The organism is Streptomyces sp. NPDC057616 (assembly GCF_042800575.1).
Taxonomy (GTDB): Bacteria; Actinomycetota; Actinomycetes; order Streptomycetales; family Streptomycetaceae; genus Streptomyces.
Genome location: NZ_JBHVGU010000032.1, coordinates 55,285 through 112,955, shown reverse-complemented (window position 1 = coordinate 112,955; position 57,671 = coordinate 55,285). Strand labels below are relative to the sequence as shown.

Annotated in this window: 52 protein-coding genes and 1 tRNA gene (2 of these 53 only partly in view); 43 read left to right on the top strand and 10 right to left on the bottom strand. The window is 67.9% G+C overall.

The features are described from left to right. Positions 1-285, bottom strand: the start of a protein-coding gene (gene ligD / locus ACFU97_RS33440) for a non-homologous end-joining DNA ligase (protein ID WP_384264202.1). Its footprint begins 597 nt before the window's first position; the window shows 285 of its 882 coding nt (coding positions 1-285); the start codon lies at positions 283-285; its stop codon lies beyond the left edge, outside the window. A 52-nt stretch (positions 286-337) separates the two neighbouring features. On the opposite strand from ligD, the gene ACFU97_RS33435 reads away from it, so the two are divergent. Continuing rightward, the gene (locus ACFU97_RS33435) at positions 338-1,315 is read left to right on the top strand and encodes a Ku protein (RefSeq protein ID WP_384264201.1); all 978 of its coding nucleotides are present in this window, start codon (positions 338-340) and stop codon (positions 1,313-1,315) included. A 73-nt stretch (positions 1,316-1,388) separates the two neighbouring features. Here the strand turns inward: ACFU97_RS33435 and meaB are convergent, their stop codons facing one another. The 5 genes from meaB to ACFU97_RS33410 all read right to left on the bottom strand — a co-directional run bounded on the left by meaB (position 1,389) and on the right by ACFU97_RS33410 (position 10,390). Further along, positions 1,389-2,387: a methylmalonyl Co-A mutase-associated GTPase MeaB gene (meaB, locus tag ACFU97_RS33430; protein ID WP_384264199.1), complete on the bottom strand. Its 999-nt coding sequence runs from the start codon at positions 2,385-2,387 to the stop codon at positions 1,389-1,391. Beyond that, positions 2,384-4,570, bottom strand: a complete 2,187-nt coding sequence (scpA, locus tag ACFU97_RS33425; protein WP_384264198.1) for a methylmalonyl-CoA mutase — start codon at positions 4,568-4,570, stop codon at positions 2,384-2,386. The genes meaB and scpA overlap by 4 nt, the downstream gene beginning before the upstream one ends. Beyond that, positions 4,570-6,372 carry a methylmalonyl-CoA mutase family protein gene (locus ACFU97_RS33420; RefSeq protein ID WP_384264197.1) on the bottom strand — a complete coding sequence of 601 codons (1,803 nt, stop codon included), beginning with the start codon at positions 6,370-6,372 and terminating at the stop codon, positions 4,570-4,572. Before ACFU97_RS33420 ends, scpA begins: the two co-directional genes overlap by 1 nt. A 226-nt stretch (positions 6,373-6,598) precedes the next feature. Beyond that, positions 6,599-9,568, bottom strand: coding sequence for an FG-GAP-like repeat-containing protein (locus ACFU97_RS33415; protein ID WP_384264196.1), 2,970 nt, complete (start codon positions 9,566-9,568; stop codon positions 6,599-6,601). A 438-nt stretch (positions 9,569-10,006) separates the two neighbouring features. Next, positions 10,007-10,390: a hypothetical protein gene (locus ACFU97_RS33410; protein ID WP_384264194.1), complete on the bottom strand. Its 384-nt coding sequence runs from the start codon at positions 10,388-10,390 to the stop codon at positions 10,007-10,009. 370 nt (positions 10,391-10,760) lie between these two features. On the opposite strand from ACFU97_RS33410, the gene ACFU97_RS33405 reads away from it, so the two are divergent. After that, positions 10,761-11,258 (top strand): DUF3761 domain-containing protein, encoded by a 498-nt coding sequence (locus ACFU97_RS33405; protein ID WP_384264192.1) that lies wholly within the window; start codon positions 10,761-10,763, stop codon positions 11,256-11,258. 544 nt (positions 11,259-11,802) lie between these two features. Then, positions 11,803-12,729, top strand: a complete 927-nt coding sequence (locus ACFU97_RS33400; protein WP_384264190.1) for a phosphotransferase family protein — start codon at positions 11,803-11,805, stop codon at positions 12,727-12,729. Between the two features lie 9 nt (positions 12,730-12,738). Here the strand turns inward: ACFU97_RS33400 and ACFU97_RS33395 are convergent, their stop codons facing one another. Then, positions 12,739-14,046, bottom strand: a complete 1,308-nt coding sequence (locus ACFU97_RS33395; protein ID WP_384264213.1) for a hypothetical protein — start codon at positions 14,044-14,046, stop codon at positions 12,739-12,741. 345 nt (positions 14,047-14,391) lie between these two features. Here ACFU97_RS33395 and ACFU97_RS33390 point away from each other — a divergent pair, with 345 nt between their 5' ends. The 5 genes from ACFU97_RS33390 to ACFU97_RS33370 all read left to right on the top strand — a co-directional run bounded on the left by ACFU97_RS33390 (position 14,392) and on the right by ACFU97_RS33370 (position 18,079). Continuing rightward, positions 14,392-14,952 carry a bifunctional DNA primase/polymerase gene (locus tag ACFU97_RS33390; RefSeq protein WP_384264188.1) on the top strand — a complete coding sequence of 187 codons (561 nt, stop codon included), beginning with the start codon at positions 14,392-14,394 and terminating at the stop codon, positions 14,950-14,952. Next, positions 14,942-15,262, top strand: a complete 321-nt coding sequence (locus tag ACFU97_RS33385; protein WP_384264186.1) for a hypothetical protein — start codon at positions 14,942-14,944, stop codon at positions 15,260-15,262. Before ACFU97_RS33390 ends, ACFU97_RS33385 begins: the two co-directional genes overlap by 11 nt. Before the next feature lie 4 nt (positions 15,263-15,266). Next, on the top strand, positions 15,267-15,587 hold the full coding sequence (locus ACFU97_RS33380; protein ID WP_384264185.1) for a hypothetical protein: 321 nt from the start codon (positions 15,267-15,269) through the stop codon (positions 15,585-15,587). 578 nt (positions 15,588-16,165) lie between these two features. After that, positions 16,166-17,128, top strand: a complete 963-nt coding sequence (locus ACFU97_RS33375) for a hypothetical protein (RefSeq protein WP_384264184.1) — start codon at positions 16,166-16,168, stop codon at positions 17,126-17,128. Positions 17,129-17,218: 90 nt separating this feature from the next. Further along, a complete protein-coding gene (locus ACFU97_RS33370) occupies positions 17,219-18,079 on the top strand; it encodes a hypothetical protein (protein ID WP_384264182.1) in 861 nt (286 codons plus the stop codon). 224 nt (positions 18,080-18,303) lie between these two features. On the opposite strand, the gene ACFU97_RS33365 is transcribed toward ACFU97_RS33370, so the two are convergent. Next, positions 18,304-19,161 (bottom strand): hypothetical protein, encoded by an 858-nt coding sequence (locus ACFU97_RS33365; protein ID WP_384264181.1) that lies wholly within the window; start codon positions 19,159-19,161, stop codon positions 18,304-18,306. 480 nt (positions 19,162-19,641) lie between these two features. On the opposite strand from ACFU97_RS33365, the gene ACFU97_RS33360 reads away from it, so the two are divergent. Continuing rightward, on the top strand, positions 19,642-20,055 hold the full coding sequence (locus ACFU97_RS33360) for a hypothetical protein (protein ID WP_384264180.1): 414 nt from the start codon (positions 19,642-19,644) through the stop codon (positions 20,053-20,055). Positions 20,056-20,091: 36 nt separating this feature from the next. After that, entirely contained in the window at positions 20,092-22,476 is a 2,385-nt protein-coding gene (gene fxsT, locus ACFU97_RS33355; RefSeq protein WP_384264178.1) for an FxSxx-COOH system tetratricopeptide repeat protein, read from the top strand. 221 nt (positions 22,477-22,697) lie between these two features. Here fxsT and ACFU97_RS33350 read toward each other — a convergent pair whose 3' ends face one another. Next, complete coding sequence (locus ACFU97_RS33350) at positions 22,698-23,438, bottom strand: GntR family transcriptional regulator (RefSeq protein WP_384264177.1); 741 nt, start codon at positions 23,436-23,438, stop codon at positions 22,698-22,700. A gap of 202 nt (positions 23,439-23,640) precedes the next feature. Between ACFU97_RS33350 and ACFU97_RS33345 the strand changes: the two genes are divergently transcribed. The 9 genes from ACFU97_RS33345 (at position 23,641) to ACFU97_RS33305 (ending at position 30,430) form a co-directional block, all read left to right on the top strand. Beyond that, positions 23,641-23,988, top strand: a complete 348-nt coding sequence (locus ACFU97_RS33345; RefSeq protein ID WP_384264175.1) for a hypothetical protein — start codon at positions 23,641-23,643, stop codon at positions 23,986-23,988. Further along, positions 23,988-25,310, top strand: coding sequence for an FtsK/SpoIIIE domain-containing protein (locus ACFU97_RS33340; protein ID WP_384264174.1), 1,323 nt, complete (start codon positions 23,988-23,990; stop codon positions 25,308-25,310). Before ACFU97_RS33345 ends, ACFU97_RS33340 begins: the two co-directional genes overlap by 1 nt. Positions 25,311-25,322: 12 nt before the next feature. Beyond that, complete coding sequence (locus ACFU97_RS33335; protein ID WP_384264173.1) at positions 25,323-25,517, top strand: hypothetical protein; 195 nt, start codon at positions 25,323-25,325, stop codon at positions 25,515-25,517. Positions 25,518-25,549: 32 nt separating this feature from the next. Next, positions 25,550-25,840, top strand: coding sequence for a hypothetical protein (locus tag ACFU97_RS33330; RefSeq protein ID WP_384264172.1), 291 nt, complete (start codon positions 25,550-25,552; stop codon positions 25,838-25,840). Positions 25,841-25,944: 104 nt separating this feature from the next. Further along, the gene (locus ACFU97_RS33325; protein WP_384264170.1) at positions 25,945-26,205 is read left to right on the top strand and encodes a hypothetical protein; all 261 of its coding nucleotides are present in this window, start codon (positions 25,945-25,947) and stop codon (positions 26,203-26,205) included. Then, a complete protein-coding gene (locus tag ACFU97_RS33320; protein ID WP_384264169.1) occupies positions 26,202-27,575 on the top strand; it encodes a replication initiator in 1,374 nt (457 codons plus the stop codon). The genes ACFU97_RS33325 and ACFU97_RS33320 overlap by 4 nt, the downstream gene beginning before the upstream one ends. Continuing rightward, the gene (locus ACFU97_RS33315) at positions 27,565-27,777 is read left to right on the top strand and encodes a helix-turn-helix domain-containing protein (RefSeq protein WP_355718431.1); all 213 of its coding nucleotides are present in this window, start codon (positions 27,565-27,567) and stop codon (positions 27,775-27,777) included. The genes ACFU97_RS33320 and ACFU97_RS33315 overlap by 11 nt, the downstream gene beginning before the upstream one ends. Beyond that, complete coding sequence (locus ACFU97_RS33310) at positions 27,774-29,162, top strand: tyrosine-type recombinase/integrase (protein ID WP_384264167.1); 1,389 nt, start codon at positions 27,774-27,776, stop codon at positions 29,160-29,162. The genes ACFU97_RS33315 and ACFU97_RS33310 overlap by 4 nt, the downstream gene beginning before the upstream one ends. 290 nt (positions 29,163-29,452) lie before the next feature. Further along, positions 29,453-30,430, top strand: coding sequence for a hypothetical protein (locus ACFU97_RS33305; protein ID WP_384264166.1), 978 nt, complete (start codon positions 29,453-29,455; stop codon positions 30,428-30,430). 270 nt (positions 30,431-30,700) lie between these two features. Here ACFU97_RS33305 and ACFU97_RS33300 read toward each other — a convergent pair. Then, positions 30,701-30,772, bottom strand: a tRNA-Arg gene (locus ACFU97_RS33300). 425 nt (positions 30,773-31,197) lie between these two features. Here ACFU97_RS33300 and ACFU97_RS33295 point away from each other — a divergent pair. From ACFU97_RS33295 to atpD, 24 genes are all read left to right on the top strand, one after another. Further along, positions 31,198-31,695 carry a response regulator gene (locus ACFU97_RS33295; protein ID WP_384264164.1) on the top strand — a complete coding sequence of 166 codons (498 nt, stop codon included), beginning with the start codon at positions 31,198-31,200 and terminating at the stop codon, positions 31,693-31,695. 415 nt (positions 31,696-32,110) lie between these two features. Further along, positions 32,111-33,133, top strand: coding sequence for an ArgS-related anticodon-binding protein NrtL (nrtL, locus tag ACFU97_RS33290; protein ID WP_384264163.1), 1,023 nt, complete (start codon positions 32,111-32,113; stop codon positions 33,131-33,133). A gap of 64 nt (positions 33,134-33,197) precedes the next feature. After that, on the top strand, positions 33,198-34,589 hold the full coding sequence (lysA, locus tag ACFU97_RS33285) for a diaminopimelate decarboxylase (protein ID WP_384264162.1): 1,392 nt from the start codon (positions 33,198-33,200) through the stop codon (positions 34,587-34,589). A 170-nt stretch (positions 34,590-34,759) separates the two neighbouring features. Continuing rightward, positions 34,760-36,058, top strand: a complete 1,299-nt coding sequence (locus tag ACFU97_RS33280; protein WP_384264212.1) for a homoserine dehydrogenase — start codon at positions 34,760-34,762, stop codon at positions 36,056-36,058. Positions 36,059-36,064: 6 nt separating this feature from the next. Beyond that, positions 36,065-37,123 (top strand): threonine synthase, encoded by a 1,059-nt coding sequence (gene thrC / locus ACFU97_RS33275; protein WP_384264161.1) that lies wholly within the window; start codon positions 36,065-36,067, stop codon positions 37,121-37,123. A gap of 248 nt (positions 37,124-37,371) precedes the next feature. Further along, the gene (thrB, locus tag ACFU97_RS33270) at positions 37,372-38,289 is read left to right on the top strand and encodes a homoserine kinase (protein ID WP_384264160.1); all 918 of its coding nucleotides are present in this window, start codon (positions 37,372-37,374) and stop codon (positions 38,287-38,289) included. 414 nt (positions 38,290-38,703) lie between these two features. Next, positions 38,704-40,725 carry a transcription termination factor Rho gene (gene rho, locus ACFU97_RS33265; protein ID WP_384264158.1) on the top strand — a complete coding sequence of 674 codons (2,022 nt, stop codon included), beginning with the start codon at positions 38,704-38,706 and terminating at the stop codon, positions 40,723-40,725. A gap of 161 nt (positions 40,726-40,886) precedes the next feature. After that, a complete protein-coding gene (locus ACFU97_RS33260) occupies positions 40,887-42,740 on the top strand; it encodes a trypsin-like serine protease (RefSeq protein ID WP_384264157.1) in 1,854 nt (617 codons plus the stop codon). A 203-nt stretch (positions 42,741-42,943) separates the two neighbouring features. Next, positions 42,944-44,083, top strand: a complete 1,140-nt coding sequence (locus ACFU97_RS33255; protein ID WP_384264156.1) for an LCP family protein — start codon at positions 42,944-42,946, stop codon at positions 44,081-44,083. Positions 44,084-44,221: 138 nt separating this feature from the next. Beyond that, entirely contained in the window at positions 44,222-44,446 is a 225-nt protein-coding gene (gene rpmE / locus ACFU97_RS33250; RefSeq protein ID WP_031485840.1) for a 50S ribosomal protein L31, read from the top strand. Positions 44,447-44,550: 104 nt separating this feature from the next. Next, positions 44,551-45,627, top strand: a complete 1,077-nt coding sequence (gene prfA / locus ACFU97_RS33245; RefSeq protein WP_384264154.1) for a peptide chain release factor 1 — start codon at positions 44,551-44,553, stop codon at positions 45,625-45,627. Positions 45,628-45,666: 39 nt separating this feature from the next. Beyond that, entirely contained in the window at positions 45,667-46,512 is an 846-nt protein-coding gene (prmC, locus tag ACFU97_RS33240) for a peptide chain release factor N(5)-glutamine methyltransferase (protein ID WP_384264153.1), read from the top strand. Positions 46,513-46,564: 52 nt separating this feature from the next. After that, a complete protein-coding gene (locus ACFU97_RS33235; protein ID WP_384264151.1) occupies positions 46,565-47,212 on the top strand; it encodes an L-threonylcarbamoyladenylate synthase in 648 nt (215 codons plus the stop codon). After that, entirely contained in the window at positions 47,209-47,889 is a 681-nt protein-coding gene (locus tag ACFU97_RS33230) for a protein-tyrosine-phosphatase (protein WP_384264150.1), read from the top strand. Before ACFU97_RS33235 ends, ACFU97_RS33230 begins: the two co-directional genes overlap by 4 nt. A gap of 68 nt (positions 47,890-47,957) precedes the next feature. Continuing rightward, positions 47,958-49,199 carry a serine hydroxymethyltransferase gene (gene glyA, locus ACFU97_RS33225; RefSeq protein WP_384264149.1) on the top strand — a complete coding sequence of 414 codons (1,242 nt, stop codon included), beginning with the start codon at positions 47,958-47,960 and terminating at the stop codon, positions 49,197-49,199. Positions 49,200-49,349: 150 nt separating this feature from the next. Then, entirely contained in the window at positions 49,350-50,663 is a 1,314-nt protein-coding gene (locus ACFU97_RS33220) for an MraY family glycosyltransferase (protein WP_384264147.1), read from the top strand. Positions 50,664-50,994: 331 nt separating this feature from the next. Then, positions 50,995-51,447, top strand: a complete 453-nt coding sequence (locus ACFU97_RS33215; protein ID WP_384264146.1) for a hypothetical protein — start codon at positions 50,995-50,997, stop codon at positions 51,445-51,447. A 294-nt stretch (positions 51,448-51,741) separates the two neighbouring features. Beyond that, positions 51,742-52,548, top strand: a complete 807-nt coding sequence (atpB, locus tag ACFU97_RS33210; protein WP_384264145.1) for a F0F1 ATP synthase subunit A — start codon at positions 51,742-51,744, stop codon at positions 52,546-52,548. Positions 52,549-52,634: 86 nt separating this feature from the next. Then, the gene (gene atpE, locus ACFU97_RS33205; RefSeq protein WP_232652291.1) at positions 52,635-52,880 is read left to right on the top strand and encodes an ATP synthase F0 subunit C; all 246 of its coding nucleotides are present in this window, start codon (positions 52,635-52,637) and stop codon (positions 52,878-52,880) included. A gap of 37 nt (positions 52,881-52,917) precedes the next feature. Then, entirely contained in the window at positions 52,918-53,463 is a 546-nt protein-coding gene (locus tag ACFU97_RS33200) for a F0F1 ATP synthase subunit B (RefSeq protein ID WP_384264143.1), read from the top strand. Beyond that, on the top strand, positions 53,460-54,275 hold the full coding sequence (locus ACFU97_RS33195) for a F0F1 ATP synthase subunit delta (RefSeq protein ID WP_384264142.1): 816 nt from the start codon (positions 53,460-53,462) through the stop codon (positions 54,273-54,275). The genes ACFU97_RS33200 and ACFU97_RS33195 overlap by 4 nt, the downstream gene beginning before the upstream one ends. A gap of 149 nt (positions 54,276-54,424) precedes the next feature. Beyond that, positions 54,425-56,017, top strand: a complete 1,593-nt coding sequence (gene atpA / locus ACFU97_RS33190) for a F0F1 ATP synthase subunit alpha (protein WP_384264140.1) — start codon at positions 54,425-54,427, stop codon at positions 56,015-56,017. A 21-nt stretch (positions 56,018-56,038) separates the two neighbouring features. Then, entirely contained in the window at positions 56,039-56,980 is a 942-nt protein-coding gene (locus ACFU97_RS33185) for a F0F1 ATP synthase subunit gamma (RefSeq protein ID WP_384264139.1), read from the top strand. Beyond that, positions 56,980-57,671 carry the 5' end (the start) of a F0F1 ATP synthase subunit beta gene (gene atpD / locus ACFU97_RS33180; RefSeq protein WP_384264137.1) on the top strand. It continues 745 nt past the right edge of the window, so the window shows 692 of its 1,437 coding nt (coding positions 1-692); the start codon lies at positions 56,980-56,982; its stop codon lies beyond the right edge, outside the window. Before ACFU97_RS33185 ends, atpD begins: the two co-directional genes overlap by 1 nt.

The following is a 57,671-nucleotide window of genomic DNA, read 5'->3' as shown; positions in this document are numbered from 1 at the left end:
GAGCACCATCCGCGCCGGCCCCTCCGAACGCGGCACCTCGGCGGTGGTGACCCAGTCGGGCGTACCCGGCGGAACGTTCTTGGTGAAGAAGACCTGGCCGTCCGGCCCGTCGGGGTACCGCAGGAACGAAACCGGCCGATCCCGCAGGTGCGGCAGGAGGACCTCGGCGGTGGTGGCGTAGTAGTGCAGCAGCTCACCCTTGGTGAATCCGGTGGCGGGATACAGCACCTTCTCCAGGTTGCTGAGCGCGAGGCGCCTCCCCTCCACCTCCGTGATCGGCGTCATACGATGAGAATCTCACGCAAATCGCCAAGGATGGTGTAAACCGACCGAAAGGGTGCTGCACGTGCGATCCATATGGAACGGCGCCATCTCGTTCGGCCTGGTCAGCATCCCGATCAAGCTCGTGAACGCCACCGAGAACCACTCCATCTCCTTCCGCCAGATCCATGTGGAGGACGGCGGCCGCATCCGCTACCGCAAGTTCTGCGAGCTGGAGGAGAAGGAGGTGAGCGGGGCGGAGATCGGCAAGGGGTACGAGGACGCGGACGGCACGATCATCCCGATCACGGACGAGGACCTGTCCCATCTGCCGCTGCCCACCGCCCGGACGATCGAGATCGTGGCCTTCGTGCCGGCGGACCGCATCGACCCGCTCCAGATGGACGCGGCGTACTACCTCGCGGCGGGGGGCGCGCCTGCGGCCAAGCCGTACATCCTGCTGCGGGAGGCGCTCAAGCGCAGCAACAAGGTGGCCATCGCGAAGTTCGCCCTGCGGGGCAAGGAGCGCCTGGGCATGCTGCGCGTGGTCGGCGACGCCATCGCCATGCACGGCCTGCTGTGGCCGGACGAGGTACGCACCCCCGAGGGCGTCGCCCCCGAGACGGACGTCGGCGTCAACGACAAGGAACTCGACCTCGCGGACGCCCTGATGGACACCCTGGGCGAGATCGACCTCGAGGAACTCCACGACGAGTACCGCGAGGCCCTGGAGGAGGTCGTGGCGGCGAAGGCCGCCGGCGAGGCGCCGCCGGAGTCGCCCGAACCGGCCAAGGGCGGCAAGGTCCTCGACCTCATGGCGGCGCTGGAGAACAGCGTCAAGGCGGCGAAGGAGTCCCGCGGCGAATCCGCCGCGAAGGAGGCCGAGGTCAGACGCCTCCCACAGAAGACGGCGAAGAAGTCGGCGGCGAAGAAGACCGCGGCGAAGAAGACGACGGCGAAGTCCGCCCGGACCACGAAGAAGACGGCCGCGAAGAAAACGACGGCGAAGAAGACGACGGCCAAGAAATCAACATCACGCAAGCGCTCGGCCTGACAACCGAGTTCACGTGCGTCGGCGGCGGACGAGCAGCCGGAGCCACCTTTCCGGCGGTCCGGCAGCGCCGCCCTCAGGTTGTTCCCCCGCCCCCCTCATCCCCCCGAAACGCCCCCAGAATCCTCTCCGCCGCCAGCGTCGCCGTCAGTTCGCCGTTTCTGACCTGGTGTTCGAGGGTCGGGGTCAGGGCGCGTACGGAGGGGGCGTTGTGGAGGCGCTCGAGGAGTTCGTCGTGGACCATGGTCCAGGTCCAGTCGACCTGCTGGTCGCGGCGCTTGGCGGTGAGGCGGCCCGTGGTGTCGAGGAGGGTGCGGTGCTGCTCGACGCGGTCCCAGACGGTGTCGAGGCCGGTCGACTCGCGCGCGCTGCAGTGCAGGACCGGTGGAGTCCACGCCGCGTCCTTGCCGTGCATCAGCCGCAGCGCGCCCGCCAACTCCCGCGCGGCGGCCCGGGCATCGCGCTCGTGCGGTCCGTCCGCCTTGTTCACGGCGATCACGTCGGCCAGTTCCAGGACACCCTTCTTGATGCCCTGCAACTGATCACCCGTGCGCGCCAGCGTCAACAGCAGGAAGGTGTCGACCATGTTGGCGACCGCGGTCTCCGACTGCCCGACACCGACCGTCTCCACCAGGACCACGTCGTAGCCGGCCGCCTCCATCACGACGATCGACTCGCGCGTCGCCTTGGCCACCCCGCCGAGCGTCCCGGCGGTGGGGGAGGGGCGGATGAAGGCCGCGGGGTCCACGGCCAGGCGTTCCATCCTCGTCTTGTCGCCGAGGATGGAGCCGCCGGTGCGGGTGGAGGACGGGTCCACGGCCAGGACCGCGACCCGGTGCCCGAGCCCCGTCAGCATCGTGCCGAACGCGTCGATGAAGGTCGACTTCCCGACCCCCGGCACCCCGCTGACACCGATCCGCCGCGCCTTCCCGCTGTACGGCAGCAGCTCGGTCAGCAACTGCTGCGCCAGCGCCCGGTGTTGGGGCCGGGTGGACTCGACGAGCGTGATGGCGCGCGCGACGATCGCCCGCTTCCCGTCGAGCACACCCTTCACATACGCGTCGAGTTCGATCACAGCTCGTGCCCGAGTCCGTCCGCCAGCCGCCGTACGAGATCGTGGGCCGCGTCCGGGATCACCGTCCCGGGCGGGAAGACGGCCGCCGCGCCCATCTCCAGCAGCGTGGGCACGTCCTGCGGTGGGATCACCCCGCCCACCACGATCATGATGTCCTCGCGCCCCTCCTCGGCGAGTGCGTCGCGCAGCGCCGGCACCAGCGTGAGATGCCCGGCGGCCAGCGACGACACCCCGACGATGTGCACGTCCGCCTCGACGGCCTGCCGCGCCACCTCACCGGGCGTCTGGAACAGCGGGCCGACGTCCACGTCGAAGCCGAGGTCGGCGAAGGCGGTGGCGATCACCTTCTGGCCGCGGTCGTGGCCGTCCTGGCCCATCTTGGCGACCAGGATGCGCGGACGGCGCCCCTCGGCCTCCTCGAAGGCGGAGACCAGGGCTCGGGTACGGTCCACGGACGGCGACTCCCCGGCTTCGTTGCGGTACACGCCCGTGATGGTACGGATCTGGCTCGCATGCCGGCCGTACACCTTCTCGAGCGCGTCCGAGATCTCCCCGACGGTGGCCTTGGCGCGGGCGGCGTTCACCGCCAGCTCCAGCAGGTTGCCCTGGCCGTCGGCGGCCCGCGTCAGCGCGTCCAGCGCGTCCCGGCACGCCGTCTCGTCCCGCTCCGCCCGCAGCCGCCGCAGCTTCTCGATCTGCTGCGCCCGTACGGAGGAGTTGTCGACCTTGAGCACCTCGATCTGCTCGTCGCTGTCGACGCGATACTTGTTGACGCCGATGACCGGCTGCCGCCCGGAGTCGATCCGCGCCTGGGTGCGGGCCGCGGCCTCCTCGATGCGCAGCTTGGGGATGCCGGCGTCGATCGCCTTGGCCATGCCGCCCGCCTGCTCGACCTCCTGGATGTGCTGCCAGGCCTTGCGCGCGAGGTCGTACGTCAGCTTCTCCACGTAGGCGCTGCCGCCCCACGGGTCGATGACCCGCGTCGTGCCCGACTCCTGCTGGATCAGCAGCTGCGTGTTGCGCGCGATCCGGGCGGAGAAGTCGGTGGGCAGCGCGAGCGCCTCGTCGAGGGCGTTGGTGTGCAGCGACTGCGTGTGGCCCTGGGTGGCCGCCATCGCCTCGACACACGTCCGCGTGACGTTGTTGAACACGTCCTGCGCGGTCAGCGACCAGCCCGAGGTCTGCGAATGGGTGCGCAGCGAAAGGGACTTGGTGTTCTTCGGGTCGAACTGCTTCACCAGCTTCGCCCACAGCAGCCGCGCCGCCCGCAGCTTGGCGACCTCCATGAAGAAGTTCATGCCGATCGCCCAGAAGAACGACAGCCGCGGCGCGAACGCGTCCACGTCCAGGCCGGCTTCACGGCCCGCGCGGATGTACTCCACCCCGTCCGCGAGCGTGTACGCCAGCTCCAGGTCGGCCGTCGCACCGGCCTCCTGGATGTGATATCCGGAGATGGAGATGGAGTTGTAGCGCGGCATCCGCTGCGAGGTGAAGGCGAAGATGTCGGAGATGATCCGCATCGACGGCTTCGGCGGGTAGATGTAGGTGTTGCGGACCATGAACTCCTTGAGGATGTCGTTCTGGATGGTCCCGGCCAGCTTCTCGGGCGGTACGCCCTGTTCCTCGGCTGCCACGATGTAGAGCGCGAGCACCGGCAGCACGGCGCCGTTCATCGTCATCGACACGGTCATCCGGTCCAGCGGGATGCCGTCGAAGAGCTGGCGCATGTCGTAGATCGAGTCGATGGCGACGCCCGCCATGCCGACGTCGCCCGTCACCCGCGGGTGGTCGCTGTCGTAACCCCGGTGCGTGGGCAGGTCGAAGGCGACCGACAGACCCTTCTGACCGGCCGCCAGATTGCGCCGGTAGAAGGCGTTGGACTCCTCGGCCGTCGAGAAGCCCGCGTACTGCCGGATGGTCCACGGCTGGTTGACGTACATCGTCGGGTACGGCCCGCGCAGATACGGCGCCATGCCCGGGTACGTGCCGAGGAAGTCCAGGCCCTCCAGGTCACGCCCGGTGTACAGCGGCTTGACCGCGATGCCCTCGGGCGTCTCCCACAGCGGCTCCTCGCCGCCCGTGGCCTGCTTGACGGCCGCGTGCCACTCGTCCACGCCGCCGCCGGCGGCAGCCGGGGTCCCCAGCTCGATCCCGGAGAAGTCGGGGATGGAAGGGACGGACATCAGGACACTCCCATGCGGTCGAGGGCGGCGGACAGCACGGCGACGGCGTCGCAGCCCGCGAAGACGTAACTGTCGACATCGGCGTACGCCCCGGGCCGGCCCGCGAGGAACACGTGCCCGGCGCCCGCCGACCGGAACCCGGCGGCCACGGCCGCGGCCTGCTCCTCGTACAGCGCGTCGCTGGAGCACAGGCAGACCTCGGTGGCGCCGCTCTCCTCGAACGTGCCCTCCGCCACGGCCTCGATGCCGCCGGCCTGGAAGAGGTTCGAGGCGAAGGTGAGGCGCGCGGTGTGCGCGGCGGCCGGGCCGAGCGCCGCCAGGAAGATCCGCGGCCGGGACCCGGTGGCGGCGAGATGGGCGTCGGACCGGGCGCGCAGCGCCTCGTACGCCTCGTCGCGGCGCACCCGCGGAAGACCGCCCGACCGCGGTTCGGGAGCGGGCTCCCGTACGACGGCCTGCTCGGCGAGGAACGGGAACTCGCTGACTCCGGTGACCGGTTCGCGCCGCTTGGCGAGCTTGCCGGTACGGGCCTGCCAGGTCTCGGCCAGGTCCCGCTCGATCTGCCCGGAACGCAACGCGGCGGCCTGGCCGCCCGCCTGCTCGATCCGCTGGAAGAACTCCCAGCCGGCGTGGGCGAGTTCGTCCGTCAGCCGCTCCACGTACCAGGAGCCGCCCGCCGGGTCGATCACCCGGGCCAGGTGCGACTCCTCGATGAGGATCGTCGACGTGTTGCGGGCGATGCGCCGCGCGAACGCGTCGGGCAGCCCCAGCGCGTCGTCGAAGGGCAGCACGGTCACCGCGTCGGCGCCGCCGACGCCGGCGGCCAGCGTGGCGATCGTCGTCCGCAGCATGTTCACCCAGGGGTCGCGGCGGGTCATCATCACCGGCGAGGTGACGGCGTGCTGCACCTGCGCACTCGGCGCCCCGCACACCTCGGTCACCCGCGCCCACAGCCGGCGCGCGGCGCGCAGCTTGGCGATGGTCAGGAACTGGTCCGCGGTGGCGGCGTAGCGGAACTCCAGCTGGGCGGCGGCCTGTTCGGCGCTCAGCCCGGCCGCGGTCAGCTCACGCAGACAGGCGACGGCGGTCGCCAGTGAGCAGCCGAGCTCCTGCGCGGCGGAGCCGCCGGCCTCGTGGTAGGGCAGCGCGTCCACGGTCAGGGCGCGGAGCCCCGGGTGCCGCTCGGAGCAGAGCCGCGCGAGCGGGACGACGTCGGCGAACGCGTAGCCCTTCCCGGTGCGGGCCTCGTGGCCGAGCGGATCGGCACCGAGGGTGCCGCGCACGGCGTCCGCGGGGACACCGCGCTCCTCGTAGATCCGCAGCAACTCCAGTGCGGCGGAAGGGGTTTCACTCCCCGCGTCGAGAGCGACCGGGGCGAGATCGAGATAGACGCCGTCGAGGACCCGCCCGAGCTCCGACACCGGGATGCCGCCCTCGCCGAGGACCAGCCAGAGCGAGGTGACCCCGTTCTCCAGGTCCGCGAGCACGAGACCGTCGGAGGCCGTCGTGTGCCGCTGCCGCAGGTCCCAGCCACCGGCGGTGCCGCCCTCGGGGCGACCGCCGCGCACGTACGGGGCGAACCCGGGCAGACCGGCATCGGGCGCGGCGTCGCGCGCGGTGTAGAGGGGACGGGTACGCAACCCGTCCTCCAGGGCAGTGGACAGAGCATCTTCCGCGGCCGTACCCGAGACGTCCTTGCCCGACTTGCGCAGCACACCCGCCACCAGGTGCTGCCACTGCTCGTGGGTTGCGTCAGGGAACTCGGCGGCCAGCGAGAGCCCGTCGTCAGGCAGGACCGTCATGCTCGGATGCTAGGCCAGAGCGCTAAAGGAGCAGCAGAGGGAAGGGCTGTGACCTTGTTCTCCTGCGGGTTGTGACCTGGGTCTCCGGGGCCTTCGAGGCAGGTGGCGGGGGCCGGCCCGGCGGGGTGGCGGCCGCCGGGCCGGAGGCCGTGACGGTCGCCTGGCCCGGAGCCGTGGCGGCCGCCGGAGGCCCGGGCCTGAGGCGGCCGTCCGTTGCGGGACCGGCTCAGAACAGGCCCTTGTACCCCTGCCAGCCGGTGGCGATCTTCGTACGGCTGCCGAAGGAGCCCTTGCCGTTGCCTGCGTTGCGCCAGAGCGTGCCGGAGGTGTCGCGGGAGACCAGGTCGGCCCGGCCGTCGCCGGTGATGTCGCCCACCCCCACGATCACGTTGTACGACGCGCCCCAGTCGGCGAACACCTTGACCCGGGCCCGGAACGTGCCGCTCCCGGTGCCGTCGTAGCGCCACAGCTCGTTCGACCTGTCCTGCGCCAGCAGGTCGCCGTGACCGTCGCCGTTGAGGTCGCCCGCCCCCACGACCTTCTTGTACGTCCACTTGGAGGCGATCTTCACCCTGGTGGCGAGCTTGCCCGTGCTGGTCGCCTTGTAGAGGTAGACGTCACCGGTCGAGGACTGACGGGCGACCAGGTCGGCCCGGCCGTCACCGCTGACGTCGCCGGGCGAGGTCAGCACGTCGTACTGGTTCCAGCCCGTGCCCAGCGAGGTGTACGCCGTGGACGGCGTCACCGCCGCCGTGCACGCGGGCCGGTACGCGCGCAGCGCACCGCTGGTGAACCGCACGAGCACGTCGTTGCACCGGTCGCCGCTCAGGTCGCCGAACGGCACCGCCTTCACCGTCGTCGGCCACCCGGAGCCGGTTCGCTTCCCGGTGAACGTGCCCTGCCCCGTCCCGTACTGGTACGTCAGCCCGCCCGAGCCGTTGAGCGTCAGCAGCTCGCCGAAGCCGTCCGAGCCGACGAAGTCGCGCGGGGCCGCAGCGGCTCCGGTGACCTTCACCGAGCCCGTCCGCGCCAGCGCCGCGCCCTCACCGTCCGCCGGCGTGACGGTCAGCTTCCAGGTGTAGGCGCCGTTGGGCACCAGCCGGCCGGAGTCGTCCTTGCCGTTCCAGGCCGGGCTCACCACCCCGCGGGCCAGGCCGCCGTAGAGCGTGCGCACGGTCGTACCGGCCCTGTTCGCGAGCACGAGCTTCCAGGAGGCGGCGGGCTTGTTCAGCCACCACTTCGGGCTCCACGGCGCGGCGCCGCCCTTGACGTCGGCCGAGGCGGCGACGGTGGCGTCACGCTGGGCGAGCGCGGAGACGGGGACACCGCTGGAGGTCAGCCGGATGCTGTTGTCGGAGCGGAGCTGGGCGATCACGCCGGTGTACGGGTCGACGTCCCAGGCGTTCCCCTCGAACGCCCCGGCGGTGTGCGCCACGGGCGTCCCGCCGCGCACGTCGATCACCTTCAGCTGCCCGGCCTCCGACGTCGCGACGAAGCCGTCGCCGAGCCGCGCCTGATTCCAGTCGGAGCCCGATACGAGCGTCAGGTTCCGACCGGTGGCGGTGTCGTAGACGCCCAGGCCCTCCGAGCCCATCACGCAGTTCCACAGCAGCCAACGGCCCACCGCCTGGAAGTCGTTGAGCAGGCAGCCACGCCCGAACCACACCGGCTCGCCCTCCCGCCCGGTCGGCAGGTCGACGGGGACCACGGTGTCGTTGCCGGACATCACCCACAGGGTGGTGCCCCAGATCGCCCGCACGGACGCGGTCGTCGTGTAGACCGTGAGCCCGGTGTCGAGGTCGACGACCCGCGTCTCCGCCTTGCCGGCACTGTCGTACGGCCGGGTCAGGGCGGCGAAGCGGCCGCCCGCGGCGGACGCCGTCTGGTAGGTGCGGGAGCTGTCGATCCGGGTGCCGGGCAGCGACCGGTCGGCGGCGAGGAGCTGTGGCTGCTGGCCGGCGCTCGTGCCGTAGCCGGAGACGACCGTCCGCCCGTCACCGGTGTCGAGGAACCGCGGGCGGCCCTCCGGGTAGTTCTCCATCGGGACCCGACCGCGGGTGGTGCGGGCCCCCGCCGTGGGCGAGTCGGCAACGCCGATCTCCCGCGTGTGGAGATACGACCAGTCACCCACGGGGTCCTGCTCGACGGTGGTCAACCGGCCCTGTCGGAGCGTCAGTTGGGAGACAGTGTGGGTGGTGCGCGTGGGGTACGCGTCGGCGATCCGCCGCACGGTCACCCCGCCGTCCTCCTTGGCCTCGACGAGCGAGACGCCCCAGTGCTCGGTGTCGGCGCCGCCCGGCACCAGGAGCCCGCCGTCCGGGGTCGGCATGGCCCGCACCGACGTCCGGGCCATCAGCGTCCGCGGCGCGGAGCCGTCGAGCGGGACCGCCTCCACCCGCGAGACCGCGCGGGCGACCTCGCGGCTGCCGAGGGAGGAGTCGTAGCGGGCCACGATCACGGTGTCACCGACCATGCCCATCACCTGCTGGATGTCGCCGACCGGCACGGTGCGCACGGGGGCGTCCGGGTGCTGCCGGGAGGCGACGTGCAGGACACCGTCGTAGCACCACACCAGGTGGGTGGCGCTGAGCGCGATCATGTCGTACCACGGCAGCGTGCCGTACGGCAGAGCGGTGAAGTGCGCCTGAGCGGTGTCGAGCCACCCGGTCACCTCGTCGTCGCCCTTGCGGTACTGCACCACCTGCCCGTCCGCGTCGCCGAGCCCGGCGGGGGCCTCCAGGTAGACACCGGAGGGAACACCGTCCACCGTGCGGTCGGAGACGGAGCCGTCGTCCCGCACCTCCAGCACGTGCCACACGCCGTCGCCCGGGGGGCCCGTCATCGTGACGACCCTCGACCCGAGGGTGCTGAAGTACAGCTGCCCGTCGGGAAGTTCAAGATGACGCACCTGACCGGACGTCATGTCCCGCAGCGTCACGGTCCTGCCGGAGCTGTCGTACTGGGCGACGACATCCGAGCCCGCACCGGAACTCGTGACCGCGTACGCGCCCGATCCCGCCGCGTCGACGACGGTGTCGACACCGTCGTACGTCGTCCACAGCTGCCCCCGTCCCTCCTCGTAGCGGAGGAACCCCGAGGGCCCCGCACTCAGCAGCGTCGTCCGAGGAACCATGGCGGTGGTGGCCGGCACGACCACCTCACCGGCGACGGTCTCCCCTTGCGCACTCCCGACCATCAGCGAACCGAGACCGAGCGCGCACGTGAGGGAAACGGCGGCAACACCTCGAACGAGCACACGTCTGCCCATACAGAACCTCTCCAGGACGGTAGTAGAGCCCTGGAGACCGACGCACACGCGCACACCACAGAGCCGCGGGTCCACGAACCCACGACACGTCTGACGTGCGGATACCCCCCCGGGCAAGTGGGCGGAGCATAGCATTTTACTTGCGCATGACCTATGGGGTCGGGAGGGCGGGAGTCGGGGGAGCGGAAGGGCGGGAACGGGAGCCGGAAGGGCGGGAGTCGGGGAGCGGGAGCCGGAAGGGCGGGAGTCGGGGAGCGGGAGCCGGAAGGGCGGGAGTCGGGGAGCGGAGATCCAGGGAGGCGACGACAGCGGCTGGTGACCGCGTACGTGGGGCACCGCCGGGCGGCACCACCTGGGACCCGCCCGCTACACGGTCCTTGAACGCGCCTTACGTGCCTGCCAGAAGTCCAGGTAGGACAGGGCGATGACCAGCAGAGGGATGATGACCCACAGCAGCGCGACGCGCAGCCGGCCGTCTGTCAGCGTGGCGACGAGGACCACGGCGAGGCCACTGCCGACGAAGCCGAAGAACTGACGGTAGGAGCGAAAGCCGCCCATCGACGCCGCCGTCCTCCCCTCGGCATCGTCCTCCTCGGCCAACGCGGCGCGCACCGGATGACTGTCCCCCTCACGTCGAGCCTGCTGCCAGGCAAAGAACCAACGGGCCAGCACGTACAGAACGAACGTGCCCAAAAAGATCCACCACTCGGTCGGATCATCGGGAAGCGAACGCGCCAACATCATGAACACCGCTTGCCCCGGGGGTGCGGGAGTAGACGATTCCGCATTTACGGCACGAGAGACACCGTCGACCGCACTTTGCTGACGGGGGAGTTGGGCGGGGCGGCCGCCTCGATGTGCGGCGCACGCGAGAGTCGCGGAGCCGTCCAGGGACCAGTCGGCGCGGGGTTACAGCTGAGGCACCGGGCTTGAGGCGCCGGGCCTGAGGTACCGGGCCTGAGGTACCGGGCCTGAGGCACCGGGTTTGCGGCAGTGGCGGTCTGTAGGGGTGGTTGGGAGTTGCGGCATTACAACTCAATCACCACCTTCACCAATCCCTCACAATCGACGGTCTCGCGCAGATAGTTTCGCCCCTCACGTACTCACTCGGGGGGATCCCATGAGCCACTACCAGCCCCAGCCGCCGTTCCAGCCTCCGCCGGGACCGCCGGCCGCGCGTCGCGCACCCAAGTGGGCCCGCAAGCGAGTCGTACTGCCCGCCCTGACCCTCGCGTTCGCCATCGGCGCGGGCAGCGCCGGCGCCGACGGCCAGAACTCGAACGCGACGAAGACGGTGGCCAACGAGAAGGCGCGGCCGACGGTCACGGCAACGGCCACGGTGACGGAGACCGCGAAGCCGAAGCCCGCGCCGACCGTGACGAAGACGGTCAAGGTGAAGGTGACCGTCACCGCGCACGCCGCGGCGGCGGGGTCGGGAGCGGGCGGCAGTTCGACGTCCGGCGGCTCGTCGTCCAGCGGCGGTTCCAGCACGTCGGGTGGCTCCAGCTCCGCGGGCGGCGGCGCCACGGCTCTGTGCAACGACGGCACGTACTCGTACGCGGCGCACCACCAGGGAGCCTGCTCGCATCACGGCGGCGTGGCCGTGTTCTACCGGTGAGCAACGTCTGCGGTCGGTGCTCCGGCTGAGATGAGTACGGGGCGGGTTGCCCGGCTGACTGGGAAAGATCGTTCTTGAGCCTCCCGAGGGTCCACGCGTCGTGCCTGGACCCCCGGGGCGAGGCCAAGGTCTGCGCGCCAGGCACATGCTTGGTGATCAGGTCGGCCACAACGGATCGAGATTCAAGGTCGCGCCACTCGCGAGGTGTCACCGGCGGAACGTCTCAAGACGCCGTTCACGTCCCGCCCCAGCCCCTGGCATGCGGCCGCATCGGACCGCACACACCCGCACACGGCTGCAGATACGCGAAGACCCCGGCCTCAGCGTTTCCGCTGGTGACGGGGTCTTTGGGCACCTCATGCAGGGTGCCCCCGGCAGGATTCGAACCTGCGCACACGGCTCCGGAGCCCATCAGAGACCGTTGCTCTTTTGGGGCGCTGACCTGCGGGTGAGGGGTGGTCATGATCTCTGTAGATCAAGATCATTACGCCCCTATTACGTGGGCGGCCTGTCGGGCGGTCGGTCCGGCCCGTATGGTCGAAACATGATCTCGGGCAGCAGCGGGGGAGCGGACGGCGGCGCGGAGTTCACGGCGGAGGGCCTGGAGCCTGTCCTCCGGGAGGCGTGCGCGACGGTCGGACTCGACTCCCGCGGCGCCGAGTTGCTGCGGCTCGGCTCGAACGCGGTCTACCGTCTGACCTCCTTACCGATCATCGTCCGCGTCGCCCGTGATCAGTCGGTGCTCTCCGAGATGGAGCGGGCCGTGAGCGTGGCCCGGTGGCTTGAGACGCAGGACTTCCCGGCCATGCGCGTGCCGGCGGCTGTCGCTCAACCACTCGTCGTCGGCGGCTTGGTGGTGACCTTCTGGGAGAGCGTCCAGGAGCGCGAGGAGTACGCGACGGTCGGGGAACTTGCCGATCTTCTCCGCCGCTTGCACTGGCTCGAAGAACCTGAGTCTTTGCGCCTGCCGTACTTCGACCCGCTGGCCAAGGTGGCGGCATCCCTTGAGGGGCTGGACGGTATCTCGGCGGAAGACCGAACGTTCCTGGACGAGCGAGCATCGAGCCTAGGTAAGGACTACGACCGGCTGGACTTCGTCCTTCCCTTCGGCATGATCCACGGGGATGCCAGCATCGGAAACATCCTCCGTCACCGGCACGGGCACGCGGTGCTCATCGACCTGGACGGCTTCGCTCTGGCGCCACGCGAGTGGGACCTAGTCCAGACAGCGATGTTCTATGAGCGGTACGCCTGGCACACCAAGGCGGAGTACGCAGAGTTCGTGCACCGGTACGGCTTCGATCTGATGAACTGGCCCGGGTACGAGACTCTCGCAGACCTGCGTGAACTGATGATGGTTGCCTGGCTCGGTCACCAGGTCACGAGCAGCGACCGGGCTGCCGCCGAGTTCGCTCGGCGAGTGGGGTCCCTTCGCACTGGTGAGGGCCGAAAGGAATGGGGCCCGTTCTGACCGGGCGTTTCAAGAACCGACGTGATCGCCAGAGGCGAGCCACAGTCTGTGGTCTCTGACCTGATCGGTGAAGGTCTGTACGTCCTTGTTGCTGCCGACACCTGCAAGGTTCTGCCGGAACTCGGCAAGGTAGCTGATGCAGCGAGCAGATTTGAGTTGCTCGCCCAGGTCGAGCGCATCGAGGGCGACACGGCAGGCTTCCTCGACGTCGCCAGCGCGTAGGTGAGCGTCGGCCAACACCATGGTCGCGAAGAAGTCGCTCCGCACGTGGCTGCCACTCATGGCGTTTTCGGCGTGGGCTACGGCCTTTCGGGCGCTGTTGACGTCGCGGAAGCAGTGGGCGGCCTCAGCAGCGAGTTCAGCTTCGTCGAAGTAGCTGATCCACTCGGGCTCGTCGTCGTTGTTCCTGCTCTCCAGTGCTTTCGTGGCTGCGGTCAGGGCGGCTTCGCAGGCCCGTACGTCGCCGGTGCGGGCAAGAGCGCGGGCCTCCATGGCGTGGAACTGGGCGCGCAGCGTCGGAGTGGCCACGGGGGAGATGCCCATAAGAGCTGCGCGGGCGAGCGTCGCAGCCTGCGTGTAGCGACCGAGGAACGTCGCCTGATGGCTCATAGCTGACAGGATGCTTCCGGCGAGACGACGGTCGTTGGCGTCCTGGGCCAACCGGAGAGCCTGGAGGAAGTACCGCTGTGCCAGGCCGTGACGGCAGGCGTCGTACGACATCCATCCGGCCAGGAGAGTTGCTTCCGCCACGGTGGAGAACAGGGCCCGCCCGACCTGCTCGCTGTACTGGCCGCGCAGGAGCGGGCTCACTTCCGTGCTGAGGTACTGGACGGCAGCGTGCCGAGCGTGGTCACCACCGAAACGGTCGTCCAACTCGGCGAACATGTCCGCGGTGGTCTTGATGGCGGCCACGTCTCCGAAACCGACGCGCATTCCGTCTCGGCGCTGCCGAGGAATGGCCGGCTCGGGTGCGACCAACCAACGGAGCGAGGCTTCGTTCCACGCGGGCTCGGAGGGCTCGGCCTGCAACAGGGGCTCGTACCGGTTGAGATCGGCGCGCCACAGCTGCCCGACTGTATCGATCGCTCCTTCGGGGCTCGCCGGATAGCTGGCGTCCAAGAGTCCCGTGTCCCGCTCGCCCTCGTAGTTCAGTCCCAACTCGGAGGCACTGAGGTCGTACACCTCGCACAGCAACGGGCCGTAGAAGTCATCCGGCGTGCTGTGGCCGTTCTCCCAACTGGCGATACGCCGCTTGACGCTGGCGTCCGAGGGAAGGTGGTGGCCGCGGCGGAGCGCAACCTGACGCAACTCGCGCACCAACCGCGGCTGACTCCAGCCGCGGCCCAGACGGGCTTGTCGTAAGCGAACGCTGATCGGCTCCAGCGAAGACGTGACCGTTCCCTCCCCACCTGAGTACGGGTGCGATTTCTGGGGCGCACGACTCTTTGGCCTCACGACCGAATGTACGCGCTGTTCTTCACTGCGCGCTGCAAGTAACCGGAGATCGAGGGTTGTTGATCCGTGACGGGGGATGACGCGTCCAAGCGTGACGCGTCATCCCCCGTCACCTTTCGTCATCTGCCCTAGCCAGGGTGGCGACCCCGAGTCTGGACACAGGGCGGCATTGCGGCCGCAACTGAGTCTCGACCGAGGTGAGTTGACGTGCAGAGGATGACCAGGAGGGGCATGGAGTGGCTGTCGGCGGCGGCGGACAACCCCGCTGAGTGCCGACAGGTTTGGGCAGACGATCCCCGAAGGCCCTGCCTGCTGCCGACCGGCCGCTACTTCGACGTGGTGAGCGTGGAACAGCGCCTCGGGATGGAGATGTTCGACCGCCTTCTGCGAAGTGCGATGCCGTTCGGACCGACGGTCGTCGACCGCAAGGCGCAGCGAGTCGGGTTCTTCCTCTGCTCGCAGAGCCGCGAGACTTTCACGCACTACCTCGAACGCGAAACATCATCGCCACCGCCATACCGGTACCTGAGCCACGACTGCGCTGTCGTCGTACCCGGCCCCATCCCGCTCTCTGATGACCGCTATCAGTGGCTGCGCGCCCCTACGCGTCGACCGGAAGCCAACCCGCTGCGCCCCGTCGCCCTCGCCACTGCACTGGTCGCCTCCGCGGAACTCCTGGCAAGGATCGACCGCTTCGACGAGCAGTACCCGACGCCCTACGCGGCGGTCGCCGCCCTCCCCGAGGAGACGAACACGGATGCCGGATGAGCCGACCGACGGGCGCGACGCTGCCGCGTGGTCGCCTCTCGACAGCGACGGTTGGTACGCGGCCCGAAACGCCACTACCGCATTGCGAGACGTCCTCGTTCGCGCCGGCTTGGAGAAGGACTTTCCCTACCTGCGCGCGGACTTGAACGCATTCGGTCACGGCCTCGTCGAACTGGGCCGAGTGTCCCCGGCCACGGCCGAGCGCATGGCAGAGCTTCTGCGCCTGGCACTGGCGAGCGGATACGGCCGAGACCATAGCGACGACGATCACGCATCGACCATCGCCGAAGAACACAAGGGAAGGACCTGAAGTCATGACCGACCGGCGCAGAGTGGTAGCCAAACGAGCGGAGAACCTGTCTCCTGGCGTGCCCTACGTACGCGGCTGGAACCGCGCACGGCGAAGCGCCGGCGCCCTGGCTGATCAGCTCGTGCTGCTCGGGCTGGACTCCGACTTCCCCGGCCTGGCGGCCGACGTGAACGTCTTCGGTGACGGGTTGGTGCAGATCGGGACCGTTCGCCCTGGCGCGGCAGAATTGCTGGCGACGCTTATTACGGCCGGACTGGCCGCGGAATCGCGTGACGCGACGACAGACGGGCCCCTGTCCCCTCCCCGGGAAGCACCTGCGGCTTGAACTGCTCCTCGGCGGTCAGTTGCCCTGCCGCTCGGCCGGGACCGGCGCCCCAGCGCCGCAGCCCGGACGAATGGCAGGGCTGTCAGCCTGCGAAGCTGTGGTCATTTGCGGTTGCTTCTGGCGTTCACCTTTACGAATGTCTGGACCGGTGCTGCCTCGGCCCGGGTTGGTGCCGCACGCCCCACATCCCAACAGGGCGGAGCAGCAATCAGAACGGCGCCCGTAGCCTACGAACGGCCGCAAAGGACAGTCCAGCGAATACAGCTGCCAGCGGCCAGGCGGAGACTACCGTCGGCCATCTAACGAACTGGAGGATGCAAAAGTTTCCTTTCTGGTATGATACCGCGGGTGAAGCTGTCCTTTGAGATTCTCTCCAGCCTCATTTATTTCCCGTGTCCTCGATGCGCGTACGAGGTCGAGATTCAGCTTCTTGATGCCCGCGTACAGGCATATCGATACTGCCCATGTTGTCGAGCTCGAATCCGCTTGGTTGATGCCGACGGCTCCATGTTTGGAGCGTTCGAGGAAGTAGACCTTGCGATGCAGGAGCTAGCTAACACCCTCAAAGGATTGTTCTGATGCGCTACGAACGCGACCTTCAGGTCAAACTCCAAGAGAGATACCGTCGCCTCTATAAGGCGGACTACAAGGTCTATGACCGTGAGATCAAGTATTTCTATGATTTCATTCAAAAGTCGCCAGCCCTTCGAGCGATCGCGGAAAGGGTCGCGCAGGATCTTCCCGAGTTGGACTCAGACAAATGGGTGGAAGATCATTTCGTCCGTCGGGGGCACTACGACTGGCCTGAATCGGAGGTTGGTCGAGCTAAGGTTACGTGGCGCTTGATTACGAGATGGGTGACAGAAGAGGATCCCACTCAGCATGTCACATACTTCTCTACCGATAGCAACTACAACACGATGTTTCGGGAGATGACGGAGAAGGCGATTGAGCCCTTCGTTGAGTACCTGCAAGAGCAGATCGGTTCGGCGAGTGAGATCCTTTACATGCTTGAGCGCTTCACGCGGCGCCTAGAATGGTTCGATCAAGCAGAGCTGTTCGACAAGTACAAGGTCGCGACAAAGCATGGCGAAGATCTGTACGACCAGTACCTTCGCAAGTTCCTTTTTGATCAAGGCGTCGACTACCCGTTCTCGCAACCGAAGTCGGCATCGGGTCAAGCCGACATTGTGAGTGGTCTTGAGGGTGACGATCCACTCGTCTGTGAAGTGAAGCTCTATGACCCAGACCGCTCATACGGAGTGCCTTACATCGCCAAGGGGTTCCAGCAAGCCGTCAGCTATGCGCACAACTACGGAAAAGACGTTGCCTATCTCGTCATCTTTAATCTGAGTGACCAGGGTCTTCAGTGGCCCAATGATGAAGAGACGAAGCCGTGGCCGCCGAGGCTCCATGTGGAGGGTGTGACGGTGTACCTGGTAACGGCGCATGCCAAGCCGCGCCCTTCCGCCAGCAAGCGTGGGAAGTCGAGCCCGCGCCTCGTCCGACGCGACGAACTGGTACAGCAGACTGACGCATAGGATGAAAAGATCAACCCCACACCGGCCACGACCACTTGATCCGCGCAAGCTAGCTGCGCAGCCCGTCCGGGCTGTGCGGTAATGGCTGCCGTGGATCAGAACTCGCTGCGCAAGCTCGTGGAGGGGCAACTCCTTCGGCTGGAGGGCAACGCCTTCCAGGACTGCATGGATCGGCTCGGTCTGGAGCTGTACCCCGACGACTACCAACCCGTGCGAGCAGCCGGGCCAAAGGGCGATGCCAAGAACGACGGCTACTGCCCGAAGGCACGCGTCTTTTTTGCAGCGCACGCCACACGCGGCGAGCGGATCGACAAGACCAAGGCGAAGATCCGCAGTGACCTGGAGGGCTGTCTCCAGGAGCACCGCGAGGTGAGGGTGTGGCGCTTCCTTACCAACGACACCTTGCCGGGCGAGGTTGACCAGTTCATCGACAACGAGCTTCGCCTTCGGTACCGAGGCGTCACCATCGAGGTATGGGGACTAAAGACGCTCGCTGCTGAGATCAGCAAGCTCAAGCGGGAGCAGGTCGATCGGATCATCGACGTCATCACGGTGGACGAGCCAGAGTTCGATGTCGTCTTCCTCCGCCACATGAAGACGGGGCGTGACCTGTGGCCGATCCTCTCGGCGTCTCAGGCATGGATGCCGCCGGTCGAGCCTGACGACTGCACCGATGATGAGCAAGACCTCATCGACGGTGTCATTCAGACGTTCATCGACTGGCTTGAGATCTCCGAGGACGTAGAGATATCGCGATCTGGCGTGCGGGACGCACAGCGAGGCATTAACGAACTTCTTCAGGAGCTACAAGACAAGGGTCTCGTGCTGTACTCAGGCACGGGGGATAGCGGTAACCGCTGGGCAGTGCGGCTGCCGATGGCGATCTTCAAGGTTGATCGGGTGCCCTCTACCGATCCGAGTGCGTCAATCAACGAGCACGGCAGAGCCTAGATACGTTCGATGTCGCCTCGACCTTCTACAGTTGATATAGACAGGAACTGTTGCCGATCCTTCTCCACTCCCGCCGGCTACGACCCCTAGAACGAACGCGCCCACACTGCACGGGGCGGGCGCGTTAATGCTGTCGTCTCTGGTCACTGCATGACGGCGAAATAGAGAGCCATGGCCCGCGGACGACTCAGGCGACCATGATCACCGCGGGGAGAATGTGAGAGTCAACGCTGCCACCCGTGCAGCAACCCACCAACCATCAGGAGGGTAGAGTAGGCGTCGGCCTTGGTGGTCTCAGCAACCTCCGGGTGCGCGCCGAGATCGGTTGTGAACTTGAGGGCGCGTCGTACCTGTTCGGCACGCGGCGCGTAGCCAACGTTCGCCTTGTTGGACTCCTTGCGCAGCGTCTTGGCCGCCGTTTCAACGTCGGCAGCCTCGTCCTGCTCGTCGACCTTCTTACCGACGAGCGCCGCGAGGGTCTGACGGAGACTCTCCACCGTCAAGCGCCATTCCTGGTTGAGATAGTGCTTCTCGGCGGCGCGGTAGTAGTCGAGGGCCTCCTTGAACTCGGACGAGCGTCCAGCGTCTGGCGCGTCCAGCTCGATCAGGAGGAGACGGCGGTACTGCATCTGTTCAAGGACAGCAGCCCAGGTACTTTGGGTGACCTCGTGCTCAAAGTTGCCCACGCCGATGCGTTCGAGGCGACCATCCCGCATCGTCGTCCCAGTCAGGTACAACCGGAACTTGATCGTTCCTGTCCTACGCTCCTCGATGATCTGGAGCTGGCGGTGGTCGAGGTCGGCAACCAACATGAACGATGTGGATGCCCCGACCTTGAACAAGGTGACCGGCGAATCATCCACGGCAAGCCGTCCGATGTACCCGCTAGACCCACCAAGGCCGTCGGCGTACAACTTCCCCTCCAACCACATCGCCCGTCCGAGCGCTTGCTCCTCCACGCAGAACGCTGCGATGTGGAACTGGAGCTGCATGACGCCGAGGCCGCTGGAGCCCTGCACCCGCTTCAGGTCGAGCCGTGCTGCACCGTTTACCGATCCGATGGTGACCCATGCTTCATCCATGGCTGCCCCTCATATTGATAGAGATGAACGTTCCAGGATCGGAGCAACGAGGGCGCAGGTCAACTGAGTTGCGAGGCTTGAACGCATCCACCAACCAGGCGCCGGCCACGGCCCCTAGATCGGCCCGAACCAGCCGCAACTTGCGAGCGCGTGCAGATGGTCGGGCTCGTGTCCCAATGGATCCAGGAAGCTGTGGCACGAACCTCAGCCGACGACAGCCAGCCACGACGACGGGTGCGCCGGCCCACCAGGCGCGCGTATGCCTCGTTGCACCCCCACTGGCCTCAGCCACGCTACGGCTGTGTCGTTGACCAAGACAGGGGGCGACGGCCGCCCTGCGGATGGGCCCTTGGGCACGTCGTGCCTGGGGGGCGAAGGCTGACTAAGGCGCAGCCTTGCCACCTCACAGACAACTGCCCCCTGATTGTCGGGTCAGCCAGTAGAGTGGGTGACCAAGTCGCGCTGCGCAGGGGGAACAACATGATCGATGCTCTGGTACTGAGTCAGCAGATTGCGCCGTATGTGACGGCCGCCGTTTCCTCCTATGGAACAGCAGTACTCACTCGGTCAGCCGAGCTCTCAGCTGATTCAACTGTTTCGCTGGGGCAGCGTCTACTTGACAAGCTCCTCAGGCGATCCTCCACTGGAGAGGTAACAGAGGCAAACGCCCTGACTTCCGCGATCGAAGATTTGTCGGATAACCCCGAGGACTCTGATCTGCAGGCGGCTCTCCGCGTCCAACTGAAGAAGCTTCTTCTCAGCGATCCTCAAATGATTTCTGAAATTAGTGAAATTATGGACCGAAGCGGAATTAGCATTGTGGCATCAGGGGACCGAGCTGTAGCCGCCTATACAATTAACGGCGGCGTGAGTACAGGCGATCAGCGTAGTTAAGGGCGCGATGTGACTGCGCAGGACCCGCAGAGATTCGTGAACATATCCGCCGAAGGTGCTGGATCGGTAGCAGCCAAGGAAATTAACGGACCGGTCCATATCGGCGACGTTGTCCTTCGCGCCGGGGATTACGCTCTGCCCTCCGCCGTGTCAGCTCCTACTGGGACTAATAACCTCCCAAAACCTCGCAGTAGTCTGTTTATTGGCCGAGGCCATGAACTGCGACAATTGCGAGAGACTGTTGAATCCCATGAAGGTGCAGTCGTTGCTCAAGCCATGCACGGTCTTGGAGGGGTAGGGAAGACAGCTCTTGCGCTTCATTATGCTCATACTTATCGCAGTGACTACTCTGTAGTCTGGTGGATTTCCGCCGAGAGCGCCGATTCGGTTGCCGCAGGACTTGCCGCCCTCGGCTTTCGATTGAATCCGCGTCTAGCTATTGCAGAATCGACTAGCGCCGAGAGCTCAGAATGGGCCACTTCTTGGCTCCAATGCCACTCTGGGTGGCTACTCATTCTTGACAACGTAGAAGATCCCCAGCTTGCTTTTGCGCTTATTGGGCAAACGCCAAACGGCCACCACATTGTAACGAGTAGAGTTTCAGTCGGGTGGAATAATTTTGGATTTCAGATCGGCCTTGATGTCCTGAGCGATAGCGATTCAGTCGAGCTTTTGACGCGAATGAGCGCAATTCATGGCGAGGAAGAAGAGAAAAGAGAGCTCTCGTCGGAGCTTGGGTGCCTCCCTCTGGCTCTAGAGCATGCGGCTGCATATGTTCAATACAATCAGGTTTCTTTTAGTTATTACCTTAGCCTCCTCCGGAAGATTCCAGCTAAGGCGTTGGGATACACCGTAGGAGTTGGCGGTAACTCCGTGTCGGTGGCCAGGACATGGCAAGTAACTCTGCAGTCAATCGACTGTACAAACCCCATGGCTATCTCCATTCTTCGAATACTGGCTTGGCTAGGCCCAGATGACATCCCGAGGGAAGTGCTATATGGCTTCGCGGAGGACGAGTTCGATGTCGATAGTGCGCTCGGCCTCCTTTCGGCTTATAGCATGATTTCGCTTTCCCCTGATTCTGTAAGCATCCATAGGCTAGTGCAGGCTGTTATCAGGGAAGCGGAAGAGACTTCAGTTACTTCTGCCTCCCACCCTCACGTCAGAGCGGCAATAGGGATCTACAGCGTTCTCAACCTTGAGCCTGAAATCTCTCCCGGTTCCTGGCCGCTTTGGCGCAGACTTGTGCCGCATATTGAGGCTCTAAGCAGTCTCGTCTCTGTCGAGAATGCGTCAGATCCCGCGCGGACGGTGCTCTACTATGCAGCTCGATTCTTGAGGTCTCAAAATCAGCCTGAACTGGCACTAGAGTGCATTGAGCGGTGCGTTCGGATGGCTGAAGGCGACCAAGGCGAGGAGTCAAGCGGACCTGATGTGCTTTCCTGCATAAATATTCGTGGGGCAATTCTTCAAGAATTGGGGCACCATGACCGGGCGGTGGATACTTTTCAAGAACTCGTCAGGGATTCGATTGTCAAATTTGGGAAGCTTGATCCTTTCACGCTCAGCATGAAGAATAATTTGGCTGGCGCCTACCAAGATGCTGACAGGATGACAGAGGCAATCGCGCTTTTCGAGCAGACTTTGGAAGAACGCGAAGAGTCACTCCCTGTCGGCGATCCTGCCATTGCGACGACTCGGCATAATCTCGCTAGTGCGTATAGGGTAGCGGGTAAGCCGCATCTTGCCGTCCCAATTCTTGAAAAAGTTGTTGAAGATAGGAAGGCAAAGTACGGGGATAACGGTGTCGGCACGTTGAATAGTATGTTCAACTTGGCCATTTCGTACATCGACATCGAAAATCTCCCGAGAGCAGTTCGCTTGCTTAAGCATGTACTCAGCAAGAGGGAAGAGATTTTCGGCCCTGACGATCCAAACGTTATCGGCGCCAGGAGGAGGTTGGGAGACGTCTATAGAATGGCAAAGAACAGTAGGCGCTCCATTCCGCTTTACGAGGATAATCTAAAAAGTGCGACCCGGGTGTACGGCGCCGATGACTGGCGAACCATCGAACAGGGGATGCCTCTGGCTTTCGCGTACCAAGATGTGAAGGAGCCGCAGAAGGCAATTCCGTTGCTGCGTCGAGTTCTTGAATGGCAAGAATTTGTACATGGTGAGAGTGATTACTCTGCTGTAATGGCGCGCAATAACCTGGCCGTTGCGCACTGGCTGAACGGGGATAGTGGGACTGCCTCGGAAATGCTTGAAATGGCTATGGCGCTTTGTGTAAGAGTGGCCGATTTCGATCCTGAAGTTTCCCGTGCTGTGAGGGTGAACCTGCAAAATCTGAAATTGGGTATGCCTGTTAAAGGCGCCGGTCAATTTGATATTGGATCTCCGAGGCTTCGATTGACGGACTGAGCGGGTCAGGTCGATTCGGTGACTCTCGTTTGAATGGCCGATGGAGCTCCAAAACTGTTGGCGTGTCGGGTACTCGTGGGTTTGCGCCGTAAACTAGGACTTGGGACCTCTAGTGCAGGCGGCTGATGCTGTGTGCGCGGCACGGACGCCGGCGGGCCGCGCGGTGAGCGGAGCGAGCCGCCTTGATTACGTGAAGAAATTCTGAGCCAACCGGGGGTCGGCTACAGCTTGAACGACAGCTCCAACTCGTCGCCCGGTAGGTGGAACTCCTCCAGGGCCAAGGGCTTGTCGGCCTCCGTGAGCGTCACCCGCAGGACGTGCAGGAGGGGGACCCCGTCTGCTAGCCGGAGGGCCTGGGCCTGGTCCGGTAGGGGCATACGGGTGCGGACGTACTCCGTGAAGTGGAGTTCGTGGCCGAGGTCGGCGAGTGCGGTGTAGAGCTCCGGCGCCGGCGGTGGGGCCTCCTCCTCGTACTTGGTGTCGACGAGCACCGAGAACGGCACGTAGGTGCGGTGGAGTTGGCGGAGGCGGCCGTTGTCTGCCGTCTGTAGGGCGTCGTACGTGAACATCGGCTCGCCCGGCGGGATGCGCAGTAGGTCCGCCAGGGCCATCGGGGCGTCGGTGCGGGTGGCGACTGGTGGCTCGGCGTCTGTCCAGCGGATGCCGTCGGCCTCGACGTAGCGGCCGTCCGTGGCTCGGCGTACGCCTCGGGGGCGCGTGAGGCCTGGGCGGCTGTGGGGAGAGCGGGCGAAGGTGCCGCGGCCCATGATGGCCTCGACGAGACCGGATGCCCGTAGCTCGGCGAGGCCCTGACGGACTGTGGGACGCGTCACGCCAAACTGCTTCGCCAACGCCTCCTCGGACGGGAGCGGTTGGCCGGCCGGGAAGGTGCCGTTGAGGATGCCATCGCGCAGGTAGTCGGCGATCTGCCGATACTTCGGCTGCGTGTTCTTCGGCGGCATGCGGGCCCTCCGTGGCCGTGGCTTCTACGGCTGTTCGTCGTCGTAGACGGCTTGTCCACGATCGTGGACAGCTTCTCGTATCGCTAGGCGGTTGACAACCCGTACTACGGGTCGGCACTCTGGTTCGCGGCACCCGTAGTACGGGTGGTCTAGCAACCCGGAGGATCAGCCTTCGGGTGCCGGAGATGAGGAGAGACGAACAGTGGCAAGCCTTCCGATCGACACCGCGAAGTACACGGGGATCATCTGCGCCGTTCCCCCGGCTCCGCGGATCGCCAACCGTGAGACCGGTCAGCTCCGCGTCGACCGCGAGACCGGAAAGACCATGTACCAGGTCGGCCTCTGCCTGATGGCAGGGTCGTCGGCCGACGTCGTGAACGTGAGCGTGGCCGGTGAGCCGGCCGGTGTGCAGCTCGGCATGCCGGTGGCTGTGCGCGACCTGGTCGCCACGCCGTGGGAGAACGAGGGGCGGCACGGGATCGCGTTCCGTGCAGCGGAGATCCGGCCCCTGAACGCTCCCGCTCCCGCGGGCAAGGGGGCCGCACAGTGATGAATCTGGCCTCCTCCACCACTTCGGCCGGTGCGACCGGGCCGAGTTGGGTTCTGGTGGTGGCCGCAGTGCTGGTGTCGGGCCTGCTTCTGGCGGGCCCGGCCCTGCGCCGCCGCTACCCCGTTGCCTGGTGGCTGTTACTCGGCTTCCCGGTCGTGGCCTTCCGGGTCATGCAGACCTGGCGGCCCTTGATGGCGGGCTGTGGGCTCGCCACGAGTCGGCGACCGGCTCTGACGGTCGTGTCTGGGCTCGTCGGCAACGGGGCGCCTCCACCGCAGCCGCGCGTACCGCGTCGCGGTCTCATACGCCCGACCTACGGCGGCTTCGTGCTGCTGGTGCGGCTGTTGCCGGGCCAGGTGCCGGAGGACTTCGTCAAGGCTGCGCCTGCTATGGCCGAGGACTGGCAGGTTCACGCGGTGCGGGTGACCTCCTGGAAGCCGGGAGTCGTACGGATCGTCGCGTCAGCGTCCGACCCGTTGGCCGCTCCTCGGGCTCTGAAGCAGCGGGTTTCTGGTCATTTGCTGCGGGTGGCCGTGGGTGTGCTGGAGACCGGTGCCGCCTGGGTGGTCGACCTGCGGCGTGTGCCGCACTGGCTGATCGTGGGGGCCACGCGTTCCGGCAAGTCGACGCTGATCAACGCGCTCGTGGCGGGCCTGGCTCCGCAGCACGTCGCCCTAGTCGGCATCGACTGCAAGGGCGGCATGGAACTGTCCCTCTACGAGCCGCGGTTGTCCGCCCTCGCCACCAACCGTGAACAGGCAGTCCGGCTGCTGTCCGCGCTCGTGGACCTGACCCTCGACCGCATGAGCGTGTGCCGGGCGGCGCGCGTCCGCAACGTCTGGGGGTTGCCGGACAAGGAACGCCCGGTCCCCGTCGTCGTGATCGTCGACGAGATCGCGGAACTGTTCCTCGTCGCGAGCCGGAGCGAGAAGGACGAAGCACACGCTGCCGGTACGGCACTCATCCGGCTGGCCCAACTCGGCGCGGCCCTCGGGGTGTTCCTCGTCGTTGCCGGCCAACGCGTCGGCTCTGACCTGGGACCCGGTGTCACCGCTCTGCGGGCGCAGCTCGGCGGCCGGGTCTGCCATCGCGTGGCCGACCCTGGGACAGCCGAAATGGCGCTCGGCGACCTCAATCCCGACGCCCTCAAGGCGGCACAGGCCATCACCCCGGAACAGGCCGGTACGGCCGTCCTCGCCTCCGGTGACGGCTGGGAACGCGCTCGGTCGCACCTGATCACGGAAGCGGAGGCGGAAGCCGTCGCCGCCGAGTACGCGCACCTGACTCCCCTCCTGTCCGAACTGCACGTCGAAGCGCCGTGAAAGGGGCCTGCCGTGCTGGTGTCCATGTCCGCCGTTCTACTGCTCGGCCTGCTGATCTGGTTCCTCCTGCACATCCGGTACCTGCGATGGGTGGACGCGCTGCTCTGCGGAGCCTTCGGCTTCCTGCTCTCCAAGACCGTGGCCGCGCCGTTCGCTCAGGCCTTCCTCGACGGCGTGAATGGCTTCCTCGGCCAGCTCCGCTTCTGAACCGACCTGTTGACCCGAGAAGGGGGCATCCAGTGTCCGACTACGACATCCGCTCCGGTGACCGCGCCGCGTTCCTGGCCGGTCTGCGGGAGCTGGTCGACTTCCTGACAGCCAACCCCGCGGTCGTCGTACCGCGCCATGCATCCGTCGCCGTCCTAGTCGACGCATCCGACTCCGCCGGTCGTCGAGAGGGCGTGGAGTCCGTTGCCGCTCCGCTCGGCGTGCCGACGGAGGACCTCGGCCAGGGCTACTTCGACGCGCGCCGCGAATTCGGACCGATCGCGTACGTCGTCGTCGCGATTCCGCCCAAGGAGCGGCAGTGATTGCCCGTACGGCGGGCTCCCGACGGGGCGCGAAGTCGCCAAACCCGACCCCGTCAGGAACCCACTCCATCCGCCACATGAGCAGTGAAAGGAGTACTCACACTTTGTCCACCGCGCATCATTCGCGCAAATCCCCGCTGGCCGACTGCGAACTCAGGCAGCACGACTCGGAGGTCTCGACCTGCGCCGGACGTGAACAAGTCGTTCTCGTCGGGCTCGACGACACCGAGCACCGTCTGTGTCCCGCGCACGCTGCGGCACTCTGGCTCACGGACCCGACGCTCCGCTTCAGCGCAAAGACCCGGCCGGAGGGCATCTCGGCCGTGATGGCGCACGCGTTCGGCGGCGGGGGTGGTCGCCGATGACCGCCACCCTCGTACCGGTCAGCGCTGCGGCTCTGGTCGCCAGGGCCTCGGAACCGGAGTTCGCCGCCTGGCGCCGGAACATTGTCCGCCTCGGCGGCTGCACCAACCCGATCCACCTCGTCGGCACGGCGACCGTCTTCGACACGACCACGGGCGCGGCTCTGCTCTCGTACGGTTCGGACGTCTACGGCGGTCGCCTGCTCACCGCATGCGGCAACCGGCGAGCGACGGTCTGCCCGGCCTGCTCGGCGCTCTACCGGGCGGACACGTACCAACTCGTCCGGGCCGGACTCGTCGGCGGCAAGAACGTCACGGAGGCGGTGAGCGAGCACCCGCGCGTGTTCGCCACGCTCACCGCCCCCGGCTTCGGCCCGGTCCACACGCGCCGTGAACGCGACGGGCGCGTACGGGCCTGTCGTCCCCGTCGGCCGGGGGGGTGCTGCCCGCACGGTCGGCCGACTGGATGCCGTGCGCGCCACTCGGCGGATGATCCCCGCCTCGGTGAACCGCTCTGCCCGCGCTGCTATGACTACGCGGGTGCGGTCCTCTGGCACGCGTTCGCTGGTCGGCTCTGGCACCGGTTCGGGCTGGAGCTGAGGCGGGAGGTGGCACGGCAAGTCGGTCTGTCCCGTGCGGAGTTCGGGGAAGTCGCCCGACTCTCGTACGCAAAGGTCGCCGAGTACCAGCGGCGCGGGCTGGTCCACTTCCATGGCGTGATCCGCCTGGACGGACCGGACGGGCCCGACTCGTCTCCGCCGGGCTGGGTCACCGTGGCACTCCTTATGGACGCCGTACGGTCGGTGGTCGGTCGGGTGCGGTTGGCTGCTCCTGGCGCGGACGTCATCGGTCCGCGGGAGCTCCGCTTCGGCACGCAGGTCGACGTACGGCCGGTCACCGCGTACGGACGCAATGCGGGGGAGCGGCCGGCCTCCGCGGCGTCTGTGGCTGGCTACATCGCCAAGTACGCCACGAAGGGGGCGGAGTCCGCCGGCGCGGTGGACGGCCGGATCTACCACGCGCGGGACATGGTCATGCTGCCCGTGAGGGCGCACGTGCTGCGCATGATCGGCACGTGCTGGTGGCTCGGCGGCCTGCCGGAGTTCGAGCCGCTCGGGCTGCGTCGCTGGGCGCACATGCTCGGGTACGGCGGTCACTTCTCAACCAAGTCGCGCCGCTACTCGACCACGCTGACCGCTCTTCGGCAGGCCCGTGCCGACCACCGTGCGGAGCAACAACGGGCTTCGCTCGGTCTGGCTGACGTCCAGACCGTCACGGTCGGCCGGTGGCGCTACGCGGGGCGCGGCTACTCGCCGGAGGCGGCACTCCTTGCTGCCTCCGTTCGGGAGGGCGGTGGTCGTCATGGCGCGTGAGAACCGCGGTCGGGCGGCCGAGTTGCTTACCGTGCGGCAGGTGCTCGACGAACTGGGTGGCATCTCCCGGCGCACCTTCTACCGCTGGCGGGAACTGCGCATCGCCCCCGCCTGCATCCGCCTGCCGAACGGGGAGCTCCGGGTTCGGCGGGACGTGCTGAACGACTGGTTGGAGGACCGGGCGGAAGGGGCGGCGTCGTGAAGTCGTACAAGGTCGTCATCTGGAAGCTCAGTATCAACCGCTCCGCGAAGAAGCCGACTTACCTCGTCCGCTGGTCCGTGGACGGCGAGCCGTTCCACGAGTCGCACAAGACGAAGGCGCTGGCCGATCGCTTCCGAGCGAAGTTGCTTCGGGCAGCGGACAAGGGCGAGCCGTTCGACACCGTGACCGGCCTGCCGGACTCGTTACGCGGTGGCAAAGCGGCCCTGTCATTCCTGGGGCTGGCGCTCAAGTACATCGATGCCCGGTGGGCGGAGACCTCGGCGAAGCAGCGAGACAGCATGACCGACGCCTTGGCAACGGTCTTGCCCGCGCTGGTCAAGCCGGTCCGCGGTCGACCTGCTCCGGCTGACCTCAGGCGGGCGCTGCGCTCCTACCTGCTGCCCCCGCCTCGGCGGGAGCGTGAGCGGCCCGAGGAGATCGCGGCGGCGGCGAAGTGGATCGAGAAAGCTTCGCTGCCGGTGGCGGAACTTCAGGAGATCACCCGCGCGCATGACCTGATCGACGCCCTCACACGGAAGCTCGACGGCAAGCCTGCGGCCACGCAGACCTACCGGCGGCGCCGTGCGGTGGTCTTCAACACCCTTGAGTACGCGTTGGAGTTGGAGATGCTGTCTTCGAATCCGCTGAGCCGGGTGCGTCGAAGGCGGGGGAAGCGCGCGGTGCAGGAAGTCGACCGCCGGGTGGTGGTCAACCCTCGGCAGGCGCGGGAGCTGCTGACAGCGCTCACGTACGTAGGCAGCTACGAGCGGGCAAGTGGTCGACGGCTGAAGGCGTTCTTCGGTTGCCTGTACTACGCGGCCATGAGGCCCGGTGAGGCGCTGGGCTTGCGTCTCTCGGACTGCGCGCTCCCGGGGAAGGGCTGGGGCCGGATCGACCTGGCGGAGACCCGACCCACCGCCGGGAAGGCGTGGACCGATTCAGGCGAAGCGCACGACCGGCGCGGCCTGAAGCAACGGGCGGACGGTGAGGTACGCATTGTGCCGATACCGCCCCCGCTCGTGCAGCTGCTTCAGGACCACATCAAGGAGTTCGGAACGGCGGAGGACGGCCGGCTGTTCGCGAGTGAGCGGGGCAACGTCGTAGCGGCGTCGTCGTACTCGCGCGCGTGGAAGCAAGCCCGGAAGCTGGCCTTTCCGCCCGACCAGGTGGCGTCCGTTCTGGCAGCTCGCCCGTACGACCTCCGCCATGCGGGCGTCTCCCAGTGGCTCAATTCGGGCGTTCCGGCTCCGGAGGTGGCAGCCCGCGCCGGCCACTCCGTGGATGTACTCCTAAAGATCTACGCGAAGTGCATTGACGGCCAAGAGCAGGAGATGAACAGCCGGATCCTTAAGGGTCTGGGGGAAGAGGACGACACCGAACCGTGAAGCGGCCCACGCGGCTATCACACGACAGCTCCAGAGCGGTCCGGGGCTGTCGTCGTGTGTCCTGTGGCAGGGAAGTTTGAGGTTTTGCCACTGAGGTGCAGGCCGCAAGCAGCGGCGGATGACGAAATGTCATCGATCCTCGATGGATTCGGCGCTCTACGTAACGCGCAGGCTCCGGCCTGACGATGTCAGGCACCAACTTCGGCCACTTGGCTGGTCGATGTACCCCGGTCAGGGTCATCATGGAGCGTCAGGCCTTGAACCGTAGGCCGCGGGTAGGGGGGCTCCGCATGAGTGGAGACAGTAAGAAACTTGCCGCTGCATCACTCGGTGTACTTACCTTTTTCGCTGTTCTACCTGCGGCCCTTCTCCTTGGTCCCTTCTCTTTCGGTAGGGGCAACACATCACGGCTGGCTGCCATCCTCACCTTCGTCGGCGTACTGGTTACCGCATCGGTGTCCCTGATCGGATTGATGCTGAACCGCCAGACAGAACGACGGCTGACGCAGGAGCAAGCTGACCAGCAACGTCAGCTCAAACTGGATGCCGCGATGCGGGCCGGACAGCTGATCTCCCCCACCGAATCGGGACCCGTACACCCGGCAGCAATGGCTTCAGGACTGCTGGCGCTCACCAAGCTCGACTACGCCGATCTTGCTGTGGCGCTACTTGTGGATCTATGGCCCGAAGACGGTGCGGATAGCCAGAAGAGGATCTCGGACGAGACAGCCATCCTGGTGGTTGATGCTGCATTGCGCTCAACGTCCCTCAACGCTCAACTCGTCGCAGCGGAGCTGCTGTGCCGTCACGCCGGGGGGCTCAGCGTCTGTCAGTCCCTACACTGGCCGAGCGCGGTGGACGGTTCCTGGAATCCCACGTTCAAGCCCAAGACGAAGCTGCTCATTGTCGAGGCTCTGGTGAGGATGGCAACCGCCAGCGAACCCAACGAGGGTGCTCTGCGCTCAGTCGCGGTACGTCTCTACGGCATTTGGCGAGACGATCCCGAGGCGCGCGTCCGCGGCTGCATCGGCAAGCTCATCAAGGTGGTTTTCGACCGGCTCTGCCAGTTCCGTCACAAAGAGCTCGTTCATGGCAGTCAGATGGTCACTCTCAGCGACCTAAAGCGCGCGGCAGAGAGCGCAGCCGAGAATCCCGACAGCTACCTGAATGACCTCTCGGACAACCTGGCCAATCAGCTCAAAGAATGGGCCCCAGCCTGCCGGACGCAGCCCTCCGCCACAGGAGCCCTGGCCACGGCGGCGGGCTAGCTTCGACAGGCAGCTCTTCTTCAACCTTCAATGGCCACGCGCTTGAGGTTTGCTGTCACGGGACATCCTGTCGGAGGTATGTCGGAAAGCTGCCCTCGCAATGATGGGAAACGGCTGCTGACCTGCCGCGAAGCCCGTCAAGATCATTACGTGGTCATTACGTGATCACTGTCATGGAGCTGCTTTCGGCGGCATCTGCCTGCACACACGCGAAGACCCCGCACTCAGCGAACTCGCTGATCACGGGGTCTTTAGGCACCTCAGAAAGGGTGCCCCCGGCAGGATTCGAACCTGCGCACACGGCTCCGGAGGCCGTTGCTCTATCCCCTGAGCTACGGGGGCGTGTCCGCTGCGCTGTGTGCGCGGCGACGGGTAGAACCCTACCAGCTGATCCAGGGTGTTCATGAACGGGTTTTCCGGCGTCGCGAGCAGGGTCATCGTGTCGCTGCCGCGCCCGGGTTGTGCCGCCGACGGGAGCTCATCGGTGTGTTCTCCGCGCTGTCGGGTCCAGCACCCCACAAGGCGTCAGCGTCGCCGCCCCTCCCTGACCGCCGCACGGCGAGCTTCCAATCCGTAGCGGCACATCCCGCACGCCGGTCAAGCCGATGCCACCCGCACGCCCCACAAGTCCTCGCCCCGAGCGCACCCCTCGCACACCCCACAACCTCACCCCACCCTCCACACCCCCACCCCGTACTCCCGCCCACCCCCCAACCCCCCGTCCCCCGCCCGAGCCAGAAACAGGGAAAAGCCGGACGCGGTGGCCGGTGCCGACCTACTCTCGAGTTGTGCCAGGCGCGTCGGGTCGGGTGCTTGTTGTGGACGACAACAAGGTCATCCGGCAGCTGATCAGGGTCAATCTCGAGCTGGAGGGTTTCGAGGTGGTGACCGCGGCTGACGGTGCCGAGTGTCTGGATGTGGTGCATCAGGTGCGGCCCGACGTGGTGACGCTCGATGTCGTGATGCCCCGGCTTGACGGGCTCCGTACCGCAGCCCGGCTGCGCAACGATCCCCGGACCCGTGATCTTCCCCTGGCGATCGTCAGCGCTTGTACCTCCTACGAAGTCGACGCCGGGCTGGACGTCGGTGTCGATGCCTTCCTTGCCAAGCCCTTCGAACCTGCCGAACTCGTACGTCTCGTAAGGCAGTTGATCGAGCGGCAGCGGGGCGGGGGGAACAGGGGGGAGAGCGATTCTCAGTCCGAGGTCGGGAGCGGGCTCGGCGTCGGCGAGGCCGAGCGCGCCGGCCGCGGCGCCGCCGGCTGACAGTCCCGTATCTCGGTTCTACATCTCAGTTCCCGCCTATGTCTTGGTTGCCCATCCCGCAGCTTCGCGGCACCCCACCCGGGGACCCCACCCCCGGCGCCCTGGGCCTCTGGCGCCCGCTCCCGCATCGCTGGTCCTTGGTCCCCGGCCTGCCCCCTAGGCCCCATGGCCTCGTAGGCCCCATGGGCCCCTAGGCCTCATGGCCCCTGGCCATTGATCCCTCACCCCCGCACCCACAATCCCCACCGCCCGGCACCCACAACCCCCACCCCCCCGCACCCACAACCCCCACCCGCCCGCCACCCGCAAGCCCCCCCCACAACCCCCACCCCCCGGCCCTCGCCCCCGTCCACATCCCGGACCCACCCCCAAACCGGCTCGCATACCCACCCCCCTCCTCCCATACGCTTGACCCGTGACCCCCGTCGAGCTGTCCCGCACCGTGCTGCGCGCGGTGCGTTGTGCTGTGGATGCGGGGGAGCTGAGTGTGGTCGTGCCGCGACGGGCCGTCGTCACGCCGCCCGGGCCGGGCGGGTGCGGTGACTACGCCACCGGTATCGCCCTCCAGCTCGCACGGCCCGCCGGGCAGCCGCCGCTGCGGGTCGCCGAGATCCTCCGGCAGCACCTCGCCGGGACGGACGGTGTCGCCGACGTCGTCGTCACCGGGCCGGGGTTCATCAACATCAGCCTTCAACCGGCGGCGGCCCCCGCGGCCGCCCTGACCCGCGAGATCCTGGACGCCGGGCCGGCCTACGGCCACGGCGACTCCCTCGCCGGGCAGGTCGTCGAGCTGCGTATCCCCTACGACGTCCGTGCCGAGGTCGTCGCGGACGCGCTGGTGCGGATCGTCGGTTCGCAAGGGGGGCGCGTCGAGGTCGGGCACCGGGAACCGGTGAACCTCCGGCCCGTGCCGGCCCCCGACGACCCCGCCCAGCTCGGTCCCGACGCCGCCCGCTGGGCGCTGCTGCACCCCGCCGCCCACGACCGGCCCCGTATCACCGCCGACCACCTGGTCCAGCGCGAGAGCAACCCTCTCTTCCGCGTCCGTTACGCCTACGCCCGCACCCGGGCCGTCGCCCGTAACGCCGCCGATCTGGGCTTCACCCGCGAGCCCGGAACACTCGCGGCACCTGAAGGACACGGAGCACCCGGAGCCGTACAGGGAGACCCTCCGCACTCCGTCCAGCTCCTCACCGTCCTCGCCGACCACCCCCGCGTCCTCGCACGTGCGGCAGCACACCGCACGCCCGACAGCCTGGCCCGGCACCTCGTCACCGTCGCCGATGCCGTCCTCGCCGTCCTGCCCGCCGTGCTTCCGCGCGGCGACGAGAAACCCTCGGCCGCCCACCGCGCCCGGCTCGCGCTCGCCGAAGCCGCCGGGGCGGTGCTGGCCGGCGGCCTGTCCCTGCTCGGCATCGACGCACCCGATCACCTGTGACGCACCCGATCACCCGTGACGCATCCCGATCACCTGTGACGCACACAGAAAGCCACCCGAGAAAATGAGCCGTTCCGCACACCCCGCCGGGCCCCGTCACGCCGACGTCCTTCCCGAGGGCCACTACTCCGCCCCGCCCACCGACCTCAACGTGCTCGACCCGAAGGTCTGGGCCCACACGGTCACCCGTGACGAGGACGGCGTGGCCACCGTCGGCGGCGTCGACGTCAAGACGCTCGCCGAGCGCCACGGCACCCCCGCCTACATCCTCGACGAGGCCGACTTCCGGGCCCGGGCTCGTGCCTGGCGCAGCGCCTTCGGGGCCGACGCCGACGTCTTCTACGCCGGCAAGGCCTTCCTCTCCCGTGCCGTCGTGCGCTGGCTGCACGAGGAGGGGCTCAACCTCGACGTCTGTTCAGGCGGCGAGCTCGCCACCGCGCTCTCGGCCGGCATGCCCGCCGACCGCATCGCCTTCCACGGCAACAACAAGTCGGTGGAGGAGATCCGCCGCGCGGTCACCGAGGGCGTCGGCCGTATCGTCCTCGACTCCTTCCAGGAGATCGTCCGCGTCGCGCACATCGCACAGGAGCTGGGCAAGCGGCAGCGGGTGCAGATCCGGATCACGGTCGGCGTCGAGGCGCACACGCACGAGTTCATCGCCACCGCCCACGAGGACCAGAAGTTCGGCATCCCGCTCGCCGGGGGACAGGCCGCCGAGGCCGTACGGCGCGCTCTCCGGCTCGACGGGCTCGAGCTGATCGGGATCCACTCGCACATCGGCTCGCAGATCTTCGACATGTCCGGGTTCGAGGTCGCCGCGCACCGCGTGGTCGGGCTGCTCAAGGACATCCGGGACGAGCACGGCGTCGAGCTGCCCGAGATCGACCTGGGCGGCGGGCTCGGGATCGCGTACACCAGTGACGACGACCCGCGTGAGCCGCACGAGATCGCCAAGGCCCTCACCGAGATCGTCAGCCGCGAGTGCGACGCCGCCAAGCTGCGCACGCCCCGCATCTCCGTCGAGCCCGGCCGCGCCATCGTCGGCCCGACCGCCTTCACGCTCTACGAGGTCGGCACCATCAAGCCCCTCGACGGCCTGCGCACGTACGTCTCCGTCGACGGCGGCATGTCGGACAACATCCGCACCGCGCTCTACGACGCCGAGTACAGCGTCGCCCTGCTCTCGCGCACCTCCGACGCCGAGCCGATGCTGGCCCGGGTCGTCGGCAAGCACTGCGAGAGCGGGGACATCGTGGTGAAGGACGCGTTCCTGCCGGCCGACCTGGCACCGGGTGACCTCATCGCGGTGCCCGCGACGGGCGCGTACTGCCGCTCCATGGCGAGCAACTACAACCACGTCCTGCGGCCGCCGGTCGTCGCCGTGAGCGACGGCGAGGCCCGCGTCATCGTCCGCCGCGAGACGGAGGAGGACCTGCTGCGCCTCGACGTCGGCTGAGCCGGCGCAGGGAACCGGAGCAGGAAAGGGGTGGAAGATGGAAGATCTCCTGTCTTCCACCACCGTACAAATGAAATCGATGTCTCACGATCCGGACATGGGATAGAAAGTCCCGTCCGGTGAGTGAGACTGGTCCAACCGTAGCCGGTATGAGGAAACGAGGTCGGATGATGCGTACGCGTCCGCTGAAGGTGGCGCTGCTGGGCTGTGGGGTTGTCGGCTCAGAGGTGGCGCGCATCATGACGACGCACGCCGACGACCTCGCCGCCCGGATCGGCGCACCCGTGGAGCTCGCGGGTGTGGCCGTGCGCCGGCCGTCCAAGGTGCGCGAGGGCATCGACCCCTCCCTCGTCACCACCGACGCCACCGCCCTCGTCAAACGCGGCGACATCGACGTCGTGGTCGAGGTCATCGGCGGCATCGAGCCCGCCCGCTCCCTCATCACCGCCGCCTTCGAGCACGGCGCCTCCGTCGTCTCCGCCAACAAGGCGCTGCTCGCCCAGGACGGCGCGGCCCTGCACGCCGCCGCGGACGGGCACGGCAAGGACCTCTACTACGAGGCCGCCGTCGCCGGTGCCATCCCGCTGATCCGCCCGCTGCGCGAGTCCCTCGCGGGCGACAAGGTCAACCGCGTCCTCGGGATCGTCAACGGCACCACCAACTTCATCCTCGACAAGATGGACTCGACGGGCGCCGGCTACCAGGAGGCCCTCGACGAGGCCACCGCCCTGGGGTACGCCGAGGCCGACCCGACCGCCGACGTCGAGGGCTTCGACGCCGCCGCCAAGGCCGCGATCCTGGCGGGCATCGCCTTCCACTCGCGGGTGCGCCTCGACGACGTCTACCGCGAGGGCATGACCGAGGTCACCGCCGCCGACTTCCGCTCGGCGAAGGAGATGGGCTGCACCATCAAGCTGCTCGCCATCTGCGAGCGGGCCGGGGACGGCCGGTCCGTCACCGCGCGTGTGCACCCCGCGATGATTCCGCTGAGCCACCCCCTCGCCTCCGTACGCGGCGCCTACAACGCGGTGTTCGTGGAGTCCGACGCCTCCGGGCAGCTCATGTTCTACGGCCCCGGGGCCGGCGGCGCGCCCACCGCCTCCGCCGTGCTCGGCGACCTCGTCGCCGTCTGCCGCAACCGGCTGAGCGGGTCGACCGGTCCGGGCGAGTCGGCGTACGCCGCGCTGCCCGTGTCGGGCATGGGCGACGTGGTGACGCGCTATCACATCAGCCTCGACGTGGCCGACAAACCGGGCGTTCTCGCCCAGGTCGCCACGGTGTTCTCCGAGCACGGAGTGTCGATCGATACGGTTCGGCAGCAAGGACGGCAGGACGGGGGCGGCGACGCGTCCCTCGTCGTCGTCACCCATCGCGCGTCCGACGCGTCCCTGAGCGGGACCGTCGAGGCGCTGCGCAAGCTCGACACCGTGCGGGGTGTCGCCAGCATCATGCGGGTTGAAGGAGAGTAACCAGCAATGACCCACCAGTGGCGCGGAATCATCGAGGAGTACCGGGACCGGCTGCCCGTCTCCGACACCACGCCGGTCGTGACGCTCCGCGAGGGCGGCACGCCCCTCGTGCCCGCGCAGGTGCTCTCCGAGCGCACGGGCTGCGAGGTCCACCTCAAGGTGGAGGGCGCGAACCCGACCGGGTCCTTCAAGGACCGGGGTATGACCATGGCCATCACCAAGGCCAAGGAGGAGGGCGCGCAGGCCGTCATCTGCGCCTCCACCGGCAACACCTCGGCCAGCGCCGCCGCGTACGCCGTGCGGGCCGGCATGGTTTCGGCCGTTCTCGTCCCGCAGGGCAAGATCGCGCTCGGCAAGATGGGCCAGGCGCTGGTGCACGGCGCCAAGATCCTCCAGGTCGACGGAAACTTCGACGACTGCCTCACCCTCGCCCGCGCGCTGAGCGAGAACTACCCTGTGGCGCTGGTGAATTCGGTCAATCCGGTGCGTATCGAGGGCCAGAAGACGGCCGCCTTCGAGATCGTCGACATGCTCGGCGACGCGCCCGACGTCCACGTCCTCCCGGTCGGCAACGCGGGCAACATCACGGCCTACTGGAAGGGCTACAAGGAGTACGCCGTCGACGGCGTGGCCACCCGCACACCCCGGATGTGGGGCTTCCAGGCGTCCGGCAGCGCCCCGATCGTGCGCGGCGAGATCGTCAAGGACCCCTCGACCATCGCCACCGCGATCCGCATCGGCAACCCGGCCTCCTGGCAGTACGCGCTGGCCGCGCGGGACGAGTCCGGCGGCTTCATCGACGAGGTGACGGACCGTGAGATCCTGCGCGCCTACCGGCTGTTGGCCGCTCAGGAGGGTGTCTTCGTCGAGCCCGCGTCGGCCGCGTCCGTGGCCGGTCTGCTGAAGGCGGCCGAGCAGGGCAAGGTCGACCCGGGCCAGCGCATCGTGTGCACGGTGACCGGAAACGGCCTCAAGGACCCCGACTGGGCCGTCGCCGGCGCCCCGCAGCCGGTCACCGTTCCGGTCGACGCCGTGGCCGCGGCCGAGCGCCTCGGTCTGGCCTGAGCGGGAACTCCCGCCCAGGGGTGCACAGGGGGCTTACGGCACGCATCGTGCGCCTCCTGTGCGCCCTATGTCGCCACAGAAGCTTCCTTCGATAGGCTGTAACTGAACCCGCCCGCCGCATATGCCTCCGCATGGAGCATGTGGACGGTGCCGCGCCGCCCGAGCGGCCCGAGGGTCTCCGCGTACGTACCCGATGTCGTATCGAACGTCTTCGACCATCACGCAGCTCTAAGGAGAGTCATCGAGAGATGGCCGGTCCTGCATTCCGCGCCGCAGCCGTAAGGGTGCGTGTCCCCGCCACCAGCGCCAACCTCGGCCCGGGCTTCGACGCCCTCGGCCTCTCGCTGGGGCTCTACGACGACGTGGTCGTCCGGGTGGCCGACACGGGGCTGCACATCGACATCGCGGGCGAGGGCAGCGAGACGCTGCCGCGTGATGAGAAGCACCTGCTCGTACGGTCCCTGCGCACCGCCTTCGACCTGCTCGGCGGGCAGCCGCGCGGCCTGGAGATCGTGTGCGCCAACCGCATTCCGCACGGCCGCGGCCTCGGCTCCTCCTCGGCCGCCATCTGCGCCGGCATCGTCGCCGCGCGCGCCGTGACCATAGGCGGGGAGCCGAAGCTCGACGACACGGCCCTGCTCGAGCTCGCCACCGAGATCGAGGGGCATCCCGACAACGTGGCGGCCTGTCTGCTCGGCGGTTTCACGCTCTCCTGGATGGAGGCGGGTGCCGCGCGTGCGATCAGGATGGACGCCGCCGATTCCATCGTTCCGGTGGTTTTCGTGCCCGGAAAGCCGGTCCTGACCGAGACCGCGCGCGGCCTGCTGCCGCGCACCGTGCCGCACGTCGATGCCGCCACCAACGCGGGCCGAGCGGCCCTGCTCGTCGAGGCCCTCACCCGGCGCCCCGAGCTGCTGCTGCCCGCCACCGAGGACCGTCTCCACCAGGAGTACCGCGCGCCCGCCATGCCCGAGAGCGCCGCGCTGGTGGAGCGACTGCGGGCCGACGGAGTCCCGGCAGTCATCTCCGGAGCCGGACCCACCGTGCTCGCGCTGGCCGACGCCGACAGTGCCGACAAGGTGGCCGATGTGGCAGGTGAGGGCTGGGCCGCGAACCGGCTCGAGCTCGATGCCGAGGGAGCGAGCGTGCTGCCGCTTGCGACCTGACACACGGTTGCCGGATTTCGAGAGGGGGAATGTTTGTTGGATCCGGTAGTGTTAATCTCAAGTCTGCACCCGACCCCACCATGGCGAGGTGCTTCGTGTCCCAGTCCGGGACAGACATTCTTCCGGGAGCCTCCCAAGCCGCACGGTGTTCCGTACGACGTACGCGGGCAGTACCTCGTACGCGAGCACTGAGCGACTTGCCGGGCACGCTCCGGAATCGGTGCGACCGAGCCACGTGACGCCGACACTGGGTGCCACGGCCACGGCTCCGGGAAGCGCCATCCCAAGATATTGCCTCCGCCACCTTTGGCGGACCACCGCCCCGGCACGGTCCAGACAGCAAGGACCGCAGCCGGAAGCACAACCGGTCGCCGAGCCAGACAGGCCGACGTCCGCTCCAGGGAAGGACCCTTCGTGAGCGACACCACCGATCTGATGGGCGCACGAGTCGAGGAGACTGCTGCCGCGCCCGCCACGGACGCCGCCGCGCCTGCCACCGGTGCAGGCTCCCGGCGACGCCGCGGTACCGGCCTCGACGGCATGGTGCTGGCCGAGCTGCAGCAGGTCGCATCCGGCCTCGGGATCAGGGGCACGGCGCGCATGCGCAAGAGCCAGCTGATCGAGGTCATCAAGGAGGCGCAGGCCGGGGGAGGTGCCGCCGCCCCGGCCAAGGCAGCCGAGGGCGCCGCCGAGACCAAGCCCAAGCGCCGCGCCACCTCCAGGTCCCGCACGGGTGACGAGGCCGCCGCCGAGAAGAAGGCGGCCGCCCCGGCCGAGAAGGCCGTCGCCCAGCAGCAGATCGAGATTCCCGGCCAGCCGGCCGGCGGCCCCTCCCGTGACGGGCAGGAGGACGCTCCCGGCGAGCGCCGCCGCCGTCGCGCCACCGCCGAGGCGGGCAGCCCCGAGACGGTCGCCGCCGAGGCGAAGAGCGAGCCGAAGGCCGAGACGCCCGCCGCGCAGAACGAGTCCAAGGGCCAGGGCCAGAACGACGCCAAGGGCGACGCCGGTGACGGCGAGGGCCGTGGCCGCCGCGACCGCCGTGACCGTGACCGCGGCCGTGACCGCGGCGACCGCGGTGACCGCCGTGGCAACAAGGGCGACGACCAGCAGGGCCAGGGCGGCCAGCGCGGTCAGCAGAACCAGCAGCAGGGCGGCGGCCGCCAGCAGCGCGACAACGGCCCGCAGGACGACGACGACTTCGAGGGCGGCCGCCGTGGCCGTCGCGGCCGCTACCGCGACCGTCGTGGCCGTCGCGGCCGTGACGACATGGCCGGCGAGCCGCAGATCACCGAGGACGACGTCCTGATCCCGGTCGCGGGCATCCTGGACATCCTCGACAACTACGCGTTCATCCGGACCTCCGGCTACCTGCCGGGCCCGAACGACGTGTACGTCTCGCTCGCCCAGGTCCGCAAGAACGGCCTGCGCAAGGGTGACCACATCACCGGCGCGGTCCGTCAGCCCAAGGAAGGCGAGCGGCGCGAGAAGTTCAACGCGCTCGTCCGCCTCGACTCCGTCAACGGCATGGCGCCCGAACACGGCCGCGGCCGCCCGGAGTTCAACAAGCTGACGCCGCTGTACCCGCAGGACCGCCTCCGCCTGGAGACGGACCCGGGCGTGCTGACGACCCGGATCATCGACCTCGTGTCGCCGATCGGCAAGGGCCAGCGCGGTCTGATCGTGGCCCCGCCGAAGACCGGCAAGACCATGATCATGCAGGCGATCGCCAACGCGATCACGCACAACAACCCCGAGTGCCACCTGATGGTCGTCCTGGTCGACGAGCGTCCGGAAGAGGTCACCGACATGCAGCGGTCGGTCAAGGGCGAGGTCATCTCCTCGACCTTCGACCGCCCGGCCGAGGACCACACCACGGTCGCCGAGCTCGCCATCGAGCGCGCCAAGCGCCTGGTGGAGCTGGGCCACGACGTGGTCGTGCTGCTCGACTCGATCACGCGTCTGGGCCGCGCCTACAACCTGGCGGCGCCGGCCTCCGGCCGCATCCTGTCCGGTGGTGTCGACTCGACCGCGCTGTACCCCCCGAAGCGCTTCTTCGGTGCGGCCCGCAACATCGAGGACGGCGGCTCGCTGACCATCCTCGCCACCGCGCTGGTGGACACCGGGTCCCGCATGGACGAGGTGATCTTCGAGGAGTTCAAGGGCACGGGCAACGCCGAGCTCAAGCTCGACCGCAAGCTCGCCGACAAGCGCATCTTCCCGGCGGTGGACGTCGACGCGTCCGGTACCCGTAAGGAAGAGATCCTGCTCGCCAGCGACGAGCTCGCCATCGTCTGGAAGCTGCGCCGGGTGCTGCACGCCCTCGACCAGCAGCAGGCGGTCGAACTGCTCCTCGACAAGATGAAGCAGACGAAGTCGAACGCCGAGTTCCTGATGCAGATCCAGAAGACGACGCCGACGCCCGGCAACGGCGACTGAGACACCGGTCCCAGGAGAGTTCCAAGAGTCTCCCAAGAAAGGCCTCCTTCCGTTCATTTCGGTGACGGGGGGAGGCCTTTCGGCGCTGATAGGGACGGGGCCGCACTCGCGCGCCCCTCCTGTCACTTTGTGCCCTGGGGGGAACACTCTTGTCCACACCCATGTCCGGACGTGGCCGTCACAGACGCCGGATACGTCTCGCCCTGCCCGTGGCCGCCGCCGGCATCGCCGCGGCCGTCGCCGCCGCCCTGCTGAGCTCGTCGGCGAACGCCGCGACCACCGTGCCGACGCCCAAGCTCAAGCCCGCGACCAGCTCCGTCCCGGCCGCCGAGCTGACGCGGCGCGTCAGCGGCGCGCTCGCCACCGACGGCACCGCGGGCGAGACGGTGCCGAAGACGTCCCTCGGCGCGAGCACGTCCACGAGCACGACCGGCTCCTCCGGCTCGACCACCTCCGGCTCCACCGTGAGCCCGTACGTCATCGGCGGCACCGACACCGCCATCACCTCGGCGCCCTGGATGGCGCAGCTCTGGTACTACGACGACCGGGGCACCACGGACGAGAGCGACGACATCGGCTTCTTCTGCGGCGGCACCGTCGTCGCGCCGACGAAGATCCTCACCGCCGCGCACTGCACCAAGGACGAGTCCGGCAAGACCTACAACTGGGCGGCGTACGGCGCCGTCGTCACCGGCACCTCGCAGCTGCCGACCACCGACAGCTCCGGCAACACCGACCTGCACGGCGGCACCGTCTCGCTGCCGCTCAGGCAGTGGACCCACCCGTCGTACAGCCCGACGACGATCAACAACGACATTGCCGTCCTCACCCTCGCGGCGCCGGTCAAGGCCACGCCGATCCGGATGACGACGTCCGGCGACACCGCCTCGTACGCGGGCGGCACCAGCGCCAAGCTCTACGGCTGGGGGCGCACCAGCTCCACCAGTCAGGACATCTCCGAGACGCTGAAGTCGGCCACGCTGACCATGCACGCCGACAGCACCTGCGCCGGCGTCTACGGCACGGACTACGTCAAGGGCCACATGGTCTGCGCCGGCTCGCAGAGCGGCACCGACAGCGGCACGAAGGCGGCCTGCAACGGCGACTCCGGCGGCCCGCTGGTGGTGAACAACCGCATCGTCGGCGTCGTCTCCTGGGGCGTGGTGGACTGTGTGAAGAAGGGCTACTACAGCGTCTTCTCCAAGGTCAGCACCTACATCGGCGCCGCCTACGCGAACGTCGACGACGCCAACCTCAGCTACACCGACGGCAAGGCCGACCTGTTCGTGCGCAGCTCCTCCACCAAGGAGGCGTTCGAGAAGGACTCCAAGGGCAGCTCCTTCGCCGCGCGCGTGTCCCTGGGCTCGTACGACGGCGTCAACCTCGTCCTGCAGACCGACCTGAACCGGGACGGCTACCAGGACCTCGTGCTGCGCCAGAGCTCCACCGGTGACGTGTACTGGCTGCACTACGTGCCCTCGACCGGCTCCTGGTCCAAGACCAGGATGTTCAGCGACTGGAAGACGCGCACCCGCATCGTCACCCCGGGCGACGTCACCGGCGACTACCTGCCCGACGTCCTGTCGGTCGACTCGGCCGGCACCCTGTGGATCTACCCGGGCAAGGGCAACGGCACCTTCTCCACCCGGGTGAAGGTCGGCACGGGCTGGAACCAGTACAACTCCCTGCGCGGCAAGGGGGACTTCACCGGCGACGGCAAGACCGACCTGCTCGCCCGCAAGAGCGGCAGCGACGACCTGTACCTGTACAAGGGCACCGGCAAGTCGGGCACGGGCGCCTTCTCGGCCCGTATCAAGGTGCGCTCGGCGTGGACGGGCTACAACGCCTTCGACGCGATCGGCGACATCAGCGGGGACGGCAAGGCCGACTTCCTGGCCCGCACGCCCGGCGGCACGCTCTACCTGTACAAGGGCACCGGTAAGGCCACGAGCGAGATCTTTGCCACAAGGGTCTCGGTCGGCACCGGTTTCCAGTCGTACGACCTCTTCGGCTGAAACCGCAGGTGAGCGCGGTACGGCTGTAAACGTACGTGACGCACTGTGTCCAGACGTCCACCGTTTGGGCACAGTGCGTTGTGCAACCCTTTCTCGGGTTTCTCCGTCTGACCGGATGGAGTGACGATGGTGCGGTACGACCCGTATCGACAGGCCTGTCCCTGACCTCAGGGGGTATCCGACCGGACGAGAACGAGGAGCACATGACCGCCGAGAGCACGCCGGACCCCGGCATACCGGGAGATCCCGGCACCAGCGGCCCGCGCAACAGCGCCAAGGGCCGACGCCGCAAGCCCCGCAGCAGGCGCCGCAAGGGCCTTCTGATCACGGCCTGGACCGCCGCGGGGATCGTGGTGCTGGGCGGCACCGGAGCCGGATACCTGTACTTCAAGCTCAACGGCAACATCAAGAGCATCGACATCGACTCGGCCCTCGGCACGTCCCGGCCGACGAAGGTCGACAACGGCTCCGAGAACATCCTCGTGCTCGGCTCGGACTCCCGTGCCGGCGGCAACAAGAAGCTCGGCGGCGGCGCCGACGACGGCAGCGCCCGCTCCGACACCGCGATGATCGTGCACGTGTACAAGGGCCACAAGCGGGCCAGCGTGGTCTCCATCCCGCGGGACACCATCATCGACCGCCCCGAGTGCACCGACACCGGCGGCGGCACCCATCCCGCCGCACAGGGCGTGATGTTCAACTCCGCCTATTCCACGGGCGGTGCGGCCTGCGCGGTGAAGACCGTGGAGTCCATCACCGACATCCGCATGGACCACTACCTCGAGGTCGACTTCAAGGGCTTCCAGAAGCTCATCGACGAGCTCGGCGGCGTCCCGATCACGACCACCAAGGCCATCGACGACCGCGAGAGCCACCTCCACCTCAAGGCCGGCACGCACACCCTCGACGGCGAGCAGGCACTCGGCCTGGTCCGCACCCGGCACGGCGTCGGCGACGGCTCCGACCTCGGCCGCATCCAGCTCCAGCAGGCCTTCGTCAAGGCACTGGTCGACCAGGTCAAGCACCTGGGCGTCTTCACCAGCCCGAAGAAGCTCTACGACCTCGCCGACACCGCCACCAAGACCGTGACCGCCGACTCCGACCTGGGGTCGGTGAACTCCCTGATGTCGTTCGCGAACGGCCTCAAGGGCATCGGCTCCTCGAAGATGACCATGGTCACCATGCCGGTGCGGTACGACCCGGCCAACCCCAACCGGGTCATCGTCGAGAAGAGCAAGGCCGAACAGGTCTGGACGGCCCTCAAGAACGACCGGGCCATCCCGAAGTCGGCCACCACCGGGACCGCCACGGGCGAGGCCAAGGGCGTCGTCAGCGCCGGCTGAGACCGTCCCGGAATAGAACAGGCGAACCCCCGGTTTTGGGGGATGGCCCCAGTCCTGGCAGACTGGTACGTCGGCCCCGGTTCACGTTTCCGTATCCCGCGGAGGCGACCCGGCGCCCTCCCGAAACTAGGAGACACCTTGAAGCGCGACATCCACCCCGAGTACGTCGAGACGCAGGTCAGCTGCACCTGTGGCGCGTCGTTCACCACCCGCAGCACGATCTCCAGCGGCACCATCCGCGCCGAGGTCTGCTCCGAGTGCCACCCGTTCTACACGGGCAAGCAGAAGATCCTCGACACCGGTGGCCGTGTGGCCCGCTTCGAGGCCCGCTTCGGCAAGGCTGTAGCCGGCTCCAAGAAGTAGCGGGCTCCCATTCGCCGGTCCACGGCCGCGCCCTTCACAGGCGCGCCGGGACCGGCGTTTTTGGTCGTCCGCCTTTCCTTCCTTTCCGCATTCAGGAGCCCAAGATGTTCGAGGCCGTCGAGGAACTCGTCGGTGAGCACGCCGATCTGGAGACGAAGCTCGCCGACCCGTCGGTCCACGCCGACCAGGCCAACGCGCGCAAGCTGAACAAGCGCTACGCCGAGCTCACCCCGATCGTCGCCACGTACCGCACCTGGAAGCAGACCGGCGACGACATCGACACCGCGCGCGAACTCGCCGCGGACGACCCGGACTTCGCCGCCGAGGTGAAGGAGCTGGAGAAGCAGCGCGAGGAGCTCACCGAGAAGCTGCGCCTGCTGCTGGTCCCGCGCGACCCCAGCGACGACAAGGACGTCATCCTCGAGATCAAGGCGGGCGCGGGCGGCGACGAGTCGGCGCTGTTCGCCGGCGACCTGCTGCGCATGTACCTGCGCTACGCCGAGCGTGTCGGCTGGAAGACCGAGATCATCGACGCCACCGAGTCCGAGCTGGGCGGTTACAAGGACGTCCAGGTCGCCGTGAAGACCAAGGGCGGCCAGGGCGCCACCGAGCCCGGGCATGGCGTCTGGGCGCGCCTGAAGTACGAGGGCGGCGTGCACCGGGTGCAGCGCGTGCCGGCGACCGAGTCGCAGGGCCGTATCCACACCTCGGCCGCGGGCGTCCTGGTCACCCCGGAGGCCGAGGAGGTCGACGTGGAGATCAACCCCAACGACCTCCGCATCGACGTCTACCGCTCCTCCGGACCCGGCGGCCAGTCCGTCAACACGACCGACTCCGCGGTGCGCATCACGCACATCCCGACCGGAGTGGTCGCCTCCTGCCAGAACGAGAAGAGCCAGCTGCAGAACAAGGAGCAGGCACTGCGTATCCTGCGCTCCAGGCTGCTCGCAGCGGCGCAGGAGGAGGCGGAGAGGGAGGCCGCCGACGCCCGCCGCAGCCAGGTCCGCACCGTCGACCGCTCCGAGAAGATCCGTACGTACAACTTCCCGGAGAATCGCATTTCGGACCACCGCGTGGGCTTCAAGGCGTACAACCTTGACCAGGTCCTGGACGGCGACCTCGACGCGGTGATCCAGGCCTGCGTCGACGCGGACTCGGCGGCGAAGCTGGCCGCCGCATAAAGGCCGTACGCACGACCCAGTACGACACGGAGGACTTGCGTGAACCTGCTGCTCGCAGAGGTGGCACAGGCCACCCAGCGGCTGGCCGACGCCGGCGTGCCCTCGCCGCGCAACGACGCGGAGGAGCTCGCCGCGTTCGTGCACGGCGTGAAGCGGGGCGAGCTGCACTCCGTGAAGAACGCGGACTTCGACGCCCGCTACTGGGAGGTCATCGCCCGGCGCGAGCAGCGTGAGCCGCTCCAGCACATCACCGGGCGGGCCTACTTCCGGTACCTCGAACTCCAGGTGGGGCCGGGCGTGTTCGTGCCGCGCCCGGAGACCGAGTCCGTGGTCGGGTGGGCCATAGACGCCGTACGGGCCATGGACGTCGTGGAGCCGTGCATCGTCGACCTGTGCACCGGCTCCGGCGCCATCGCGCTCGCCCTGGCCCAGGAGGTGCCGCGCTCGCGCGTGCACGCCGTGGAGCTCTCCGAGGACGCGCTCCAGTGGGCCCGCAAGAACGTGGCCGGCTCCAGGGTCGACCTGCGTCAGGGCAACGCCCTGGAGGCCTTCCGCGACCTCGACGGCCAGGTCGACCTGGTCGTCTCCAACCCGCCCTACATCCCGCTGACCGAGTGGGAGTACGTCGCTCCCGAGGCGCGGGACTACGATCCCGAACTCGCCCTGTTCTCGGGTGAGGACGGCCTCGAACTCATCCGCGGTCTGGAGCGGACCGCACACCGGCTGCTGCGCCCCGGCGGCGTCGTCGTCATCGAGCACGCCGACACCCAGGGCGGCCAGGTGCCGTGGATCTTCACCGAGGAGCGGGGCTGGGCCGACGCGGCCGACCACCCGGACCTCAACAACCGTCCGCGGTTCGCGACCGCCCGCAAGGCGCTGCCGTGACCGCCCCCCACACCTTTTCCCGGACGTACGTGTACGAGGAGGCCCGCTAGACATGGCTCGGCGATACGACACCAATGACGCGACCGACCGCACCACCGGTCTGCGCGAAGCCGCGTCCGCCGTCCGCCGTGGCGAGCTCGTGGTCCTCCCGACCGACACGGTGTACGGCATCGGCGCGGACGCGTTCTCCTCGGAGGCCGTCGGCGACCTGCTGGAGGCCAAGGGCCGGGGCCGCAACATGCCCTCCCCGGTGCTGATCGGCTCCCCGAACACGCTCCACGGTCTCGTCACGGACTTCTCCGAGATGGCCTGGGAGCTCGTCGACGCCTTCTGGCCGGGCGCGCTCACCATCGTCGCCAAGCACCAGCCCTCGCTCCAGTGGGACCTGGGCGAGACCCGGGGCACCGTCGCCGTGCGCATGCCGCTGCACCCGGTCGCCATCGAGCTGCTGACCGAGGTCGGCCCGATGGCCGTCTCCTCCGCCAACCTCACCGGGCACCCGTCGCCGGAGACCTGCGACGCCGCGCAGGACATGCTCGGCGACTCCGTCTCCGTCTACCTCGACGGCGGCCCGACGCCCGGCAACATCCCGTCCTCCATCGTGGACGTCACCGGCCCCGTGCCGGTGCTGCTGCGCGAGGGCGCGCTGTCGCCGGAGGAGCTGCGCAAGGTCGTACCCGACCTCGAGGTGGCCAATTGACAGCCCCTGACGCGGGGCGTGGCATAGGCAACGGGGAACGGGCGACGGAGATCACGACAACGTTTGTCGGGCTCCCACGCGACTGCTTCCGCATCCTCCACGTCAGCACCGGCAACGTGTGCCGCTCGCCCATCACCGAGCGGCTGACCCGCCATTTCGTGACGCAGCGGCTGGGCGTCCTGGGCGGTGCGCTGATCGTGGAGAGCGCGGGCACCTGGGGCCACGAGGGCGCGCCCATGGAGGCCAACGCGGAGCGGGTCCTCGCCGACTTCGGCGCGGACGCCTCCGGCTTCACCGGCCGTGAACTGCTCGACGAGCACGTCATCATGGCCGACCTCGTCCTGACGGCGACCCGCGACCACCGCGCCCAGGTCATCTCCATGGGCCACTCGGCGGGCCTGCGCACCTTCACCCTGAAGGAGTTCACCCGCCTGGTCCGGGCGATCGACCCCACGACGCTGCCCCCGCTGGAGGACGGCGTGGTCGCGCGCGCCCGCGCCCTGGTCCGCGCCGCCGCCGCTCTACGCGGGTGGCTCCTGGCCCCGACGGCCGAGGCGGACGAGGTATACGACCCCTACGGCGCCCCGCTGACGTTCTTCCGCTCCATCGGCGACGAGATACACCAGGCACTCGATCCCGTGGTGACGGCGCTGACCGGGCTGCCCGCAAGGATGTAAGTACCGCGCACCCCAGGTGTCCCGGGCCTACATTGGTCGTACGTCATCGTCGACGCCCGGAGCCCACCATGCCGGTCACCCATGCCCCTCAGACCGCCGACGTCCTGCGGCAGCAGGACCCCGAGCTGGCCGAGATCCTGCTCGGGGAGCTCGACCGGCAGTCGACGACGCTCCAGCTCGTGGCCGCCGAGAACTTCACCTCGCCGGCCGTCCTGGCCGCGCTCGGCTCGCCGCTCGCCAACAAGTACGCCGAGGGATATCCGGGCGCCCGGCACCACGGCGGCTGTGAGATCGTCGACATGGCCGAACGCGTGGCCGTGGCACGCGCGAAGGCCCTCTTCGGCGCCGAGCACGCCAACGTCCAGTCCCACTCGGGCTCCTCGGCCGTCCTCGCCGCCTACGCCGCCCTGCTGCGCCCCGGCGACACCGTCCTCGCCCTCGGCCTGCCCTACGGCGGACACCTCACGCACGGCTCGCCCGCCAACTTCTCCGGCCGCTGGTTCGACTTCGTCGGCTACGGCGTGGACGCCGAGACGGGGCTCATCGACTACGACCAGGTGCGGACGCTCGCGCTGACGCACCGCCCCAAGGCGATCGTGTGCGGCTCCATCGCCTACCCGCGGCACATCGACTACGCCCTCTTCCGCGAGGTCGCCGACGAGGTGGGCGCCTATCTGATCGCCGACGCGGCGCATCCCATCGGGCTCGTCGCCGGGGGAGCGGCGCCCAGCCCGGTGCCGTACGCCGACGTCGTGTGCGCCACCACGCACAAGGTGCTGCGCGGACCGCGCGGCGGCATGATCCTGTGCGGCACCGAGCTCGCGGAACGGGTGGACCGGGCCGTGTTCCCCTTCACCCAGGGCGGCGCGCAGATGCACACCATCGCCGCGAAGGCCGTCGCCTTCGGCGAGGCGGCAACCCCGGCCTTCGCCGCGTACACGCATCAGGTGGTCGCCAACGCGCGGGCGCTCGCGGCCCGGCTGGCCGAACAGGGTCTGGTCGTCACCACCGGCGGCACCGACACCCATCTGATCACCGCCGACCCGGCGCCCCTCGGCGTCGACGGACGCACCGCGCGCGGCCGGCTCGCCGCGGCCGGAATGGTGCTCGACTGCTGCGCGCTGCCGCACGGCGACGCCCGCGGCCTGCGGCTCGGCACGGCCGCGCTGACCACCCAGGGCATGGGAGAGGAGGAGATGGACCGGATCGCCGCCCTGCTCACGGAGGTGCTGCGCGGCGCGACCGACAGCCAGAAGGCGCGTGACGAGGTGCGCGAGCTGACCGGTAGATTTCAGCCGTACCCGGGGTGAGCGGGGGTACCAGCACCCCTGTACACCCGGGTGCAGTCTGCGTGCACAGGCACGCATGCAACCATCGTCGCTACCCGAAAGTCCTCACTCATATGCGTCCGTCGCTAGGGTGTGGGGCTGAGATGGCCAGCGAGACCTGTGGGGAAGCCTGTGCGTGAATACCTGCTGACGCTCTGCATCACGGCCGCGGTGACGTACCTGCTGACAGGCCCGGTACGGAAATTCGCGATCGTGGCCGGAGCCATGCCGGAGATCCGGGCCCGTGACGTGCACCGGGAACCCACTCCGCGCCTCGGCGGTATCGCCATGTTCTTCGGCCTGTGCGCGGGCCTGCTGGTCGCCGACCACCTGACCAACCTCAGCGAGGTCTTCGAGAAGTCGAACGAGCCGCGGGCGCTGCTCTCCGGAGCGGCGCTCATCTGGCTGATCGGCGTCCTGGACGACAAGTTCGAGATCGACGCCCTGATCAAGCTGGGCGGCCAGATGATCGCCGCCGGCGTCATGGTCATGCAGGGCCTGACGATCCTGTGGCTGCCCATCCCGGGCGTCGGCAGCGTGGCGCTCACCCAGTGGCAGGGCACCCTGCTGACGGTGGCGCTCGTCGTCATCACCATCAACGCCGTCAACTTCGTCGACGGCCTCGACGGCCTGGCCTCCGGCATGGTCTGCATCGCGGCCGCGGCGTTCTTCCTGTACGCCTACCGGATCTGGTACTCGTACGGCATCGAGGCCGCCGCCCCGGCGACGCTGTTCTCGGCGATCCTCATGGGCATGTGCATCGGCTTCCTGCCGCACAACATGCACCCCGCGCGGATCTTCATGGGCGACTCCGGCTCGATGCTGATCGGCCTGGTGCTGGCCGCGGGTGCGATCTCCATCACGGGGCAGGTCGACCCGGACGCGCTGAAGCTGTTCGTCGGGTCGGAGAAGGCGGCCGTGCACCAGACGGTGCCCGTCTACATCCCGCTGCTGCTGCCGCTGACGATCATCGCGGTGCCCACCGCGGACCTGGTGCTGGCCATCGTGCGCCGCACCTGGCGCGGTCAGTCGCCGTTCGCCGCCGACCGCGGCCATCTGCACCACCGGCTCCTGGAGATCGGCCACTCGCACAGCCGGGCGGTGCTGATCATGTACTTCTGGTCGGCGCTCATCGCGTTCGGCGCGCTCGCCTACTCGGTCAACTCGGCGTCGATGTGGATCGTCCTGGGCATCGTGATCCTCAGCGCGGTCGGCCTGGCCCTGCTCCTGCTGCCGCGCTTCACCCCCCGCGCCCCCAGCTGGGCCGAGCACTTCGTGCCGCCGCGCTACCGCCGCGGCGCCGTCACCGAACCGGCGCCCGCGCAGGACGCGGCCGCGGAGGAGCGCGCCCCGGTCGCGGCTGGTGTGGCGGGAGTCAACGGAGCGACTGCTGTGAGCGCCCGCCCGTCCCTCGTGGACCGGCGGAACGCCGGTACCTCCCGCTGACTTCGGCAAGGTAAGAATCTGACTAGAGCATTGCCAAGTCGTGGTGGAGTAAAGTCCCCCAATACCAGACAAACCCTCCCTGTTTTTGCACAGACGCGCGCTCTCACTCTCATGTGTGACAGCGGGCACACGATGTAGGTAAAGACCGCATCAAATAGTTTGTGATAGCGTTCACTACCAGTTGAGTGAAGCGCCGAAAGGCCTTGGCGGAACGGTCCTTTGGCCCGAAGCGCCCACACCTCCTCGCGTTAACCTCTGCACTGCACCGGGGCACCGATCGGTGACACCCGGTCACTACGTCTCGACCCCCACTTCCGTTGGAGCCGTCCGCATGCAGCCAAACGACGTCCGGATCCTCCGGGGAGCAGCGATCGTCGCCGCCCCCGTGGGCATCGTCGCCACCGTTGTCAGCGCGGTCGTCGCCGGTGAGAAGGGCCTGGTCGGCGGAGTGGTGGCCCTCGCGGTGGTCGCCGGGTTCTTCGGACTCGGCTCCGCCGCGCTGATGCGCCTCACGCAGGACAAGCCTCAGGTGGCGATGACGGCCGGACTGCTCGTCTACACCGTGCAGATGCTGCTGATCGGCATCTTCGTCATCGTCTTCAGCGACACCACGTTGTTCAACGGCCGGGCCTTCGCCCTCAGCCTGCTGGTCACCGCTCTGGCGTGGGTCGGTGGCCAGGTGAAGCAGAGTCTCACCAGCCGCATGCTCTACGTGGACCCCGTGCCGTCCGTGCCTGCCAAGGAGGCGGACCCGGTCGAGTCGGAGTCCCGTGATGCGGCGTAGGGGGCACGTAAAGGCGATACATGCCTATCTGCTATCGTCCGGAAGCGCTTCCGGTGGGGGTTCCTTCCGCTTCTCCGACAGGGCAGGACATCGCCTCCACGGCCGCCGGCGCACTTGGACCGAGAGCTGTGATCACAGCACGGAATCCGAGCGGCCGGGCCCTCGGCGGATGCGCCCCACGGACTGCGGCGGCACCGTCACACCACCACGTCCCCAGTGCCGATCAGCGGCCTCACCAGCCGCGCTGACACACAAGGTTGCCGTTACTTATGCGTCACGACGAAGGAGTCACGGGTGAGTGCCCACATGCTGCTCGCTGAAAGCGGCTGCCACATCAATGCTGACTGTGCCTTTCCCGCGCCGGGCCTCCACTCGTTCGACTTCAAGCCGATCTTCAGCGTCGGCAGCTTCGACTTCACGAAGCCGATGCTTCTGACGATCATCTGCATGCTCGTCATCGTCGGCTTCTTCTTCGCGGCGTTCCGCAAGCCGAAGCTGGTCCCCGGGAAGCTGCAGCTCGTCGGCGAGATCGGATACAACTTCGTCGCGCGCAGCATCGCCCTGGAAGTGATCGGCAAGAAGGGCAGCAAGTACGTCCCCTTCCTCACGTCGATCTTCTTCTTCGTGTGGATCATGAACGTGATGTCCATCATCCCGGTGGCACAGTTCCCGGCGACCTCGCGCTTCGCGTACCCGGTCGGCCTCGCGGCGCTGGTCTACGTCACCTACATGTTCCTCACGTTCAAGACGCACGGGTTCAAGGGCGGCGTCAAGAACCTGGTCTGGCTGGACGGCCTGCCCAAGCCGCTCATCCCGCTGATCGTCCTGCTGGAGTTCTTCTCGAACGTGATCCTGCGCCCGTTCACCCTCGCGGTGCGGCTGTGGGCCAACATGTTCGCCGGCCACATGCTGATCGTGATGTTCAGCGTGGCGACCTGGTACCTGCTCACTCCGTCGATCATGTCGGCCGTCGCCGGTGGCTCGTTCCTGCTGGCGCTCGCCATGACCACCCTGGAGGTACTGATCCAGTTCCTTCAGGCGTACATCTTCACGCTCCTCGCCTCGATCTACATCCAGGGAGCGCTCGAAGAGGGTCACTGACCCGTCTGCACCCCTCCCGCAACACCACCGCTGGGAAGCCCTCCCAACGGACCGCATCGCACACATCACAAAAGGAAGACAGGGAAATGTCTGCCGAGCTCGTTAACCTTGCTGCCTCCACCGTCGCGGGTCGTATGGGCGCGATCGCCTACGGTCTTGCCGCCATCGGCCCCGGCGTCGGCATCGGTCTGGTCTTCGGTCACTCCATCGAGGCCATGGCCCGTCAGCCCGAGGCCATGCCGATCATCCGCACCAACATGTTCCTGGGCTTCGCGCTCTGCGAGGTTCTGGCGCTGCTCGGCCTGGTCGTTCCCTTCGTCTTCAGCAGCTGACGACCAGTAGCCACTCTCGACGAAAGGTTCAGACATGATGGCCTTCCTGGCTGAGGCGGGGGCTGAGAATCCTCTCATCCCCGAAACAGCGGAATTGATCGTCGGCCTGATCTGCTTCTTCATCGTCTTCGGCGTCCTCGGCAAGAAGCTCCTGCCCAACATCCAGAAGACCCTGGAAGAGCGGCACGACGCGATCGAGGGCGGCCTGGAGCGCGCGGCGGAGGCGCAGGCCGAAGCCACGCAGATCCTCGAGCAGTACCGGGCCCAGCTCGCCGAAGCCAGGCACGAGGCCGCACGCCTGCGCCAGGAGGCGACCGAGCAGGGCGCCACGATCATCCAGGAGATGAGGGCGGAAGGTCAGCGGCAGCGCGAGGAGATCATCGCCGCCGGTCACGCCCAGATCGAGGCGGACCGCAAGGCCGTGGTCACCGCGCTCCGCCAGGACGTGGGCAAGCTCGCCACCGAGCTGGCCGGCAAGCTGGTCGGTGAGTCCCTCGAGGACCACGCCCGCCAGAGCCGTACGGTCGACCGCTTCCTCGACGGGCTCGAGGAGAGCGCGGCGAAGGCCGAGGCCACGCCATGAACGGAGCGAGCCGCGAAGCGCACGCAGCCGCGCGTGAGCGTCTCGAGGCGCTGACCGACTCCTCGTCGGTCGACGCCGGGCAGCTCGCCGAGCAGCTGGCGGCCGTCACCGACTTCCTCGACCGCGAGGTCACGCTGCGTCGGGTCCTCACCGACCCGGTGCAGTCCGGTGAGGCCAGGGCCGAGCTCGCGGGACGCCTGCTGACCGGCCGCGTCGACGGCTCCGCCCTCGACCTGGTCACCGGCATGGTCCGCTCGCGCTGGTCGCGTTCGCGCGACCTCGTCGACTCGGTGGAGGAGCTTGCGGCCACCGCCGACCTGACGGCGGCTCAGCAGGCGAACCAGCTCGACGACGTCGAGGACGAGGTGTTCCGGTTCGGCCGGATCGTCCAGTCCAGTGCCGCGCTGCGCGCCGCGCTGACCGACCGGGCGGCCCCGGCCGAGGCCAAGAGCGAGCTGCTGAGCAGTCTGCTCGGCGGCCGGGCCAACCCGGTCACGGAGCGACTGGTCGTGCGCCTTGTGACACGGCCGCGGGGACGTAGCCTGGAGGCAGGCCTCGAGGCCCTGTCCCGGCTCGCCGCGGCACGCAGGGACAGGGCGGTGGCCGTCGTCACCTCGGCGGTGCCGCTCACGGACGGACAGAAGCAGCGTCTCGGCGCTGCGCTGGCGAAGCTGTACGGACGCCAGATGCATCTGAACCTGGACGTGGACCCCACGGTCCTCGGCGGGATCTCCGTACGGGTCGGTGAAGAAGTCATCGACGGCACGATCGCGGAGCGCCTCGCAGAGGCGTCGCGACGGGTTGCCGGCTGACGGCCACCCGGCCAACAAGAAGAACAGCGGCCCGGTTGGGTCGTGCAGAAATTGCAGAAGATTGCTGGGGGCCCGCGGCACAGCCGCTGAGGGAAACAGCCCCAGACCCCCAAAGACTTCGGGCCCAACAAGGAGAGCAGGGAACCCAGATGGCGGAGCTCACGATCCGGCCGGAGGAGATCCGGGACGCGCTGGAGAACTTCGTCCAGTCGTACAAGCCGGACGCGGCCTCGCGCGAGGAGGTCGGTACGGTCACCCTTGCCGGCGACGGCATCGCGAAGGTCGAGGGCCTGCCCTCGGCCATGGCCAACGAACTGCTGAAGTTCGAGGACGGCACCCTCGGTCTTGCGCTGAACCTGGAAGAGCGCGAGATCGGTGCGGTCGTGCTCGGCGAGTTCAGCGGCATCGAGGAGGGCCAGCCGGTGCAGCGCACCGGTGAGGTGCTGTCGGTCGCCGTGGGCGAGGGCTACCTCGGCCGCGTCGTCGACCCGCTCGGCAACCCGATCGACGGTCTCGGCGAGATCGAGACCAGCGGTCGTCGCGCCCTCGAGCTGCAGGCCCCCACGGTCATGCAGCGCAAGTCGGTGCACGAGCCGATGGAGACGGGTTACAAGGCCGTCGACGCGATGACCCCGATCGGCCGCGGCCAGCGCCAGCTGGTCATCGGTGACCGTCAGACCGGCAAGACCGCCCTGGCCGTCGACACGATCATCAACCAGCGCGACAACTGGCGTACCGGCGACCCGTCGAAGCAGGTCCGCTGCATCTACGTCGCCATCGGTCAGAAGGGTTCCACGATCGCCTCCGTGCGTGGCTCCCTCGAAGAGGCCGGCGCCCTGGAGTACACGACCATCGTCGCCGCCCCGGCGTCCGACCCGGCCGGCTTCAAGTACCTGGCGCCGTACACCGGTTCGGCCATCGGCCAGCAGTGGATGTACGAGGGCAAGCACGTCCTCATCATCTTCGACGACCTGTCGAAGCAGGCCGACGCCTACCGCGCCGTGTCCCTGCTGCTGCGCCGCCCGCCGGGCCGTGAGGCCTACCCCGGTGACGTCTTCTACCTGCACTCCCGCCTGCTGGAGCGCTGCGCGAAGCTCTCCGACGAGATGGGCGCGGGCTCGATGACCGGTCTGCCGATCGTCGAGACCAAGGCCAACGACGTGTCGGCGTTCATCCCGACCAACGTCATCTCCATCACCGACGGCCAGTGCTTCCTGGAGTCCGACCTGTTCAACGCCGGCCAGCGCCCGGCCCTGAACGTCGGTATCTCGGTCTCCCGTGTCGGTGGTTCCGCCCAGCACAAGGCGATCCGCCAGGTCTCCGGCCGACTCCGTGTCGACCTCGCCCAGTTCCGTGAGCTGGAGGCGTTCGCCGCCTTCGGTTCCGACCTGGACGCCGCGTCGAAGGCCCAGCTGGAGCGCGGTCAGCGCATGGTCGAGCTGCTCAAGCAGCCGCAGTACCAGCCGATGGCCACCGAGGACCAGGTCATCTCCATCTGGGCCGGCACCACCGGCAAGATGGACGACGTCCCGGTCGCCGACATCCGCCGCTTCGAGAAGGAGCTGCTCGAGTACCTGCACCGCAAGGAGCAGGGCCTCATGACCTCCATCAAGGAGGGCGGCAAGATGTCGGACGACACCCTGCAGGCCATGGCCGACGCGGTCGCGGAGTTCAAGAAGCAGTTCGAGACCGCCGACGGCAAGCTGCTCGGCGAGGACGCTCCGGCCGCTGCCGCCAAGTGACGTAAGGAAGGGACCTGACTCATGGGAGCCCAGCTCCGGGTCTACAAGCGTCGCATCCGATCCGTCACCGCGACCAAGAAGATCACCAAGGCGATGGAGATGATCGCCGCCTCGCGCGTCGTCAAGGCGCAGCGCAAGGTGGCGGCCTCCACTCCTTACGCGACCGAGCTCACCCGCGCGGTCACGGCCGTCGGTACCGGTTCGAACACCAAGCACCCGCTGACCACCGAGGTGGAGTCGGCGGCCCGTGCCGCGGTGCTGCTCCTCACGAGCGACCGTGGTCTGGCCGGTGCCTTCAACTCGAACGCCATCAAGGCGGCGGAGCGGCTGACCGCGCGTCTCGAGGCGGAGGGCAAGGAGGTCGACACGTACATCGTCGGCCGCCGCGGCATCGCCCACTACAACTTCCGCGAGCGCACGATCGCGCACACGTGGACCGGTTTCACGGACGAGCCCTCGTACGCGGACGCGAAGCAGATCGCGGGGCCGCTCATCGACGCCATAGAGAAGGACACGGCGGACGGCGGGGTGGACGAACTCCACATCGTCTACACCGAGTTCGTCTCGATGATGACGCAGACGGCGGTCGACGGCAGGCTGCTGCCGCTCCGTCTCGAGGACGTGGCCACCGAGTCGTCGGCGGCCACCGGCACGGACGCGCCCGCCAAGGGCCAGGTCCGTCCGCTGTACGAGTTCGAACCGTCGGCGGAGGACGTCCTCGACGCCCTGCTGCCGCGCTACGTCGAGAGCCGTATCTACAACGCGCTGCTCCAGTCGGCTGCCTCCAAGCACGCCGCCACCCGCCGCGCGATGAAGTCGGCCACCGACAACGCGGGCGAGCTGATCAACACGCTCTCCCGCCTTGCCAACGCGGCCCGACAGGCCGAAATCACCCAGGAGATCAGCGAGATCGTCGGTGGCGCGAGCGCCCTGGCCGACGCGACCGCGGGGAGTGACAAGTAATGACGACCACTGTTGAGACGGCCGTTGCCACGGGCCGCGTCGCCCGGGTGATCGGCCCGGTCGTCGACGTGGAGTTCCCCGTCGACGCGATGCCGGAGATCTACAACGCGCTGCACGTCGAGGTGGCCGACCCGGCCAACGCCGGCGAGAAGAAGACGCTGACCCTCGAGGTCGCCCAGCACCTGGGTGAGGGTCTCGTCCGCACCATCTCGATGCAGCCCACCGACGGTCTGGTCCGCCAGGCCACGGTGACCGACACGGGCTCGGGCATCAGCGTCCCGGTCGGCGACTTCACCAAGGGCAAGGTGTTCAACACCCTCGGTGAGGTGCTGAACGTCGACGAGTCCTACGAGGGCGAGCGGTGGTCCATCCACCGCAAGGCCCCGGCGTTCGACCAGCTCGAGTCGAAGACCGAGATGTTCGAGACGGGCCTGAAGGTCGTCGACCTTCTCACCCCGTACGTCAAGGGCGGCAAGATCGGTCTGTTCGGTGGTGCCGGTGTCGGCAAGACCGTGCTGATCCAGGAAATGATCATGCGTGTCGCCAACCTCCACGAGGGCGTCTCCGTCTTCGCGGGCGTCGGCGAGCGCACCCGTGAGGGCAACGACCTCATCGCGGAGATGGAAGAGTCCGGCGTTCTGGACAAGACCGCGCTGGTCTTCGGCCAGATGGACGAGCCCCCGGGCACGCG

Bases quoted from the DNA above. Each gene is read 5' to 3' on its own strand.
- scpA (WP_384264198.1), bottom strand. From the start codon at position 4,570: ATGTCCGTCCCTTCCATCCCCGACTTCTCCGGGATCGAGCTGGGGACC.
- ACFU97_RS33420 (WP_384264197.1), bottom strand. From the start codon at position 6,372: ATGACGGTCCTGCCTGACGACGGGCTCTCGCTGGCCGCCGAGTTCCCT.
- ACFU97_RS33415 (WP_384264196.1), bottom strand. From the start codon at position 9,568: ATGGTCGGGAGTGCGCAAGGGGAGACCGTCGCCGGTGAGGTGGTCGTG.
- ACFU97_RS33405 (WP_384264192.1), top strand. From the start codon at position 10,761: ATGAGCCACTACCAGCCCCAGCCGCCGTTCCAGCCTCCGCCGGGACCG.
- ACFU97_RS33400 (WP_384264190.1), top strand. From the start codon at position 11,803: ATGATCTCGGGCAGCAGCGGGGGAGCGGACGGCGGCGCGGAGTTCACG.
- ACFU97_RS33385 (WP_384264186.1), top strand. From the start codon at position 14,942: ATGCCGGATGAGCCGACCGACGGGCGCGACGCTGCCGCGTGGTCGCCT.
- ACFU97_RS33380 (WP_384264185.1), top strand. From the start codon at position 15,267: ATGACCGACCGGCGCAGAGTGGTAGCCAAACGAGCGGAGAACCTGTCT.
- ACFU97_RS33375 (WP_384264184.1), top strand. From the start codon at position 16,166: ATGCGCTACGAACGCGACCTTCAGGTCAAACTCCAAGAGAGATACCGT.
- ACFU97_RS33365 (WP_384264181.1), bottom strand. From the start codon at position 19,161: ATGGATGAAGCATGGGTCACCATCGGATCGGTAAACGGTGCAGCACGG.
- ACFU97_RS33360 (WP_384264180.1), top strand. From the start codon at position 19,642: ATGATCGATGCTCTGGTACTGAGTCAGCAGATTGCGCCGTATGTGACG.
- ACFU97_RS33350 (WP_384264177.1), bottom strand. From the start codon at position 23,438: ATGCCGCCGAAGAACACGCAGCCGAAGTATCGGCAGATCGCCGACTAC.
- ACFU97_RS33340 (WP_384264174.1), top strand. From the start codon at position 23,988: ATGAATCTGGCCTCCTCCACCACTTCGGCCGGTGCGACCGGGCCGAGT.
- ACFU97_RS33320 (WP_384264169.1), top strand. From the start codon at position 26,202: ATGACCGCCACCCTCGTACCGGTCAGCGCTGCGGCTCTGGTCGCCAGG.
- ACFU97_RS33315 (WP_355718431.1), top strand. From the start codon at position 27,565: ATGGCGCGTGAGAACCGCGGTCGGGCGGCCGAGTTGCTTACCGTGCGG.
- ACFU97_RS33305 (WP_384264166.1), top strand. From the start codon at position 29,453: ATGAGTGGAGACAGTAAGAAACTTGCCGCTGCATCACTCGGTGTACTT.
- lysA (WP_384264162.1), top strand. From the start codon at position 33,198: ATGAGCCGTTCCGCACACCCCGCCGGGCCCCGTCACGCCGACGTCCTT.
- ACFU97_RS33280 (WP_384264212.1), top strand. From the start codon at position 34,760: ATGCGTACGCGTCCGCTGAAGGTGGCGCTGCTGGGCTGTGGGGTTGTC.
- thrC (WP_384264161.1), top strand. From the start codon at position 36,065: ATGACCCACCAGTGGCGCGGAATCATCGAGGAGTACCGGGACCGGCTG.
- thrB (WP_384264160.1), top strand. From the start codon at position 37,372: ATGGCCGGTCCTGCATTCCGCGCCGCAGCCGTAAGGGTGCGTGTCCCC.
- ACFU97_RS33260 (WP_384264157.1), top strand. From the start codon at position 40,887: ATGTCCGGACGTGGCCGTCACAGACGCCGGATACGTCTCGCCCTGCCC.
- ACFU97_RS33255 (WP_384264156.1), top strand. From the start codon at position 42,944: ATGACCGCCGAGAGCACGCCGGACCCCGGCATACCGGGAGATCCCGGC.
- prfA (WP_384264154.1), top strand. From the start codon at position 44,551: ATGTTCGAGGCCGTCGAGGAACTCGTCGGTGAGCACGCCGATCTGGAG.
- ACFU97_RS33235 (WP_384264151.1), top strand. From the start codon at position 46,565: ATGGCTCGGCGATACGACACCAATGACGCGACCGACCGCACCACCGGT.
- glyA (WP_384264149.1), top strand. From the start codon at position 47,958: ATGCCGGTCACCCATGCCCCTCAGACCGCCGACGTCCTGCGGCAGCAG.
- ACFU97_RS33215 (WP_384264146.1), top strand. From the start codon at position 50,995: ATGCAGCCAAACGACGTCCGGATCCTCCGGGGAGCAGCGATCGTCGCC.
- atpE (WP_232652291.1), top strand. From the start codon at position 52,635: ATGTCTGCCGAGCTCGTTAACCTTGCTGCCTCCACCGTCGCGGGTCGT.
- ACFU97_RS33200 (WP_384264143.1), top strand. From the start codon at position 52,918: ATGGCCTTCCTGGCTGAGGCGGGGGCTGAGAATCCTCTCATCCCCGAA.
- ACFU97_RS33195 (WP_384264142.1), top strand. From the start codon at position 53,460: ATGAACGGAGCGAGCCGCGAAGCGCACGCAGCCGCGCGTGAGCGTCTC.
- atpA (WP_384264140.1), top strand. From the start codon at position 54,425: ATGGCGGAGCTCACGATCCGGCCGGAGGAGATCCGGGACGCGCTGGAG.
- ACFU97_RS33185 (WP_384264139.1), top strand. From the start codon at position 56,039: ATGGGAGCCCAGCTCCGGGTCTACAAGCGTCGCATCCGATCCGTCACC.